This is a genomic window from Pelagicoccus sp. SDUM812002, from assembly GCF_031127835.1.
Classification (GTDB): Bacteria; Verrucomicrobiota; Verrucomicrobiia; order Opitutales; family Opitutaceae; genus Pelagicoccus.
On sequence record NZ_JARXHX010000018.1, the window covers coordinates 1 to 57,671 of the forward strand.

41 protein-coding genes (1 of these 41 running past the window's edge) are annotated in these 57,671 nt (G+C 54.1%); 25 read left to right on the top strand and 16 right to left on the bottom strand.

Annotation, left to right across the window (positions count from 1 at the left end; translation table 11 throughout):
• Window positions 1-277 precede the first annotated feature (277 nt).
• The 3 genes from QEH53_RS19310 to QEH53_RS19320 form a co-directional block, all read right to left on the bottom strand.
• Window positions 278-2,377, bottom strand: a complete 2,100-nt coding sequence (locus QEH53_RS19310) for a prolyl oligopeptidase family serine peptidase (protein ID WP_309024862.1) — start codon at window positions 2,375-2,377, stop codon at window positions 278-280.
• 24 nt (window positions 2,378-2,401) lie between these two features.
• Window positions 2,402-3,133 (bottom strand): NYN domain-containing protein, encoded by a 732-nt coding sequence (locus QEH53_RS19315; protein ID WP_309024863.1) that lies wholly within the window; start codon window positions 3,131-3,133, stop codon window positions 2,402-2,404.
• 304 nt (window positions 3,134-3,437) lie between these two features.
• Window positions 3,438-3,929, bottom strand: a complete 492-nt coding sequence (locus tag QEH53_RS19320; RefSeq protein WP_309024864.1) for a hypothetical protein — start codon at window positions 3,927-3,929, stop codon at window positions 3,438-3,440.
• A gap of 216 nt (window positions 3,930-4,145) precedes the next feature.
• Here QEH53_RS19320 and QEH53_RS19325 point away from each other — a divergent pair, with 216 nt between their 5' ends.
• Complete coding sequence (locus QEH53_RS19325; protein WP_309024865.1) at window positions 4,146-5,711, top strand: family 10 glycosylhydrolase; 1,566 nt, start codon at window positions 4,146-4,148, stop codon at window positions 5,709-5,711.
• A gap of 53 nt (window positions 5,712-5,764) precedes the next feature.
• On the opposite strand, the gene QEH53_RS19330 is transcribed toward QEH53_RS19325, so the two are convergent.
• From QEH53_RS19330 to QEH53_RS19345, 4 genes are all read right to left on the bottom strand, one after another.
• Window positions 5,765-6,862, bottom strand: a complete 1,098-nt coding sequence (locus QEH53_RS19330; protein WP_309024866.1) for an endonuclease/exonuclease/phosphatase family protein — start codon at window positions 6,860-6,862, stop codon at window positions 5,765-5,767.
• 84 nt (window positions 6,863-6,946) lie between these two features.
• Window positions 6,947-9,373 carry an MMPL family transporter gene (locus QEH53_RS19335; protein ID WP_309024867.1) on the bottom strand — a complete coding sequence of 809 codons (2,427 nt, stop codon included), beginning with the start codon at window positions 9,371-9,373 and terminating at the stop codon, window positions 6,947-6,949.
• Entirely contained in the window at window positions 9,339-10,121 is a 783-nt protein-coding gene (locus QEH53_RS19340) for a VacJ family lipoprotein (RefSeq protein WP_309024868.1), read from the bottom strand. The genes QEH53_RS19335 and QEH53_RS19340 overlap by 35 nt, the downstream gene beginning before the upstream one ends.
• Window positions 10,122-10,188: 67 nt before the next feature.
• Window positions 10,189-10,788, bottom strand: a complete 600-nt coding sequence (locus tag QEH53_RS19345) for a hypothetical protein (protein WP_309024869.1) — start codon at window positions 10,786-10,788, stop codon at window positions 10,189-10,191.
• Window positions 10,789-11,209: 421 nt separating this feature from the next.
• On the opposite strand from QEH53_RS19345, the gene QEH53_RS19350 reads away from it, so the two are divergent.
• From QEH53_RS19350 to QEH53_RS19370, 5 genes are all read left to right on the top strand, one after another.
• Entirely contained in the window at window positions 11,210-12,304 is a 1,095-nt protein-coding gene (locus QEH53_RS19350; RefSeq protein WP_309024870.1) for a DUF748 domain-containing protein, read from the top strand.
• A 270-nt stretch (window positions 12,305-12,574) separates the two neighbouring features.
• On the top strand, window positions 12,575-13,000 hold the full coding sequence (locus tag QEH53_RS19355) for a DUF2726 domain-containing protein (protein WP_309024871.1): 426 nt from the start codon (window positions 12,575-12,577) through the stop codon (window positions 12,998-13,000).
• A 372-nt stretch (window positions 13,001-13,372) separates the two neighbouring features.
• Window positions 13,373-13,867 (top strand): hypothetical protein, encoded by a 495-nt coding sequence (locus QEH53_RS19360; protein ID WP_309024872.1) that lies wholly within the window; start codon window positions 13,373-13,375, stop codon window positions 13,865-13,867.
• Complete coding sequence (locus tag QEH53_RS19365) at window positions 13,864-14,160, top strand: hypothetical protein (protein WP_309024873.1); 297 nt, start codon at window positions 13,864-13,866, stop codon at window positions 14,158-14,160. The genes QEH53_RS19360 and QEH53_RS19365 overlap by 4 nt, the downstream gene beginning before the upstream one ends.
• Before the next feature lie 67 nt (window positions 14,161-14,227).
• Window positions 14,228-16,798: a hypothetical protein gene (locus QEH53_RS19370; RefSeq protein WP_309024874.1), complete on the top strand. Its 2,571-nt coding sequence runs from the start codon at window positions 14,228-14,230 to the stop codon at window positions 16,796-16,798.
• A 78-nt stretch (window positions 16,799-16,876) separates the two neighbouring features.
• Here the strand turns inward: QEH53_RS19370 and QEH53_RS19375 are convergent, their stop codons facing one another.
• The 3 genes from QEH53_RS19375 to QEH53_RS19385 form a co-directional block, all read right to left on the bottom strand.
• Window positions 16,877-17,797, bottom strand: coding sequence for a mechanosensitive ion channel domain-containing protein (locus tag QEH53_RS19375; protein ID WP_309024875.1), 921 nt, complete (start codon window positions 17,795-17,797; stop codon window positions 16,877-16,879).
• Between the two features lie 357 nt (window positions 17,798-18,154).
• Entirely contained in the window at window positions 18,155-18,913 is a 759-nt protein-coding gene (locus QEH53_RS19380) for an SDR family oxidoreductase (RefSeq protein ID WP_309024876.1), read from the bottom strand.
• Between the two features lie 230 nt (window positions 18,914-19,143).
• The gene (locus QEH53_RS19385; RefSeq protein ID WP_345785744.1) at window positions 19,144-20,307 is read right to left on the bottom strand and encodes a phosphoribosylaminoimidazolecarboxamide formyltransferase; all 1,164 of its coding nucleotides are present in this window, start codon (window positions 20,305-20,307) and stop codon (window positions 19,144-19,146) included.
• A 164-nt stretch (window positions 20,308-20,471) separates the two neighbouring features.
• On the opposite strand from QEH53_RS19385, the gene QEH53_RS19390 reads away from it, so the two are divergent.
• The 6 genes from QEH53_RS19390 (at window position 20,472) to QEH53_RS19415 (ending at window position 33,071) form a co-directional block, all read left to right on the top strand.
• Window positions 20,472-21,314, top strand: coding sequence for a DUF1080 domain-containing protein (locus QEH53_RS19390; RefSeq protein ID WP_309024878.1), 843 nt, complete (start codon window positions 20,472-20,474; stop codon window positions 21,312-21,314).
• A 98-nt stretch (window positions 21,315-21,412) separates the two neighbouring features.
• Window positions 21,413-24,730 carry an exodeoxyribonuclease V subunit gamma gene (gene recC, locus QEH53_RS19395; RefSeq protein WP_309024879.1) on the top strand — a complete coding sequence of 1,106 codons (3,318 nt, stop codon included), beginning with the start codon at window positions 21,413-21,415 and terminating at the stop codon, window positions 24,728-24,730.
• Entirely contained in the window at window positions 24,730-28,218 is a 3,489-nt protein-coding gene (locus tag QEH53_RS19400) for a UvrD-helicase domain-containing protein (RefSeq protein WP_309024880.1), read from the top strand. Before recC ends, QEH53_RS19400 begins: the two co-directional genes overlap by 1 nt.
• A complete protein-coding gene (gene recD / locus QEH53_RS19405; RefSeq protein ID WP_309024881.1) occupies window positions 28,215-29,933 on the top strand; it encodes an exodeoxyribonuclease V subunit alpha in 1,719 nt (572 codons plus the stop codon). Before QEH53_RS19400 ends, recD begins: the two co-directional genes overlap by 4 nt.
• Window positions 29,934-30,084: 151 nt before the next feature.
• A complete protein-coding gene (locus QEH53_RS19410; protein ID WP_309024882.1) occupies window positions 30,085-31,359 on the top strand; it encodes a Gfo/Idh/MocA family oxidoreductase in 1,275 nt (424 codons plus the stop codon).
• A 35-nt stretch (window positions 31,360-31,394) separates the two neighbouring features.
• On the top strand, window positions 31,395-33,071 hold the full coding sequence (locus QEH53_RS19415; protein ID WP_309024883.1) for a HEAT repeat domain-containing protein: 1,677 nt from the start codon (window positions 31,395-31,397) through the stop codon (window positions 33,069-33,071).
• Between the two features lie 120 nt (window positions 33,072-33,191).
• On the opposite strand, the gene recJ is transcribed toward QEH53_RS19415, so the two are convergent.
• From recJ to yajC, 3 genes are all read right to left on the bottom strand, one after another.
• Entirely contained in the window at window positions 33,192-34,907 is a 1,716-nt protein-coding gene (recJ, locus tag QEH53_RS19420) for a single-stranded-DNA-specific exonuclease RecJ (RefSeq protein WP_309024884.1), read from the bottom strand.
• A gap of 3 nt (window positions 34,908-34,910) precedes the next feature.
• On the bottom strand, window positions 34,911-37,499 hold the full coding sequence (gene secD, locus QEH53_RS19425; protein ID WP_309024885.1) for a protein translocase subunit SecD: 2,589 nt from the start codon (window positions 37,497-37,499) through the stop codon (window positions 34,911-34,913).
• Between the two features lie 98 nt (window positions 37,500-37,597).
• On the bottom strand, window positions 37,598-37,906 hold the full coding sequence (gene yajC / locus QEH53_RS19430; RefSeq protein WP_309024886.1) for a preprotein translocase subunit YajC: 309 nt from the start codon (window positions 37,904-37,906) through the stop codon (window positions 37,598-37,600).
• Window positions 37,907-38,013: 107 nt separating this feature from the next.
• Here yajC and speA point away from each other — a divergent pair, with 107 nt between their 5' ends.
• On the top strand, window positions 38,014-39,984 hold the full coding sequence (gene speA / locus QEH53_RS19435; RefSeq protein ID WP_309024887.1) for a biosynthetic arginine decarboxylase: 1,971 nt from the start codon (window positions 38,014-38,016) through the stop codon (window positions 39,982-39,984).
• Here speA and QEH53_RS19440 read toward each other — a convergent pair.
• Window positions 39,981-40,403, bottom strand: coding sequence for a response regulator (locus QEH53_RS19440; RefSeq protein WP_309024888.1), 423 nt, complete (start codon window positions 40,401-40,403; stop codon window positions 39,981-39,983). The genes speA and QEH53_RS19440 overlap by 4 nt on opposite strands.
• Before the next feature lie 7 nt (window positions 40,404-40,410).
• Window positions 40,411-43,593 (bottom strand): ATP-binding protein, encoded by a 3,183-nt coding sequence (locus QEH53_RS19445; RefSeq protein WP_309024889.1) that lies wholly within the window; start codon window positions 43,591-43,593, stop codon window positions 40,411-40,413.
• A gap of 154 nt (window positions 43,594-43,747) precedes the next feature.
• Between QEH53_RS19445 and QEH53_RS19450 the strand changes: the two genes are divergently transcribed.
• Window positions 43,748-44,908: an ATP-binding protein gene (locus QEH53_RS19450; RefSeq protein WP_309024890.1), complete on the top strand. Its 1,161-nt coding sequence runs from the start codon at window positions 43,748-43,750 to the stop codon at window positions 44,906-44,908.
• Window positions 44,909-44,987: 79 nt separating this feature from the next.
• Here the strand turns inward: QEH53_RS19450 and QEH53_RS19455 are convergent, their stop codons facing one another.
• Window positions 44,988-46,049: an LOG family protein gene (locus QEH53_RS19455; RefSeq protein ID WP_309024891.1), complete on the bottom strand. Its 1,062-nt coding sequence runs from the start codon at window positions 46,047-46,049 to the stop codon at window positions 44,988-44,990.
• Window positions 46,050-46,249: 200 nt separating this feature from the next.
• On the opposite strand from QEH53_RS19455, the gene QEH53_RS19460 reads away from it, so the two are divergent.
• The 11 genes in view from QEH53_RS19460 to QEH53_RS19510 are tightly spaced (at most 14 nt apart) and all read left to right on the top strand, a layout consistent with a single transcriptional unit that may run on beyond the window.
• A complete protein-coding gene (locus QEH53_RS19460) occupies window positions 46,250-47,590 on the top strand; it encodes an amidohydrolase family protein (protein WP_309024892.1) in 1,341 nt (446 codons plus the stop codon).
• Window positions 47,587-48,585, top strand: a complete 999-nt coding sequence (locus tag QEH53_RS19465; protein ID WP_309024893.1) for an XdhC family protein — start codon at window positions 47,587-47,589, stop codon at window positions 48,583-48,585. Before QEH53_RS19460 ends, QEH53_RS19465 begins: the two co-directional genes overlap by 4 nt.
• Window positions 48,551-49,993 carry an FAD binding domain-containing protein gene (locus tag QEH53_RS19470; RefSeq protein ID WP_309024894.1) on the top strand — a complete coding sequence of 481 codons (1,443 nt, stop codon included), beginning with the start codon at window positions 48,551-48,553 and terminating at the stop codon, window positions 49,991-49,993. Before QEH53_RS19465 ends, QEH53_RS19470 begins: the two co-directional genes overlap by 35 nt.
• Window positions 49,977-52,265: a molybdopterin cofactor-binding domain-containing protein gene (locus tag QEH53_RS19475; RefSeq protein WP_309024895.1), complete on the top strand. Its 2,289-nt coding sequence runs from the start codon at window positions 49,977-49,979 to the stop codon at window positions 52,263-52,265. Before QEH53_RS19470 ends, QEH53_RS19475 begins: the two co-directional genes overlap by 17 nt.
• 3 nt (window positions 52,266-52,268) lie before the next feature.
• Window positions 52,269-53,477 (top strand): urate hydroxylase PuuD, encoded by a 1,209-nt coding sequence (locus tag QEH53_RS19480; protein ID WP_309024896.1) that lies wholly within the window; start codon window positions 52,269-52,271, stop codon window positions 53,475-53,477.
• A 13-nt stretch (window positions 53,478-53,490) separates the two neighbouring features.
• The gene (locus QEH53_RS19485) at window positions 53,491-54,774 is read left to right on the top strand and encodes an alanine--glyoxylate aminotransferase family protein (RefSeq protein ID WP_309024897.1); all 1,284 of its coding nucleotides are present in this window, start codon (window positions 53,491-53,493) and stop codon (window positions 54,772-54,774) included.
• Window positions 54,774-56,144, top strand: a complete 1,371-nt coding sequence (locus QEH53_RS19490; RefSeq protein ID WP_309024898.1) for an amidohydrolase family protein — start codon at window positions 54,774-54,776, stop codon at window positions 56,142-56,144. The genes QEH53_RS19485 and QEH53_RS19490 overlap by 1 nt, the downstream gene beginning before the upstream one ends.
• A 1-nt stretch (window position 56,145) precedes the next feature.
• Window positions 56,146-56,517, top strand: coding sequence for a cupin domain-containing protein (locus QEH53_RS19495; protein ID WP_309024899.1), 372 nt, complete (start codon window positions 56,146-56,148; stop codon window positions 56,515-56,517).
• A gap of 5 nt (window positions 56,518-56,522) precedes the next feature.
• Window positions 56,523-57,035, top strand: a complete 513-nt coding sequence (gene uraD / locus QEH53_RS19500) for a 2-oxo-4-hydroxy-4-carboxy-5-ureidoimidazoline decarboxylase (RefSeq protein WP_309024900.1) — start codon at window positions 56,523-56,525, stop codon at window positions 57,033-57,035.
• 14 nt (window positions 57,036-57,049) lie between these two features.
• Entirely contained in the window at window positions 57,050-57,406 is a 357-nt protein-coding gene (gene uraH, locus QEH53_RS19505) for a hydroxyisourate hydrolase (protein WP_309024901.1), read from the top strand.
• A 1-nt stretch (window position 57,407) separates the two neighbouring features.
• Window positions 57,408-57,671: the 5' end (the start) of a M20 family metallo-hydrolase gene (locus QEH53_RS19510; RefSeq protein WP_309024902.1), read on the top strand. The gene runs 1,005 nt beyond the window's last position; the window shows 264 of its 1,269 coding nt (coding positions 1-264); the start codon lies at window positions 57,408-57,410; its stop codon lies beyond the right edge, outside the window.

A 57,671-nucleotide genomic window follows, 5' to 3' on the forward strand; every position in this document is an offset into this window, starting at 1 on the left:
TCTCAACAATGCAGGAGATCTTTTCTTATTTGTAGAATTAGAAAATGGATACGTCGCCTCGTTGGTTATATTTGAAATTTCTATCTCTCCCCATCAGTGGTATTCACGACACTTAAATTTACGGGTTAATTTACGCGAAAATTTACGGGCGCGTTAATTTTGTGTTTGGAGGTTTATACTTAGGTATAGATTTGGAATCGCAAGACGTATCTGCGTCCCGGAGGGGACATCTCCTCTTTGATGGAGAGCTTGAGGGGCAGAGGTGGCGTGGGTTCTATTATTCGTTCGCGGAGAGCTTATCCCAGAGGTAGGTGTAGATGAGGGCGGAGCTGTAGGCTCTTTGGGCGTTGGTGGAGGAGCCGGCGTGGCCGCCTTCGGTGTTCTCGTAATAGAGGGTGGGGTGGCCTTGCTGAAGCATCTTGGCCATCATCTTACGGGCGTGGCCCGGGTGGACGCGGTCGTCGCGGGTGGAGGTAGTGAAGAGGGGTTCCGGATAGGTCTGGTCGGGGTTCAGGTTTTGGTAGGGCGAATACTTGGAGATGTATTCCCATTCGTCAGGATTATCGGGGTCGCCGTATTCGCCCACCCAGCTCGCTCCCGCGAGTAGTTTGTCGTAGCGGCGCATATCCAGCAGCGGAACCGCGCAGACGACGGCGTTGAAGAGGTCGGGGCGCTGCGTGTAGGCCACGCCTACGAGCAAGCCGCCGTTGCTTCCTCCGAAGATGCCGAGGCTTTGCGGAGTGGCGATGCCGCGGCGGATCAGGTCTTCGGCGACGGCGATGAAGTCGTCGTAAGCGCGCTGGCGGTTTTCCTTGAGGGCCGCTCGGTGCCAGGCGGGGCCGAACTCGCCACCGCCGCGTATATTAGCGGTCACGTAGACACCGCCTTTCTCTAGCCATGCGGCTCCGGTGACGGCCCGATAGCCGGGCTTGATCGAAATTTCGAAGCCGCCGTAGCCGTAGAGCAGGGTCGGGTGGCTGCCGTCCGTTTCGAGGTTTTTGCGGGCTGTAACGAAATAGGGGATACGTGTACCGTCGGCAGAGATGGCTTCGTATTGGGTCGACTCCAAGCCTTCCGCATCGAAAAAGGCGGGCAACGCGTATACGGGAGTAGCGGCTATTTCGCCTTGCGCGAAGCGGTAATGGTAAAGGGTGGAGGGGGTGAGGAAGTCTTCGTAGGTTAAAAAGAAGTCAGTGTCCGTGTGGCGGAGGTTCTGGATCGAAAAACTTCCGAGACTCGGTGTATCGACCTTTTGGGCATGCCAGGAATCGTCGTTGCGGGTGTAACGATACAGGACGTTGCTTATGTTTTCGAGGAGGTTGAGGTATAGAGCATCTTGGGAAATGCCGACTTGGTCGATGCTCGAGCGCGAGTCGACCAAGACAACGGTGTTGAGCTTAGCGATACCTTCGAGCAGAAGCGGCAGGTCAGCGGAGACGAGGCTTCCTTGCGGGTAGGTGGTTCCGTCGACGGTCCAATCCGATTTGAGGTGCAGCAGCAATTGGTCTTGGAAGAGGCCTTCGACATCGGAGTCTTCCGGTATGGGGAGCTTTTTTAGGGCGCCGTCGACCCATGCAAATACGGTGCGGGTGAAGAAGGTGATGGATCGCTGGACGAAGAAATAGGTCGGCCCGTCGGCTTGGCGGAGGGAGAAGGGCCACGCTCCGACGTCGGTTTGTTCGCCCTCGAACAATTCGGTGGCCTCGTCGAGCGGTTGGTTGCGTATCCAGCGTTTGACGACGCGTGGATAGCCAGAGTTGGTCTGGGAGCCGGGCCCGAAGTCGGTGGCGATCAAGAGGGTGTCTCGGTCCACCCATTCGACGCTGCCTTTGGCGGTCGGCAAGTGGAAGCCATCCGCGACGAAGGCCTTGGCCTGCGGATCAAACTCCCGTATTTCCACGGCATCACCTCCGCCGGGAGAAAGCTCCATGAGGCAGCGTTGGTAGTCCGGCTGCAACCAAGACGCACCTTTGTAGACCCACTTAACGCCTTCCTCTTCGCCGAGCAGATCGATATCGAGGACGGTTTCCCATAGGGGCGAGCCAGAGAGGTAGGAGGTCTTAGGCGAACGGCGAAGCAATCCGCGCGGGTTGTCTTCGTCTTGCCAGAAATTATAGACGAAGTCCTGGCGAACAGCGGGGTAGGGAATCCGTTCGTCCGAATCGAGGATTTGCAAGGACCTTGCCTCGATCTGATCGAAGAGGGCGGTCTCCGCGTAGCGCCTATGGGCGATGGCGTTTTGCTGCTCTACCCATGCGAGCGCTTCGGGGCTGTCTACGGCTTCGAGCCAGAGGTGCGGATCGTTTTCGGGTGGGTGAGCGCTGGCAGGCATGGCGAGGAGAGTGGTGACAAGGATCAGAGAGGTGAGCTGGAACATGGGAGGTATAAGCAACAAGGGATGCTATTTACCTCGCAGGCGCACGGAGAATATGGAACCGGTGCCGTTGTTTTCCTTGTGGATTTCGAAGGTGTCGATAGCGGCGAAAAGTTCGCTGAGCTTGGAGAATCCGTAGTTGCGGGGGTCGAAGGAACCTTGGTTGAGAATGTGGTTGCCGACCGGGCCGAGGCGGGCCCAGCCGTCTTCGTCCGCTCTGGCGTCCACCGCGTTGCGAAGCAGGTTCATTAACTTGGTGTCGCCCTTGAGCTTTTGGGTGGGGCCAGTCTTGTCGCTCTGCTTAACCTTGGCTTTCTTTTCGTCGTCGAGGTAGAGGAAGCGGGTGCAGCTGGCGACGAAGGGCTCGGGTGTCTTGGCGTCGCCGAAGCCGATAACGCGCTTGCCGTCGGCCCGCAGGCGGAGGACGAGCGGCGTGAAGTCGCAGTCGGAGGAGACGAGGCAGAAGGTGCCGACGTTCTTAGTATAGAGAATGTCCATGGCCTCGATGAGCAGGGCCATGTCGGAGGCGTTCTTGCCCTTGACGATGTCGAAGTGCTGCACGGGCTGGATCGCGTATTCGTGCAGCACTTTTTCCCAGCCGGAGAGGGCGGGTTTCTTCCAGTTTCCGTAGGCTCGGCGGATGCTGACGCTGCCGTAGGTGGCGAGCTCGGCGATGATGAAGTTGATCTTGGCGGCCGGGGCGTTGTCGGCGTCGATGAGTAGAGCGATGTTCTCGCCGGAGGATTCGGTATCGGGCATGGATGCTGGGATTGGGGATCAAGAGAAAGACGAAGTGACCCATACGTTTGAGGCTGCAGCGAGGCAAGGGATTAACAGTGCAAATACTTAGAAGGGGGTTCGAAACCACTGGTCCATACGGATTGCACGCGGATGAACGGGTTGTGCCGTGTTTGCCCACGACGGAGGCTTGCCGGAGTGGTGAGTCAAATACTCGAAGGGTCACGAATGGGTGAGGATGATCCTGCCGACCGGACGGGGTGGAAGCCGTCCCTCCAGTGAGGGGGAGCGATCTAGCTGGGCACGGCGAGAAGCAGGCGTGGGGCTATACCTTGGCTGCTATTTCAAGAGGGACTAGGTCGCGAATGGCTCCCCAGCGGCCGTGCTCGACCTCGGCTTTAAGTGTCGTACCGCCTACTTTGAATATGATAAACTGGCTATTGTTCACCGTTTTGAAATCAATCGAACGCAGCTCGCTCATAGGCCAGCATTTTTCCTTGCCGAAGAATTTAGCGCGAATTTCCGTATCAGTAATTGTGATACGGCTAGGGCAAACGAATGACGCGTAGGCGAAGGTAAAGGGAAAGAAGGGGAGCGATATGACAAACACTCCAAAGACCGGGCCAAGAGCCTGCAACCAGAGAATGGTGAAGTCGAATGCGAAGTCTTCGTCCTTGGTCAGGTAGGTTGCCCCTTCGTATTCTTGATGGCTACCGCCAAAAGAGTAAACGATTCCGTAAAGGAGAATACCAGCTATCGCCGCGTAGGAACCTGAAAGAATGAGACGCGAGGAAATGGGCGAGGAAAGGCGGACCATAAATACCTGGTGTTGAGGCGGCTACGACAGAGGTGGAGCGAGGGATACGTTAGCCGTAACGAGGAGGCAAGGCATTTTGCGGGAGGTTCGTAGAATCATGATTTTGATTAAATCCTGCAGCGCGGACGGGGTGGAACCCGTCCCTCCAGTTGATTTGATTTCGACGGGTTGGGGGATCGATTTTGACTTTGGTTCAAACCGTTTTGTTTATGGCGCATGGTTGAATCTGGGCATAACTTTCGGAAAGCGTTAGCGACAGCGTTCGTCGCGGCTCTTTTCGCGGTCTGCTTTCTGCCGGGATGCTCCTCGGATATCGAGGAACCTGTCGAGGTCGCTGCTACTGTACCTAGCCTAACCCCGCCGGAGATCGCTCGCGAATTCCGCGGCGTATGGATTCCCACGGTGGCGAACTTGAGCTGGCCCTCGAAGCCCGGCCTTAGCATTGCCGACCAACAAGCGGAGTTATTGGCTCTGCTGGATGAGGCTTTGGAGCTGAATCAGAATGCGGTCATCCTGCAAGTGAGACCCGCTTGCGATGCGTTTTACCTGTCGGACATTGAACCGTGGTCTGAGTACCTTACAGGAAAGCAGGGCCAAGGTCCCTTGCCCTTTTACGATCCTTTGGAGTTTGCGGTGACAGAAGCCCACCAACGGGGACTCGAGCTGCATGCTTGGTTCAACCCCTATCGAGTTCGGAGCTTGAAGATAACAGCTCCCGCTGCGGATAGCCACGTGAGCAAGCGGCATCCGGAATGGGTTCGCACGTACGGCAGTCTGCTCTGGCTGGATCCTGGGCTGCCGGAGGTACAGGACTACACGCTGCAAGTCGTGCTGGACGTGGTGCAGCGCTACGACATCGATGCCGTTCATTTCGACGACTATTTTTATCCCTATCCAGAGAAGGACAAAAAGGGGAAGTATTTGGATTTTCCTGACAATCTGAGCTGGGAGAAATTCGGAAAGGAAACCGGCCTCATCCGAAGCGATTGGCGTCGCCGTAACGTAGATGAGTTTGTCCATAAAGTGTATCGGGAAATTCACGACGTGAAGCCTCAGATAAAGTTTGGCATTAGTCCCTTCGGCATCTGGCGGCCCGGCCACCCCGATACGATCGCCGGACTCGATGCCTACGAGGCGCTCTATGCAGACGCTCGAAAATGGCTACGGGAGGGCTGGTGCGACTATCTAGCGCCTCAGCTTTACTGGCCCATCAACGACCCGCCAACGAGCTACCCAATCCTCCTGGACTGGTGGACGGGGCAAAGCCTGCTGGATCGTCATGTCTTTCCCGGGCTCAATGCCCTGAAGGTTTTGGACGGGTGGCCAGTTGCAGAAATCTCAAGGCAAATCGAGTTCACTCGCACCCAGCCGAGAGCAGGAGGGCAAATCCTCTGGAGCGTCAATGCCTACAGGGACAAAAAGGCGTTCAAGGATGAGCTTGCGGGCGAGGTTTACACGGAACCAGCTTTGAGCCCTCGATTTGAGTGGCTTGATTCTACCCCGCCCGCGACGCCGACCTTGTCGATGAATGTCGCGGATAATGGATACGAGGCGACATGGAGCGCACTGGGCGACGAAGAGGCTTGGCTGTGGGTGGTGCAGACGCTCGAGCGCGGCGAATGGAAAACGAGTATCCTTCCCCGAGGCGAAACATCTTTTCGATTCGTTTCGACTATCGAGGGCGTCGCCGTGACAAGCGTGGACCGCAGCGGAAACACGAGCTTGCCAGCGGTTCTGGAAGTTGAGTCAGGCGAGAGCCGCGACCAAGGCGCCGATCGCTAGGGCAGTTGCCACCATCGCGTGCAGCTGACCCGCTTCGGATCGGATCGAAAAGCTTAGCGGTCTGGCTGATGGACGTCGTTAGGGCTGACGTTTTCGTCGTCCAGCTTTTCATCCATCATCTCCTTGTCATCCTCATCCGGCTTCAGCGGCTCTGAATCGTTGGAATCCTTGGGGGTCAACACGAGTTTGACGTACATCGAAAAGTGGTCGGAGCCGTACTTCGGAAGACGACGAATGGTCGCGAGCTCGAAGTGTTTGCTACAAAAAAGATGGTCGAGCGGCCAACGAAAGCACCAGAGCTTAGCATGAAATGTATTGAACATTCCCCTACCGATACGGACGTCCCGCATGCCGCTCGCTTCGCGGAATAGTCGGGTAGTGCCGGACCAGGCTACATCGTTGAGATCGCCTGTCACGATAGCTGGAACGAGGGCCTTCGACACGCTTTTTCCAACCATGGTCAACTCCGCGTCGCGCTCAGAGCTTTCGGTGTTTTCCGATGGGCTAGGCGGAGCAGGATGGATGAAATGCAAACGTATCGCTCGCCCGTTTTCCAATCTGGCAAGCGTATGGACCGAGGGTACGTTTTCCTCTACGAGCTGTTGGATCTTCGTATTCTCCAGTTCGAAACGGGAGTAGACCAGCATGCCATAGAGGTTGTCGATCGGGCACTTAGCGGTGTGGTGGTAGCCGTGTTCCCGCTCGAGTACGTCGAGCTTGTCTTGCCACCACTGATCGGTCTCGAGTGTGACAAGAATATCTGGCTGAGCATCGAGCACTATTTTAAGGAATCCATCGGCGTTGCGATTTGTTTGCAAAACGTTAGCGGTCATCATCGCGATGCTTTCGCCGCTCTCCGGATTGCGGCAATTGACGACCTCCTCCTTCCAGAAGCACGTGTAAGGAAGGATCCACCACGCTTCAATGCCTAACGCAAGCAGGCAACCGCCAACAGCTGCCCAGCTCCAGAGGCTTTCGAAATCGAGTATCCACAAATCGACTGCAAGCAAGATGCCGGCGAGAGACGCGAATTGCAGCCGAGGGAAATCGAAGCCTCGCACCCACCAACCCTCGAAGCGCAGGAATGGTATGACTGCGCAAAGCAGGACGAGGAAAGAGAGACAGATGCACGCTATTTCGGAAATCGACATAGTATACTGGAGTAGCATTCGAAAAGAGGGCGCGGGGTCAACCCCGCGGATGCGAACGGACGCAGTATCATAAGTCCGCTTTGACTAGGGCGTCGTAGACGTCGCGGCACCTTCGCTACTCCCTTTGTCTTCCGAGAAAAGCAACAGCAATGCCGGAAGCGTGAGCAAATCAGCCAGCAGAGCAATGCTGATAGAAAGGGCGGTCAGGAGCCCAAACCAGACGCTCGGGATGAAGTCGGAGAAGACCAGCAGTGAGAACCCAGTCACTATGACGATGGTGGTATACAGCATGGCGTAGCCGACTGAGCGATGGGTCCGCTTAACAGCGTCGGCGGGAGAGTGGCCGTGGGAAATTTCCTTTTGGTAGCGGTGGGCGTAGTGGATGGTATCGTCCACTGAAATGCCCATGGCGACCGAGGCGATGGTCATGGTCATGAAGTCCAGGGCGATGCCAGCCCAGCCCATGATCCCGAGCACGACGCCAATCGAGATGACGTTTGGCACCATGCAGACGAGCGCGATGCGGAGCGACCTGAAGATGGCCAGAAAACAAATGAATACGCCGGCGGCTACGATCCCCAGGGTGAGGACTTGGGACCGGTAAAGGCTTTGCAGCAAGTCCTGGTAGACGACGAACAGGTTACTGAGCTGGTACGTGTCCGAGCCGATCCCGAGATCGGCGGCTCGTTGGTGGATGGAGTCGATAAGCACCGCCCGGTCGAGATCCTCCGTCGAGTCCTCAATTCGCAAGCTGATGCGAGCTTGGTGATGAGGCTCGGAGTAAAACGAGCCGAACAGGGAATCACGCAAAGTCTGGTCTACGGTGTAATAGGCTGCGGACAATTCGTATTCGGTGAGAGGCCGGCCTTGATTGAGCTGCTTCGCCAATTCGGTAAAGTTGACCAACGATAGGGCTTTGCCCACGCCTTCGATCTGGGAAACTTCATGCTGGAAGGCCTGCATGGTTTGGATCTCTTTGGCGGTTGCGAGGAGCGCGGTGTCGTCCTTTTCCTGCAAGGTGTAGATGATGTCGAGCGGGACGGAGCCGCCAAACTGCTGGTCGATAAAGCGGAGCTCTTTGTGAACGAGCGTCGAGCTTCGAAAGTAGTTGATGAAACTGTTTTCGACGGAGAGGAAGGCCACCCCAGCGGCGCCGGACAAAAAGAGGAGAATCGAGCCGATTATTACTCCGCGAGGGGCAGCAACCACCCAACGCGCCCCGACGGACAATGAGTGCTGGGCGAATGAGCGCTCGCTTTGCGGCTTTTCGGACGAGAGCAGGGCGGCGATTTGCGGAAACAGAGCCAAGCTGCCGAGAGTGGAAGCGATCATAGCGAGGATCATCATCAAGCCGAACGTATCTACTGGCTGGATACCAGAAAACATCAAGGCGGCGAAACCGATAGAAGTCGTTAAAGCTGAATACAGACAAGGGGCAGTTTTCTCGCGCAGGACGGCGCTGGCGACGTCTGCCGCGCTGGCCTTCGGGGCTGCCCGACGCTCCTCGCGGTACTGCACGATCAAGTGGATGACGATGGCCAGCGTGAGCACGATCTGCAGCGAGATGAAATTCGCGGAGATGACGGTACCCTTCAGTCCTAAGATTGCGAATACACCGAGCGTGCAGACGGCGCTGAACGCGCTGGCGACGAAGGGCACGAGAACCCAGCGGATTGATCGAAACAGAAGAAAGAGGACGATACAGGCGGCAATCGCTAAAGCGCCTCCGAATACCACCAAGTCGTTGCGGACGATTTCCACCAGTTGGTAGGCGAGAGCTTGTTCGCCCCCGAGATAGACGCGAGCCCGCTCTTGATACGGTGCGAGGATTTCTCGGATTTGTTCGACTTCCCGGTGGCGGCGCTCGGCGAGCTGCTGCTTGATGGGCTCGGCTTGGTCGTCAATCGTTTGGATGGCGTCCTGGTCGGGCTCGTCCTGGCGTAGCAGCTCGAGCTTCCGCTGGTGAAGTTGATCGAGCTCGGGATCGCGTCGGAACGTGACTTGAAGGCTGGTAGCGGTCTGGTCCTTGTTTACCAGAAGGTCCTCGTAAAGCGGGTGTCCGGCGAAGAGCCCAGGCAGCGTATCGAGCGGCGGACCGCTTTTTTCAAGCGTCCAATCGTCGGGATCCATGTTCGGATCAAGGCCTCCTGTCGCCAGGCTGAGAAGCGGCACGTTGAGGATGGAGCGAACGGTGTCGACTCGATCAAGACGGGAAATCTCTTGGCTGATGGCGCCGAGGTCCGAGACGGTTTTCTCTGAAAAGAGTTCGTGGTCTAGTGGTTCGTACGCGATGAGCAGAAACTCCTGCGGCTGGAAGCGCTGGTCGATCTGCTGGGTGAGACGAAAATAGGGGTTGTCTCTGTCGACCAAGGTCTCCGCGGAGGCATCGATCTCGAAGCGGGTGGAGTGCCATGCTAGAAACGCGAAGAGAAGGCCGAGGACAACGAGGAAGGTCCGTGGGTGGGCGAGCCAGGGACTAGTTTTGCTCTGGCTCGGTCGGGTAGTCTTCATCGCGTCGTTGGCCTTGCTCGTAGAAGTTGCGGAAGAAGCGGTAGGGATCCTCGGTTTCCCGGTAGAGCTCCATGTAGTTTTCCGCGAACGGGGCGTTCTCCTGGAAGGCGTCGGTGACTTTCAGCTGAGTCGAAAGAGGGCGATCGAAAATGGAAAACGGATGCAGTAGCGAGTCGCCGATAAGGCCAAGGGTATCGCGACAATCCGAGGCCCCGATGAACGGGATGACAAGGTAGGGACCACGCCCCATTCCGTACTGCCTCAGGGTAGCGTCGAAATCCGTATCCGTTTTCTGGATTCCGAACCGTTGAGTTGCGGGGTCGAACACGCCGGCGACGCCTAAGGTGAGATTAATGCCAAAGCGTTTCAGGCTGCTCAGCGACTTTCGTCCGTTCCCTTGCAGCCCATGATGGAGGGCTGAGAGGGGGGCTTGAGCGGTATCGAAGACATTTCCTATGCTCTTGCGCGCAGGCTCAGGCACGATGCGTCGGTAGCCCTTGCTCAAAGGCGTAATGGCGAAGCGCCGCGTGACGTGGTTAAACGCGAAAATCGCTTTATTGAAAGGCCGTAGAGTGTCCTCTTCTTCTGGATACTCGACAACAGTCGGTTCTAGGTCAGTTTGACGTAGAGCGTCGCTGGAGAGATCCGGTGAGGACTGTTGGTCGGGTGCAGGCTGGCCCGGAACCTCAACAGCAACGAGGCAAGAGAGGAAGAGGAGCAAGCTGAGTGAAGGCGTTTTTGGTGACACGGAGATAGGCAGTCAAAATCGGTCGGGCAGCCTGTTCCTGCAGCGCCGCCCGAACCAACTGATCGCTTTAGGCTTCTTCGTCGAGACGCTCGACAAGTTTGTCGATAGCGTCGTCGAGCTGTTCCGCATCGAGGCTGGTATCGTCCTCGGTGATGTAGCCTCTCCAGAGAAGGGTTTCTGTATTCACATCGTAGATATCGAGCAGGAAGATGCGGGTGTTAGCGGGGAGATAAATCGGTTCGCTTGCGTCGGTGGCTGGGACCGTCTGCGTCTTGGAGACGGTCGTTACCGATCCGTCTCGGTTACGCGTTTCTTCCGTGGTGGTTACGGTGATTTTTTCGGTGAGCGAAGCGTCGAGGTAGCTCGCCTGCACTGCGGGATAGGTACGCAGAATAGCGCGAATCTGTGGATTTCGTTCGCCGACGTAATCGAAGCCGTACTCTTCGAGCTCTTCGATCAGTTCGGAGCTAGCCACTTCCTGCATCTGGGAACTGAATGCGGTGTCCATATCCGCTGTGTCAGGAATGGTGACAGCGAATCGATCCGTCTTCTGCAGATCGAGAGCTCTAGTGACGGAGCTTGAAGTCACGGATTCGGGTGTGGCACAGCCAGCAATTAGGAGGATAGCCAACAGTGCAAACGGGATGGGTAAAGTGCTTTTTTTCATAACGATAGTGGGTTTTACATTAATGATTGCAGTAAGGCATTGCTCGTAGGGTGCCAAACCGAGGGCACCTTTGCTACTAAACGGCTTTGCTCTTTGTAAGTTGCTGTATACGATCTAGTTACTCGATCAACCTGCATGAATTCCCTTTTCTGAGGATTGGACAAGCTAGTCGCAACGGTGCAGTTCGCACCCTCGAGTGGTGGAGATTCGGGCGAAAGCTTCGCGTGGGTACATTCCCAACTTTGTTACGGGTCGAGCGGTCGTCCAGGTGGATTCTGAAGTTTGGCACTTCCCGTGCATATCGGACAGCAACCTATGAAAACGGTGTACCCACTGCCCGAGCGCGGCGATGAGCGTGCTGCGATGCATTGATTGGCACTGCTTTATGCAACGCTGAACGAACACGAAGGGAGTAACGAAGATGACGATACACAAAAATTGGGGCTCTCTTTCGCGCAAAGCCCGCTTCGGGTGGATCTGCTTGGCGGTGTTCGCGATCTTGCTGACGCTTCGTGCCGCGGCTCCCACTCTGGTCGAGCGTCATGTCAATGGCGTGCTGGACAACCTGGATGGCTACAGCGGTTCGATTGACGATGTCGACCTATCGCTCTTCAGGGGAGCCTACCGCATCGAGGGACTGGTGCTTGATAAGGACGAGGGCGGAGCAAAGATTCCCTTCCTGGAGGTGCCTGGACTGGATCTTTCGATCGAGTGGAAGGCGCTACTGGACGGCGGATTGGTAGGTGAATTAATCTTAGAGGAACCTGTCCTCTCGCTCTTGGCGGCAGAAGATGAGGAAGACGAGCAACTCGGGGAAGAAGGAAACTGGCTAGAATCGGTGCAGTCGCTCGTCCCCTTCGTACTGAATCGGTTCGAGGTGGAGAACGGCACGATCACATTTGATTTTGCAGACGATGCGGCACCGCTGATGGTGAAGGCAAACTCGCTGCAGATGCTGGCGACCGACATTACGAATGTGGCGGATGTGGCCGAAGAGCTTCCCTCGCGGCTCAGGGCGACGGCGACGCTAGAAGAGGGGGCTCCATTGCGATTGGAGGGCCGCTTCGATCTGACTGGAGACACGTGGGAGATGGATATGGAACTAGAGTGCGAGCCAATCGAGTTGGACTACCTAAATCCGTTTCTGGAGAAGTACGCCAATCTAGATGTGCGCGGCGGGAACCTCGGCCTGTTCGCGGAGTGCGCGGTAGCGGCTGGAGAGGTCGACGGTTACCTCAAGTTTCTCGCTCAGGATATCGACGTTTACGAGTCGGGCGAAGAGGGCGGCCCACTCTCGGCTTTGTGGGAAGCGGTGGCCGCGGGGCTGATAACCATAACGAAAAACCGAAACAAAGACCAATTCGCGGCAAAGGTACCCTTTTCCGGGAAAACGGAGGATTTCAGTGCCGGGACGTTCGCCTCGGTCGGATCGCTTTTGAGAAACGCTTTCGTGAAAGCCCTATCCGGCAATGTGGACGACAGCATCAGTCTAGCGGACTTGGACCAGGAAAACTGATCGCTAGCGGCGCTTGAACGAGGATGGGAGCCCCGTCGAACGAGCAATACTCTAGTAACCAACCGGCCACGAAACGTAAACGGGACTGCCAGCAACACCTTCTCGTCAGTCTCTCAGGAAATTCTTTTTCCGGACGATTTGTGAGGGATGCTGTTACTACTAATTTTTATTATAGCAGGGTCGCTGTTTGCGATGTCGCTTTGCCTAAAACTTCTAAAGCGCAGCCGCTATCAAGGACCGCCAGCAGTCCCAGAGAAGCGGACGAGCAGGGTGCCCCAGCCCGGACACGAGCTTGCAGGGCATTATCAGCGAAAAGACGCCCTCTTGAGTCCTTCGGAGCGTCAGTTCTATGTGGAGCTGAAATCAGCCTTGTCGATCGAGCACGAGGTTTCCTGCAAGGTTCGTTTGGAGGACATTTTTCTCGTGAAGCCGATGCATAGCCGAAATGAACGCCACAGCCTCCGGAATCGGATCAAGTCCCGGCATGTGGACTTCGTTGTAACGAACGCAGCAGATTCACGCATCGTGGCCTTGGTCGAGCTAGACGATTCGTCGCATCGGTCGAAGTCTGCCCAGGATAGCGATCTCTTCAAGGACGAGCTCGCTCGAGCAACGGGCGTGAACCTGTTGAGATTTCCAGCTCGCAGCCAGTATGACGTCAGCGAGATCCAGCTCAGCCTGTATGGACCCAACTGATACGGACTCCGAATCTTGAGCTTGGCTTCCTTCTATGAACCTAACGCCATCGACCATGCATATCGGAGTTAATCCGTGGATACGCACGCCGCCTATAATACGCTAGAACGCGTAATCACATGAATCAGAGCCTTTTTTACATTCTAGTGTGCTTTACAGGTCCATTGCAGAAAATACTCATTGCCTAACGCATACCTTTTTATTTCGCACAATAGATATTATGTCTAATCTTAGTTCAAAGGAAGCAATGCTCTGTTTTTCGGTTTGAATTCATGTTTGCTCCTCTTCTGCCACAGTGCCCACTTCAGTCTTTTGCTGTTTTGGAAGATGGATACGTGAGTTCACGGGTTAACGCACTTTTTGCGTGTGATCGTGAATAAAGTGCCCGACCGAGTGTCTGGAGGCTTTCAAAACTTCCTCTTCTTTGGTTTCAAGGAATTGGGAGTTCAGGTCATGACGCAACGCAGGCACGGCAACAAGGGTTACAACGGCCATCGCCCATTGGGACGATCCCAGCTGAAACAGCGTTTTCTGCGGGCTCGTGAGAATCCTCTACCTCCTACCGCTGATCTAGAAAACGTTGCAGATGCCGGTTGTTTAGCGGAACTGGGCCCATGGCCGTATGAAATTTCTAATTACTGCTGCGAAAGTTGCTATCGCGAAGCTATGGGCTATGCGGACGAGGAAGATCTAGATCTCCACTCTGTACGGCTTCTGTTGGATACGCTCTTGCACCCAGATCCTTGGGTCTTGGATTTGGAACAGGCACGCGATCGTATGCTGCCAGATACGCCAATGAGCCACTCTGTTTGGTCGATTCAGCAGAGCCCATTGAGGAACGTTTGGCGAACCACGTGCAGCGTATGATCGGCGCGGCTTCAGAAAACGCTCCTTTGCGGCAATCTGTTCTAGCTGGCGTCAGCGATTCCTCGCGGTTGCAGCGGATTCGCGAGGTCAGCCAAAGAATGGCTACGCCGCATTTCGGACGGTTGATTTTGCTGTTTTCGCCCTTCTGGATTCGCGAAAACACCGTGGAGGTGGACCTCGGCCAGCTCCGCGTGGTGCAGGCTCGCGGTAAATTTAATCGCCCTGCCAATGCCGCCGAACAAGCTACCATTTCCCGCTGGTTCGCTGCCGTCGTTGAAGAGAACCACACCTGAGTATTTCTAGGTCTCGGACGACATTCCTCCCCACTTTTCCAATCCTGAATCCAATACCAACCGACTCATGACTCCATTCCCACAATCCAAGCTCCCAAGCGCCGTACGAATGGTGGCTGGCTTCGTTCTGGCCGCCCTGCTTTCAGTGCAGACTTTAACTGCTCAAGTGCCCACTGGCCCTTGGACGGGCCTCGACAAGTCGATCCATCGCGGTCAACTGCACGAACTCAAGCTCGAGCTGAAGGAAGCCAGCGATGAGGAGGCAGGTCTCTTCCCAAGGCGCTCTCCCCTCGCCTTACCTGCGCTTGAAAAACGGATACTTGCCGGATCGATGGAATTCTGGGTCGACACGAATCGAGGCAAAACGCTGCTTCGCGAAACGCGTGACATCATGGTCGCCTACTTCCCGGAGATCCGTATAATGTCATTGCATTTCAAATACGGTACTCGGATTGATCCCATTAACACGCATGTCGGCATCTATGATCCGCAAGATCAAGTGATCGCCTTCTTCCATACAGGAGGAGCAGCGAGAGACAGCCTTCCCTACATCTTGCAGGCAGGCCGTACGCCACCCCAGGACTTACAGCAGCTCACCGAGCAAAAGGGTTCCTCGGTCTTTCCGGTCGCAGCGAATCCAACAAACGTTTTTCAGGCGGCCCAACAACGCAAACAGGCCCAGCAGGCCGCTAAGCGGCAGCAGGAGCTGATTCTCAAATATCAGCCGCGCATCCAGGCCCTGCAGCAAGAGATGATCGCCGCCTTTCAAGTGGGCAACAATGCTCTAGCTCAGGAGAAGCAACGGGAAATGCAGGAGCTCGCCGTGAAGCTGAAGGCTGTCCAACGTGGCGAAATCCCAGCGGAGGAGCTCGAGGCCGGCAATTCCTCCGGCGGGTCGAGCACGGCCTCGAAGCCGGGATCAGGTTGTCCGGAGGAAGCGCAGGCTTGGATCGGCGAACTAGAGGCCAACGGCGAGTCGCATCGTGAGTTTAGCGGTATGGTTCGGCTGGGGAACTTTTTCCGCGACGAGTATTTCGTCCCTCATTTCGAGGAAACTTTTAGCGACTTCAGCAAGCAGCAAAGCATGAAGGTTTCCCGAGACATCCAACAGCGTTGCCTCCCGGCAGGGTCCCATCTGCGCAACTCCGCTTACGTCCCCACTTTGGGCGGCATCTTCATGGACAGCCAACAGTTTAACCGCTTCGACGCGCTGTCCACGGCTAAAGCCCTCGATATGCTGGCGAAGTGGCAGGAGCAAACGATTCGCCGGGTTGAGGAGTCTGGAAGCCTTGAGCTTACGGAAGCGTTCGAGCTGATTCGCAACGGGATTACCGGAGCTCTTTGGCCGAGCGGACAAGAGGTGGCTCGTGAACAGATGGCGGAAGTGGTTTCCAGCAAAGTGAGCAAGCTGGTTTATTCGGAACTCGAAGCTATTTTAGATCGTCTTGTAAATGCGGATACGGCGGCTCCTTTGCGGGAGTTGATGAACTTGCGAAGAGGAAGCCTCGCGAGCAAGATTCCAGGCGGTAAGGCGGATGCGTTCGAGGAAGCGCTTTGGATAAAAGTGGACCCCGTGCTAGGACGCTACTTGGATAAGCGATTGCGCGACTTTGGCGAATCGAGGGATGGCCGCGAAACCTTAGCTGCAGGTAAGCGTTGGCATCGCGAAGCCGGCGAGGCCTTGCAGTTTATCGGCGAGCGGCCGGCCTATCGCGACTTTGAAACCGCTTTCTCGAAGCAACGCCAGCAGTCCTACGACGCGGCGGAAAAGAGCTTGGAGGCAGACTTGATGGAGATCACCGAAAAGCGTGCCGCGATGGAGTTCGATTGGCCTTTCGCGCTGAAGACGGACTTGGCTGTCAGCGCGGCATGGCGGGGTCTCAAGGCGCTGCAGCAAAAGCGTATCGAGCAAATCGATTGCCAGAACTATTTGGCCCGCGTGGGCGACGGGCCGTTTGCCCCAGATTATCCAGGATCAGTTTATCTAAACGCGGTCTACCGCGGAGATGTGCAAACCATGCGGGCGGAAGATCAAGCCTACCAACAGCAGATACGGGAATACCTAGCCCCTCTGCTCAACAGCAGCGCCATGGATTCGATGGACGTAATTGTGGGCAGCATCCTTGGCCCTGAGTTCAAGGTGAGTAATGCCTACCTGAACGGTATCGCCGACACGAATGGATACGACTCCCTGCTCGCTTGTTTCGTGGTCAAGTACCACGGGGTCTATGGCAACTGCGGTGGTAGGCCGACAACCGTCATTCCGGTGACTACCATCACTACGACCGTGCAGCAGTTTACGGATGGGACTAGCAGAAGCTTCGAAAGCGACCGCGAAACAAACAACCACACAGTACTGCGGGACCATTCGACGGCCTGGCGCGAATACGAAGGCAGATATTCCGACCCACAGCTGATGCGCTATGCAGCGATGCTATCGAAATCGATGTCTCCTGAGGGCAAGGATCTGAATCTTGGATACAAATTGGCCGATGCAATCGAAGGCTTGATCAAGGCAATGCGGACTTATCCTTGCGATCACGACGTGACGCAGCGAATGGAAGCTAACCTGTTGGACCTTTTCAACGGTCGCTCGCCCCGCCGTACCGGCCCCGTGGGTACAAACTGGAAACACTAACGCAAAAGCCCCTGCCGCGAAAGCAGGGGCTTTTTTGTAATGGCAGACCGGGTGGAACCGGTACCGCCCGTTCGCTGCTTAGCCGGCGGCCTCTGAACCTTCCTTGAAGAAGTGCACGTCTCTCTGCGGGAATGGTATGGAGCAACCTCCCGCTTCGAGCGCTTCCTTGCCGGCTTTGGTCAGGTCCAGCTTCGCAGGCCACCAGTCGGAAGCCATACAGTAGACGCGGAACATGATGTTGACTGAGGAATCGCCGAGGCTGTCTACCTTGATAAATGGAGCGGGGTCCTTGAGCACGCGTTCGTCTGATGCCGCGAGCTCTTCTAGGATCTGTATGGCTCTGTTGATATCATCACCGTAGGCGATGCCGAATGTGATATCGAAGCGGCGTTGAGAGTCTACCGTATCGGAAAAATTGACGATGATACTGCCCCAAATCTTGGAATTAGGAATCATCACCCTCGGACAATCTGGTTGGTGGGCCTTCGTGACGAAAAGCCCTATTTCGTCAACGAGGTATACGTCCCCTCCTCCGATTTTAACTGCGTTTCCGGCACGGAATGGCTTCAAAAAGAGGATCATCACCCCGGCAGCGATGTTACTCAGGGTGCCTTGCAAGGCTAAGCCGATGGCAAGGCCAGCCGTACCGAGCACGGCGATCAAGCTGGCAGTTTCGACACCAAATTTTCCGAGTACGATTATGACCACTACGACCATCAAGGCTGCGTACAACACCTGCTTGGCGATCGATGCGAGCGAGGGTTCCTCGGGGTGCTTCTTCAGGATCAAACCGGAAATTCTCTTAGAGATGAATTTCGCTAGAATGTTGCCGACAATCAGTATGACGATCGCGCCGAGGACACTCATGCCATATCGGGTCGCGAATGAGACGAGGCTTTCGATAAACTGCTCGGTAGCTTGATTCGCTTCGTTGACCGTGTTTGTCGCAGATTCGTCTGCAGTTGCTTGGGCGATTGGTAAGATGAGATGACTTATCATATTATCAGTTGTTCAGTGCTAGTAGGATTGGCGTGACCAGAAGCTCGCGCTGGCACATGAACGGCCCCACCTGCTGATTCCATGCCCGATCTGATTTCAAACCCGAGCTTCCCCCTAACCAACCGAACTTAGTGTCGTTCTCCTTGAGAACTGGTAGCAAAAGTTTGCAAATTTCACCAACGAGCGACTCTAGGCATTGCTATTTGCAATACCGCATTTCAATTAGCTCCCTCGCTCAGGCGAATAACAGGAGCCTACCAGAAGATTCTGTCTGGATCCGCAAGTCCAACCCTACAAAAGGCGTTCCCACGAAATACGAACGCCTTTTGCACTTTAGGAGAATGAAATCTGAATAACCTAGCGGCCCATCCAGCCTCCGTCGACGAGCACTGTGGAACCATGCATGTAGTTGGCTGCGTCTGAACAAAGGAAAACGATCGGTCCCTTGAAGTCATCAGGGCTCCCCCAGCGGCCAGCTGGAATACGGGCGAGGATCTGCTCACTGCGAACGGGGTCGTTGCGCAGGGCTTCGGTGTTATCGGTACTGATGTAGCCAGGAGCGATGGCGTTGACGTTGACCCCCTTGCTGGCCCATTCGTTGGCGAATGCCATGGTGAGCTGCCCAACCCCGCCTTTACTCGCCGCGTAACCAGGAACGGTGACTCCCCCTTGATACGTCAGTAGTGATGCCGTGAATACGATTTTTCCAGCGCCACGTTCGACCATGCGTTTACCGACCTCGCGGGTGAGCACGAACTGGGCGTTGAGGTTGATTTCGATAACTTTGTCCCAGTACTCGTCGCTGTGCTCGACGGCGGGCGCTCGCAAGATGGTGCCGGCGTTGTTTACGAGAATGTCGATTTGCGGAAAGTCGGCGTTCACTTGAGCGATGAATGCATGCAAGGCTTCTCGATCGCCAAAGTCGCAGCTGTAAGCCTTAAATGCGCGGCCAAGGGCCTGGACTTCTTTTTCGACGTCGCTGCCTGCGGTGAGCGAGGCGCTAACACCGATGATGTCGGCACCCGCTTCCGCGAGTCCGATTGCCATGGCCTTGCCGATGCCGCGTTTGCAGCCAGTTACGAGAGCGACTTTTCCAGTGAGATCAAATTGTTTCATGGGAATGGATTTGGAGGTGTGAATAGAAAACCCTACACGTATGTGATTTCGAGTGCATGACTCTGTCGGAAAAACGTTCGTCATTGCAAGGGGGAATCGAGCCCAGCCGTAGGGCGGAGCTTCGGCTGTGAACGAAGTCTCTAAAACTGAACAGGCCGCCTCGCGATGACGAGCCGGCCTGAATGCTTAAATAGACTTACGATGGAGTCGCTGCTTTCCGCTGCCCGTTTCTAGTGCAAGAAGCTGCGTATGCCGGTGGCGGTGAGCGTCATATCGTACTCGTTGGCAGCCTCGATGATGAGGTCGCTGCGTAGCGAGCCACCCGTTTCTACGATGTGCTGCACGTTTGAGCGACTTGCACGGTCGATGTTGTCACGGAACGGGATAAATGCGTCGGAGCCGAGGCAGATGTCGTCGTACTGCTTGATCCACTCGGCGCGTTCTTTGCGGGAGATGGGCTCGGGGCGCGTATTGAAATTTTGGAGCATGTTGGCCTCTTCGTTTTCGCTGAGGCTGTCCCAAAGCAGGAACTGGTCGATGAGGTTCGTTTTCTCGACCTTCTTCAGTCCGTCTTTGAAGTCGAGGCCACGCACCTTGGGGTGGCGTTGCAGGAACCATTTGTCGGCCTTGTCGCAAGCGAGACGGGTACAGTGGATACGTGACTGTTGCCCTGCTCCCATGCCGACGATCTGGCCGTCGTAGGCGATGCTGATGGAATTGGACTGGGTGTACTTGAGTGAAATCGCGGCGACGAGCAACGTGTCGAGAGCTTCCTTGGAAATGTTCTTGTTTGCCGAGAGCACGTTCTTGAAATCGTCCTTGGTGAAGAGCCGGCTGTTGCTGTCTTGGGCTACGGTCACTCCGAAGATCTCACGCTTTTCGATACCGGTGGGCATGAAGTCGTAGTCGATCTCCAGCATACAGAAGCCGCCCTTTTTCTTTTGCTTGAGGATTTCCAGCGCTTCCGGCTCGTAGCCCGGCGCGATGATGAGGTCGCTGACCTCGGTCTTGAGGAATTGGGCAAGGCTTACGTCGACCACGTCGCTGACTGCGAGCACGTCGCCGAATGAGCACAATCGGTCGCCGCCGCGAGCTCGAACGTAGGCGCTAGCCACGGGCGAGAAATCGGTGGTCTTGAGAAATTGGGATTCTTTGAAGGCATCGTCGATCGGCTTGGCGATCGCCGCTCCCGCTGGACTGACGTGCTTGTAAGATGCCGCAGAGGCTTTGCCTGTCGCTTCCTTGAGCTCGCGTACCAACTGCCAAGAGGTCAAGGCGTCGAGCATGTTGATGTAGCCAGGGGCGCCATTTACGATCTTGATCGGGGAAGGCTCTGGAAACTCCAGAAATGCTTCTTGCTGGTGAGGGTTTGTTCCGTAGCGGAGAGAGATCATTCCCCTGTCTATGCGTGCCGTTTCTCCAAATGCAACATCAGGAAAACGCCCTTCCTGATTTATCGTTACATCGTTAGAGCGCATTGAGCGTTGCAATCTTTTCACCGCGCGGGTTTTTCTTTCCGCCGATATCCCCCCATCGCCCCATCGCCCCCGCTCTTAAAATGAATATCTCCCCACTCAGACAACTCGTATCAATCCTACTCGGACTTTCCGCCTCATCGCTTATCGCTGGAGGTTTGCCTCCTCTGGATTGGGATGAGTTGAGCCAGACCAACCCGTGGCAATACACGGAAATCTACCGCGAAGTACCGGTGGTCACGCCAGGTGAGCAAGGCAGTGCCCCCTCGGACGCGGTTGTGCTCTTCGACGGTACGGATCTTTCGGCCTGGCAGAAGACGCCCTTCGGAGAGGGAGTGGCGGTTGACCGGACTGAATACTACTTGAAGCAGTACGAAGAAGGCAGCGGCTGGGCACCTGCGGCTTGGAAGGTCGAGGGCGGCGCCATCGTAGCTGGACAAAAGCAAGGTGCTATCGCCAGTAGGCGAGCCTTCGGCGACATGCAATTGCACTTGGAATGGAAGGTGCCTGTGCTCGATGGAAAAGACGGGCAGGAGTACGGAAACAGCGGCGTTTTCCTCATGGGCATGTACGAAGTCCAGGTGCTCAATTCCTACCAGAACGAAACCTATTCAAACGGCCAAGCCGCCTCGATCTACAAGCAACACGAACCGCTGGTCAACGCTTCGAGAGCTCCCGGCGAGTGGCAGAGCTACGACATGATTTTCACCGCCCCTCGCTTTTCCGAAAAAGGCACACTGGTTAGCCCGGCGCTCTTGACCTTGCTGCACAATGGCGTGCTGGTTCAGCATAACGCCGTCTTGCAAGGTCCGACCGCTTTTATTGGCGAGCCCTACTACTTTCCCCATCCGCCCAAGCTTCCCATCGTCCTTCAAGATCACGACAATCCCGTGCGCTACCGCAATATCTGGGTGCGGGAATTGTAGGTCGACGATCTGCGCCTTTCTAGGTTTACCGTCCTTCTCATTTTGCCGCCTTTCACGGTTGCATGGACCGCTCTCCAAGTATCTGATCCGCAACTTAAATGGCGGAAAAGCAGCTCTATCTCCATACTTCGAACCGAGTTGAAAAACTGGCGGGTCGATTGGTGGACGTCTCTCAAGAGCTGCCCCTGGCGAACACGCTCTCGCAGGAAACCGTGATGACGCTCAACCCGGGGATTGCCCGATGGCTGCAGTTCGAAATCGCCAAGCAGACTGGCGTCGCTTTCGGCTGGGAATTCCCGCTACCGGGCAAGCTTTTTTCCCGCGTCTTAAAAGGTTTCGAGCCCAGCTTCGAAGCGACGGGGGCCTTCCCCGAAGACACGGCCCGTTGGCGCTTGCTCGATCTGCTAGGCGATTTGGAGGACCATCCACGTTTCGCTCAAGTGCGTAGCTACTGCCAGCAAGCGGAAGGGACGCGACGTTTAGGATTCGCCAGTCGGCTCGCTAAACTCTACGACGAGTATCTCGTTTACCGGCCCGACACCATAACGAAATGGGAGGACGATCCCAGCGAAACCTTTTTCGACTGGCAAGCAGAGCTTTGGCGAAGGCTCGTCCGGAAACTGTATCCAAAAACCAAAACGCCACGGCATATCGCTCGTCTATGGCAAGACCTCGCTCGTGGACAAATATTGGAGTTGGGGTTGCAGCCGCAGTATTGGCCGGAGCGATTGTTCGTATTCGGCGTATCGTCACTCGCCCCGCTATACCTTGACCTGCTCGACCAGCTCGCTCGGTACCGACCGGTTCACGTCTTTCTCCTGCAGCCATCCGACCAATATTGGTCCGACCTCAAGAGCAGCAAGCAGATCCAAAAGATCACGCAAAAGGCCGCCCGCAAAGCAGGAGTTCGCATCACAAAGCCAGAAGATTGGCTCTACGAAACAGGCAATCCCTTGCTGCCCTCATTAGGTAAGCAGAGCCAAATGTTTCTCGACCTCCTGATTGACAAGGATCCGCAACAAGACGACAGCCAATTTGTAGAGCCCGACGCAGAACGAAGCCAACTGAGCTGCTTACAGTCCGATCTCTTTTCCATCGAAGATCGAGATATCGCGAAAGGAGCGCCGGCCTTTCCTCCCTACGACGCCTCCATCCAGCTGCACTCCTGCTCCAGTCGGCGGCGGGAGGTGGAGACCGTTTGGGATCTCATTGTAGAAAGACTCGATAGCGAGCCTACGCTCAAAGCCAGCGATATCCTTGTCATGGCTCCGGACGTACAAGCCTACCGCTCTCACATCGAATCGGTTTTCAAAGCGAAAAGGGGAACGCGCTTGGAAATTCCGTTTTCCATTGCCGACAGTTCCGCTGGCTCCCGCCCGGGAGTGCTCAGTGGTGTTTTCGCCATTCTGAATTCGGTTTCAACACGAGCCAGCTCGTCCGAAATAATGGCCCTATTGGAAACGCCATTGCTGCGAGAAGTTTTCAAATTTTCAGATCGCGATCTGGAGAGTATCGATTTCTGGATACGGAATCTAGGAATAACTTGGGGCTGGGACTCCGAGCATCGTAAGCAACACGAAAGCTTCGCCACGGACCGGAATACCTGGCGCGAACTGCGTATCCGCTTGCTTTCGGGAGCCCTCTTTTCAGGCGAAGCCCTCACGCCCCAAGGCATGTTGTCCTACGGCGAAGTGGAGAGCGATCTTTCCGAGACGGCGGGTCGGCTCTTGGAGTGTCTAGAGCTCATTCGTGGACTGCGTCAAAGCTTCCACGAGACGCACTCCGTGGCCACCTGGCAAGAACGCCTCCTTAATCTGCTGGGTGCACTACGGTGCGACCGCGACGAATGGGAACGCGATTTCCAGAAGGCTAACGATCTCATCCGCGAAACTTTGCCTTTGCTCAACGACTCCTTCGCTACTGGGGCAGAGACCTACAAAGCGCTGGCAGGAAAGTTCGAGTCGAGCGCTTCTGGTGGCGGCTATCTGAGTGGCGGCGTAACCTTCTGCTCCCTCAAACCGATGCGTGCCATTCCTACAGATACGGTTTGCCTGATGGGCATGAATCGCAGCGATTTCCCGCGCAGCAGCAAACGCTCTAGCTTTGATTTAATGGCTAACGAATCACGTATCGGGGATCGCAATACACGGGACGAAGATCGCCAATTTTTCTTGGAAACCTTGCTTTCGGTTCGAAGCCGCCTAGCCATCACCTACCAGGGCATTGCTACGAACAGCGATACGCATAGCGAACCTTCATCGGTCGTAGAAGAGCTACTGAGCTATTTGGAGAATGCGATGGAACCAACGGAGTTTAACTACATTTCCCGCAAGCAGAAACGTCAATCCTTTGACCTTAGCTACTTCGAAGGCGAACATAAAACCTACGATCCAGTCCGCGCGGAGCTCAGGAACCGCTTTTTCTCGAATGCTGACAAGCAGCAGAATATCGAGGCCGATGAGGTGCGGGTGGATGTCGCGAACAATGAGGAGAATCAGATAGACCTCGATGAGCTTGTTCGCTTCTTCGCTGATCCTTCGAAAGCGTTCGCCACAACCGTAGCTAAGCTAAAAATCGCGACTAGCGAAGAAGCGCTCCCAGAAAGCGACCCGCTCTTTTCGAACGGCTTGGATCGCTACCAACTGCAAGACGCATTTGCCGACATCATTTCAAGTGGTGGATCCTTGGATACGATCAGTTTTCGCAGCGTCGCCCAATCCAAGTTTTTGCCTGCGGGTTACCTCGAGCAACCAGCATTTCAAGCGGAGCGGGAAAAAGCTCAGCGACTTGTGGATGTGATTGGCCGGTTGCAGACTGAAACAGTCTATCTCGAGGGCGAATTCGGCACTTTAACGCTTTGCGGAGAATCGTCCACGCGTACGAGTCTTTGCGATCAGCTGATCATCGAAGCAGGAGAACTGAAAGCGAAACGTGTCCTTTCAGCCTGGATACGACATCTATTCGCTTCCGCATTCAACCCTTCGTTCAGCGGTCAAACGCAGGTTTTAACTCTCCATTCATCGGGTAAACACTTGCAATTCGGACCTGTCGAAGCGGCGAAGGAAAAGTTAGCGAACTTCATCAAACTCTATCAGAGCGGGTTGAACGAACCGTTGCCCTTCTTTCCCGTTCTCTCGGAGGTGGCTCACAAGGCATGGCAAAAAGAGGCCGTCGACGACGACGAAATCCGTATCGAAGCCGTATTGGAAAAAACAAGACGCGAACTGCGGAAGAGCCGCGCAGATAGCTTCCAACGCAATAGAGACCTAGAGTGGTCCGACTACGACCGAATTTGTTTTGGCGACGACTATCTGCCCGATCGCAACTTCCTCGATTATTCGTTGCAGATTTGGGGCCCGTGTCTTGAGGCTAAAAAGAGCTTGAAGCTGGAAGGCTTGAAAGGAGCGGAAGCCTGATGGAGCTGCACAAGGGAACCACTCTGATCGAAGCCAGCGCGGGAACGGGCAAAACCTACACGCTCTGCAGGATCGCTCTGCGACTAACACTGGAACACGGCATTACACTCGACCGCATCTTAGCGGTTACCTTCACTGAAGCAGCCACGGAGGAGCTAGCCTCCCGTATCCAAAAACTGTATCAGTCCGCACTTCGCGATCTAGAACTAGGAGTAACGGAGGAACCTCTCATACAGGGGTATTTGGAGGAAGAAAATTTTGACCGCGACGCGGCGCTCAATGCGCTACGCTATAGTCTGGAGGTTTTTGACGAAGCGCCTATCTCCACCATCCACAGCTTCTGCAAGCGTTCACTCGATTTGGTAGCCTTGGAGACTCAAACTCCTTTCGACGCAGAATTAAGCCAAGTCGAAGACGTACTCATCGGACAACTACAGTCAGAATATATTCGTCAAAATATTCTCGAGTCATCCAAAGCCCTTAGCTTAGCGATCGGTTTCCAGAAAAACTTTGAAAAACGACTCAGCGACATTGGCAAACAAAGCGCTACGCACCCCGAAGCAAAGCTTCGCCCTACTCCACTCCCACTCGATCTAGACACTCTGGAACGACGCTTCGCAGAGATGCCGGACGCCATTCAGGATCTCCTTTCGCGTAAAGCGGACTTCCTGCCTCACTTAAGAAAATCGAGTCGCAACGCGAAACAGTTGGGCGGGATTTCTCCCGACTTGATCGCTTGCGCCCAACGGGGCTTTTTACTGGCGCAGGATTTGACTTGGTTGGGAGACTTTAAATCAGAAGATTGGAGCAAAGCCATGAACAAGAGCGGTCGAGACCTGCCACACCCGCCCCTGATTTCGCTCGTGGATGTCGTTCTAGGGCAGATCGAATCTGCTTTTATGTCGCTGATCTATAACTACAAGTCATGGCTTTCCGAACGGCTCGAAAAGGCTAAGCAGCAAGCCAATATAATCAGCTTCAACGATCTGCTCTATCATTTGAACCGTTCGCTAAGTAGCGAGAACGGCGAACGCGTGAAGGACTTTCTCGCGTCCAAATACGACGCCGCTTTGATCGACGAGTTTCAGGACACGGATCGCGTGCAGCTAGATATTGCTCGAACCTTGTTTGGAGGTGGCGAGCATTACTTGTTTTATATTGGCGATCCGAAGCAGGCCATCTATCGATTTCGCGGAGCGGATATTTACGCATATTTCCAAGCCGTTGAGGCGGGAAAAATTCGGCGTGAGGTATTGGATAAAAACTATCGATCTGCACCCCGTCTGGTCGCCGCGGTCAATGCCTTGTTCAAGAGCTCAGCAGCCGGTTTCGTCGATGATCGAATCAAATTCGAAGAGGTGCTTTCTGGAACTGATCCTGGCGACTTCCCTGTATGCCCAAGCCCCTTGACTTTGCGCCAGCTCACGATTTCAGAATTTGAAAAGCCCTCAGGAAGCGGCTGGTACCGTGATGTTCTCGCAGAGCGGGCTGCCAACGATTTCGTTGCTCGAATCAATTCAGACGCGAACTTCGACCCGGCGGGGGTCGCCTTTTTGGTCAACAGCAAGACGGAAGCGAATACTTTGAGCCGAGCATTGACCAAGCGTGGGATATCTGCGGCGATTCGAGCGGACCGAAGCATCTTTCAAACGCAGGAAGCCTCCGATATCAAACAGCTGCTGACTTCCCTCGCCTCGCCTACGCGTTCCAGCCTTAAGCGGGGCGCTTACGCAGCTCTGGATCATTCGCTCACCGCGAAGGCGATGCAGGGAAAAGCCTTCGATGATAAAGCGGCTCCAATCTTTGAATACCTAAGCGAGTGGTCGAAAGAGTGGTTCGCCCGAAACTTCGACGTGGCGCTGCAAGGCTTGCTGCAACTGCTAGATTCGGGTAACAGCAACGCCCTAGATTCGGAGCGTCGCCATGCGAATATCAGCCAATTGTCAGAACTCTTGTCGGAGGCCCGGGATGCGGAAGACCTTAGTCCGCGCGGCTTGCTGAATTGGCTCCTCCGAAAGGTAGACGCGAATGTTTCTCAAAACGACGAGTGGCAAACGCGAATCAGCTCCGACGAGGGCAAGCCACAAATTATCACTGTACACAAGAGCAAGGGTCTACAGTTCCCTATCGTGTTTTTGCCCTTCCTTGGATTGCGACGGGTGCGCAAAGATGAACTTTCGGCAACCTATCACGGGTCCGATGACGAGATGATCATCGATTACAGTCCTGAAGATGGCTCGCCTGCAAAGGAGCACTCACTACGGGAGGCTTTGGCCGAGGATGTCAGATTGCTTTATGTGGCGCTGACCCGAGCTGAGCGGGAAAATATAGTCTACCTTTGCCCCGAAGAGATGCAGCGAGCCGCCTGTTCGAGCTTTGCTCAGTTCCTGCTGGACGATGGTTTAGCAACATCATCCGCCGCGGTCAGCGACGCCCTCGAGCGTTTACAGTCGGACTCGGACAGTTGCATCTCTTTTGAACGACTCGCCCTGGATGCGGGCGATTTCGTAAAGCTCGAACGTGACCTCGGCAATAAGGTATTCCCATCCGTATCCGCACTTCCCTTACAGAATCGCAATAGAATGCCGTTACCCGATCGCGTTCTGAGTTTCTCGTCCTTGAACAGGAGTTTGCATAACGAAGATTCGGAGAACGAGATCGACAAAATCGAAGCGGAGTCTGACTTGAGCGACGAGACATTGCAAGGTATTGAGCCTGAAATTGAGCAAGAGCCAGAGGGGATAAGCATCTTTACGCTACCAAAGGGGACCCATGCGGGAGATCTTTTACACCTCATCCTCGAACGCTTTGATTTCAGCCGTCCCGAAACGCTTGCCGCTACCACCCAGTTTGCGTTCGACTCGCTGCAGTTCGAACCCCGCGATTTCGAGCCCATCGTGGCAGCCCAAATTGGGGCGATAGCCAAGACGCCCCTGCGGAGCCGCTTCGGCGAATTCACACTTGAAGAGGTTCCAGCCTCCTTGCGTATTCCAGAGCTCGAATTCGCGTATCCAGTAACTGGAGATGTAAAGGAAGGGATTCTCAACGCATTGTCTTCATGCGATCTCGGCGCCATTCCAAACACTTGGCTAGCGGGTCTTGTAAAAGGAGAAATGGGTTTACCTGCCTCCATGCTTCGCGGATTCATCGACTTGGTTTTGGAGATGGACGGTCGCCTTTATATCTTTGACTGGAAGAGCAACTATCTGGGTCCGAGACCTGTTGATTACGATCAAGCAGCGATTCAAGAATCAATGGCAGACCACAATTACTACCTGCAGTATCTGCTTTATTGCGTGGCTCTCAAGCGATTCGCAGAATGGCGCTTTCCCGGGCAATCCTTCTCCGAACGGTTTGGCGGCGTGTTCTATATTTACGCTCGCGGAATCAGCCCCGGAAAAGAGACCGGAATCTTTTATGATCTTCCTTCTATGGAGTTGCTCGAATCTTTGGATATAGCCTTATCGCCAGAAGGGAGCCTCGTATGATCAAAGAACGCGGCGAGTTCTCCATGCTCAACGAAGTGCCGTTCACCTCGAGCGATCGTATGCTAGTGCGTCACTTGCGGGAGGACTGGGCAGAGAACAACTATTGGGTACTATTGGCAGCGGCATTCTGCAACCTATCCGTTCGCGAGGGCCACACTTATTTCGACCTGCAGGCTCCGCAGCTTAGTTCGGTTTCGGTTCCTCGCTCCTGGCCGGACTTAGCACGCTGGCAGGAGTTGCTAGCGGCAAGTCGCATCGTTGGCGACGAGAGCACGAGCGATGACCGTCCGCTCATACTCAGCGGGTCGTCCTGCCTGTATTTAGAAAAGTACTACCGCTACGAGCGTCGATTGGCGGAGCAAATCCGAAACCGGGCAAGGGGAAGAGCTTCCACCCCCGTAATTAAAGATCCGGTGGAACGGGCGGCTCAGCGGTCTTTCTTCGTCATTACAGGCGGACCCGGTACTGGTAAGACCACCTTGGCTCTACGCTATTTAGATCGTCTGCTAAACGTGTGGACCGAACAACGTCCCGCCCGCTTCGCGGCGATCGCTCCGACGGGCAAGGCCGCGGCGCGTCTCGCTGAGTCGATTAGTAATGGAGTGCAACGCTTGGAGGTGAACGAAAAGCGAAAGGAAGAGCTCAAGAGCATTCCCTGTCTCACGATCCACCGCTTGATGGGAACCCTGCCCCATCGAGCTTCGTTCCGAAGAAGCCCGCGTCACCCTCTCGCCTATGACGCCCTGGTGGTCGACGAGAGCTCGATGATCGACCTTCCGCTCATGATGCGATTGTTCGAGGCCCTCCCCCCCCGCTGCCAGGTGCTTCTGCTGGGCGATAAGGACCAACTGGCTAGCGTGGACGTGGGGTCTGTGCTGAGCGATATCTTGCTAGCCGCGGAGTCTGGCGAATCGATTCTGAGCGATTCAGTCGAGCGCTTGATCAAGACCTATCGTTTTTCTGAAGACAGCGGTATCTATCAGCTCTGCACCCTAGCCAAGGAAGGTGATCTCGATGCCTTCAACCGCTTTCTGGAAGCACCTCCAGACGATGTCCGCTTCCATCGGCTCGAGTCAGGAGCAAAGCGAATACCCAATGAGCTTGTGCAGCTAGGCCTTGCTCAACACCGGCGTTTGTCCAAGTCCAAGAACGCTCGATTGGCCTTGGGAGAACTCGGGAAGTCAATGATGCTCACGCCGACTCGAAACGGCCCATTTGGCACGATCGAGTACAACCGGCGGGTCCGTCAGCAGGTACTATCGCAACTCGATCTCGTCGGAGGCGATGATCTTCCCTTCCATGGAGAGCCCATCATCGTATTAGAGAACGACTACGAACTGGAGCTCTTCAACGGGGATATCGGCCTAATATGGGAGGATGGGGACGGCCTGTTCGCTTGTTTTGAAAGCGCCACAAGTGGCGTGCGGAAATTTAGAGCTACGGAACTTCCGCGGTATGAGTCGGCATTCGCGTTGACCATCCATAAGAGCCAGGGCTCAGAGTTCGATTGCGTGAACTGCCTGTTCGGTCCCGATGCCGGGCTGAATCTAACGCGCGAGTTGATCTACACCGCTTTTAGCCGAGCCAAGAAGGAGCTTGTGGTCTTTGGCGTTGCCGAGTCGATGCGCTTGGGAATTACGCAACAGGCCGTCCGGGCGACCCGCCTCGCGGAGTTGCTCAGCGAGAAAGAAGACTTTAGGAACCAACAATCTTAGTTATGCCGCTAATTGCTGCTTCAACTCCTTCTAATTGTAGTGCATCAACATCACCTTAACGATGGAATTATGTAAGGTTCTATGTTTGATAAACCGACCTAGCCTTGGTCGAGCGAAGACTAGGATTTAACGTTTAACTTTTCCCCTCGAAATGACGAAAACCCCAAATCGAAGAACTTTCCTGAAGAGTGGCGCGATAGCGATGGCATCGACCTTCGCTGCTCCGATGATCCTGAAAGCGGCCACTCTCGGTCGTGGCCAGCCTGGGCCCAACAGCCGTATCAACATAGGCCTTATCGGCAATGGATTGATCATGGGTGGGCACCGCGACTATTTTCGCGCTCGCGAGCACACGGTCGTGGCCGCGGTCTGCGACTTGTACACGGATCGCATGGAGTCGGCGCTGGCGGACTGCCGCAAAGAGAACAACGCCTGCGAAGGCTACAAGGATTTCGAGGAGATATTGGCTCGGACCGATATTGACGCAGTCGTGATCGGTACCCCTGACCACTGGCACGCTGCGATTGCGATCGCTGCCATGAAAGGTGGCAAGGACGTGTACGTCGAAAAGCCGATGACCCTGACTATCGAAGAAGGCAAAGCGATGGTCGCCGCCGAAAAGCGTTATGGCCGTATTCTGCAAGTCGGGTCCCAACAACGTTCCGAAAACGCTTTCCGCAAAGCGGCGGAAATCGTACGCAACGGTTGGATCGGAAAGGTCAAGCAAGTGCATTGCAACCTAGGCTCATTCGCTCAACCCTCTGAATACCCAGCAGAGCCGGTTCCAGAAGGATTCGACTATGAAAAGTGGCTCGGCCCAACGCCTTGGGAGCCTTACAACATGAATCGAGTCGAGAGCAACTATGGCGGGGGATGGAGAAACTTTTGGGAATACGGCTCTCGTAAAAACGGCGACTGGGGAGCTCACCACTACGATATCACGCAGTGGGCATTGAACCGTGACGACTCAGGTCCCGTTTTGTTTGTTCCTAAGAGCGAAGATCAGCCGTATCAATACTATGAGTACGACGACGGAGTTCGCGTGATACGCGATTGGGGTGACCTGAAAGGCCATATGATTCGATTTGTAGGCGAAGAAGGCGAAGTCATGGTCAGCCGCGACAATCGTCTCGACACCCTTCCCGTTTCACTCGCGGGCAAGCCTCTTGGCCCCAAGGACACTAGGCTCTACAAGAGCACAGATCACCGAGCCAATTGGATCGAGGGCATCTACACCCGCAAGCCAACCATCTGCCCTGCCTCCGTGGGACACAGAACAGCGACCATCTGCCAATTGGCAGGAATCGCGGAGCGATTGGGTCGGACCATAGAATGGGATCCAGTCACCGAACAGATACAGAACGATCCAAGGGCTGCTCTATGGCAGGACCGTCCGAGACGCGCAGGCTATGAGCTGCCCGTTTGACTGTAACGATATCTGGATACGGAGAACTGAATAAAATGACTTTCCTCAAAAAAATTACAGCACGCACTCTCATCGCCGCCCTCTCGCTGGCGATCTTGCCAGTCCTCACAGGACAAATTTCGGATGCGGATTTCGAATCCATCTTCAGCCGACTCAATGGCGACGACTACGATGCCCGTTACGCAGCACGCATGGATTTACAAGATCATGTGTCCGCGGCTTCAGCTCCTGGGAACGAGGAGCAGCAACCAATCGTTGAGCAGCAGCTGTTAGATAGACTCTCCTCGGAGCCCTTACTCACCACGAAGCTTTGGCTCCTACGGCAATTGGGTTCGATAGGATCGGAAGTTTCCTTGCCGGCTCTCAAGGTCCTGCTGGATTCAAAGGACGTGGAGTTGGCCGAAGGAGCTCAGCAGGCGATCGATCGCATCGTTCCAACCGTTTCACCGAAACCGGGTTTCTTCGCAGACTTAGGCGTCGATGAACTTGAAGACATAGCTCGCAACTCAGCCAATCGGTCTGAACGCTTCATGGCGTTTTCGCTTCTTGCGAACAAGAAAGCTAAAATAGCCGCCGCCGTGATGGCCGAAGCCGGCCCGTCTGCACCGGATTTTATTCGCGCTGCTATGCTTGGATCGAATTCGAACCTCCGTAAGCAAGCGCTATCGCAGCTAGCTAACTCGGACGTCTCGCACCAGATAGCGGTGATCGCCGCGCTTGATCCCAAGGCCCCCTCGTCCGTCGAAAAGACACTGCTCGAATTGCTTGCCACCGACAACGAAACCTTAGAGCTGCAAACGATAGAGGCCTTGGGCCGGATCGGATCTGTGCGAAGTTTAGATGCCTTGCTCGAGCGTATCGAGTCGCGATCCCGCGACGTCAGAGACGCAGCTGTTGATGCTTTAGCAAGTATAGCGGATCAGAAGATCGATTCGAACCTACGCAAACAGCTAGCTGACGGAGAGAAGGAGGAACGCGTAATGGCCTTGAAGGCACTCAGCCTGCGGGCCAGCCCCGGAGTCAACGAACTCGTTAACACCTACGCCGCGGATGAAAGCGTCGACCACGAACTGCGCGAGGAAGCGATCGCGAATATGGAACTAGTAGGCGACGTCGACAGTTTTCCGATTTTGATCGATATCGTCGTCAATGGTGAGGCGTCCGGTCTCCGGAGGGACGCCCAGAAGTCGCTAAAGCGCATGTCTCTCCGCTTGGCCGATCCTGATGCAGCATGGAATGCTTTCGCAGCTGGGTTTGAAGCCAGTAAAGGAGATTTGGATACCCAACTCGCTTTGATGCTGGTAAGCGATTCAGCTCCCAGCAAAGACGCTATCGATTATCTGGAATCAGCTTGGGCGACGAACGAACCCCGTATCCAAAAAATGGTTCTCCGTGTTTTACCGACCTGGCGCAACTGGGATGCCGGCTTTGCGTTGCTTGAGTTAGCCAAGGCGGCTGACGGAGATTCCGAACTCGAGTCTCAATGCTACAAGGGAGTTGGAAAACTCATCCTGGGAAGCGATGCCACCTTCCCCTTGGAATCCAAATTCAAGCTCGCCGGAGCAGCTTTGGAGCAAGCGCAAACACCCGCTGACCGGCAGTCCGTGATCGAAGGATTTCGGTATTCGACATGGAGAGAGCGAGTGCACGTGACCTACAATGAAGTCGATCCAGAATTGAAAGAAGCAGTGCTGGCTTACGCCAAAAACTAGCGAACGGATCAATTTTACCAGGCGTCCTCGATTGACGGGGGACGCCTTTTATTTTGCAAGGGCGCAGTCCGTATCCTAAATTCTGCCGCACTGTCCAAGCGCAAGTCGGTCCTCTCGGTACTAGCTTTCTCGCCAATCGACCAGCTCGAGCTGCAGCGCTTTCTTGTTACCAAAGGTATTCCAGACGAGGCGGAAGGCTATGTCGATGGGTGTTCTAGCGGGAGGGATACGATCGGCCATCTTCCACGCAACTCCAGAGATGACTTGCTGATGTTTCGTGGTGAGCGTAAAGCGGAAGTGAAAATCCTTGAAGACAGTTAGCTTCGACCCAAACAGGATGCGCCGCGCCGCGAAAATTGGCTCAGGATTCGCCTGGCCGAACGGCTCCAACAAGGACAAGTCCTTCATCAACTTTGTATTGATATCTTCGAGACGCAGCCAAGATGCGATCTGCAGCTTCTTTTCGACCTGATGAGTCGCAAGGTATTCAGCAAGTGCCTTGTCGAAAAAAGCTGCGAACTCGGGAACGCGTTCCTTCTTCAGCGAAATGCCCACTGCCATGGGATGCCCTCCCCAGCTTTCCAATCTGTCGGAAAAAGGTGCAAGGACCTCGACCAGATTTACGCCCTCGATACTGCGGCCAGACCCTTTAGCTAAATCCCCTTCTCGGCCGAGAACGATTGCTGGACGGTTAAAAGCTTTGGATACGCGACTGGCAACGATACCGACGACACCAGGGTGCCAGTCATCTCCGTAGACGACGAAGCCGCTCCCCTCTGCCCGATCGGACTTGATTTGCTGCAATGCGCTCTCCGTCATGGACCGCTCGATTTCCTGTCGCTCGCGATTGAATGAATCGAGCTGGAGGGAGGTCTCCATGCAGAAGGCAGGATCGTCGCTCAGGATAAGCTCTACCGCTACCGATGCGTCGGCCAAGCGCCCGCTCGCGTTGATCCTTGGTCCGAGGCGGAAAGATACGTCAATCGGGTTGACGCCATGACGCGCTGCGACGCCGGATACCTTCATGAGGTTCTTGAGGCCAATGCGTTCGGTCTTGGCAAGGACCTGCAAGCCGATACGCGCGAAAGTGCGGTTCTCTTTGTTGAGAGGTACCATGTCAGCAACCGTCCCCATTGATACGAGATCGAGATAGCTGCGGAGTTTTACCTCGAATGCTCGCTTATCGTCGAGTCCACGGCGGTGCTTCAAGATTCCATGAGCGAGCTTAAAAACGAGACCGACGGTACATAGCTGGCAATGGTTCTCGCTATCGCGGTCGTTGACATGCGGATTAACAAGGGTGACTTCGCCCGGAAGATCCTCTTTCGCCTGATGGTGGTCTACGATGATCACCTCGCACCCCGCGTCGAGAATGCTCTGAACGGCCTCTACGGAGTTCGTTCCGCAGTCTAAGGCAATGAATAAGTCAGGCTGGTTCGCCTTGTTCAATGCCCGCTCCACTGCTTTTTCAGAGAGGCCGTAGCCCTCCTCTAAACGGAGCGGCACGATGTAGGCGGGATAGTTCTCGAACTCCTGCAGGATCGCAACCATGAGGGCGGTGCTGGTGACTCCATCCACGTCGTAGTCGCCGCAGATGACTATACGTTGTCGATTGTCGATCGCCTGGGAAATACGCTTTGCCGCCTTCTCAAGGTTCGGGATCTCAAACGGACAATCGATGGCCCCCAGACGCGGGTCGAGAAAGTGACGGGCTTCCTCGACATCGGAAAAATCGAGCCGAGCAAGCAGTTCGGCTACGGTCGGACCGACCTTAAGTGACGAAGTATACTCCTTAGATAGATCGCTCGCGGGTGGACTGTATTCCCAGATAGCCAAGGACTAGTCGTCTTTTGACGTGCCGCTAGAGGCAACCTTAGTGCTAACCTGCCAATCGTATTCCGGCACGATGTCGTGGCTCGATTCGACGCTGCGACGGTCACCCTTGTGGTAGAAGTAGAACACGGGGCTCGCGATGAAGATCGAAGAAAAGGTACCGGTGATGATACCGATGGTGAAGGTGAAGGCTATATCGTTGATGACGCCCTTACCGAAAACCATGAGCGATACCGAAGCGAGCAAGGTCGTGATACTAGTGAGCACGGAACGTGTGATGACAGCGTTCATTGCGATGTTGATCACTTCGCGCAGCTTACTGGTCGGTCGCAATGTAAGTTCCTCACGGATACGGTCGAAAACAACGATGGTATCGTTCAGAGAGTAACCGACGATAAGAAGGATCGCAGCGACCATCGGAGCCGTGAACTGGTGCCCCGGGACGAGGACGAAAACGCCAATCGTCAATAGGATGTCGTGGATAGTCGCTACCACAGCGCCAATACCGTAGCCAATCTCGAATCGGAAGGCGATGTACAGCAGGATGAGGCCGAGAGCGAGAGCGATAGAAAGCAAAGCGTTCTTTTGGATTTCGGCGCCCACGGAAGGACCAATCTCGTTCTTTCCTAGCATTTCGTAGCCCGCTTCTGGAAACGCCTTGATCAGTGCCTCGACGGCTGGCACGCCTTTTTCGAATCCAGTCTGGATACGGAGCAGCTCGTCTCCCCCACCCAGTTGAGCTTGGTAGAGTGGATTGACTTCGCCAATGTCTGCAGCAGCAAGCGCGTCGCGGATCTGCGCCTCGTCGAGACGTTCAGTAAAACTCATGATCACTTCGTCTCCTCCCGTAAAGTCGATACCCCATATGTTGTCCCACTTCGTCGCGAGGACGATAACTCCGACAGCAACCAAACACCAAGAAGCGAGGAAAGCTGGTTTGCGGAACTTCATGAAGTCGATGTTAGAAGCATTGAAAAGCGAAAGTGTCTTGAACTTCTTGAGGGCACCGGAAGTGAAGAGCAGCTCGAGCATCAGTCGTGTCACGACCAAGGCGCAGAACATCGTAGTGATCACACCGATGGCAAGGGTCAGACCGAAGCCCTTAACCGGACCGGTCCCCAGTCCGAGCATTACGAAGGATACCAGCAAGGTGGTGACATTCGCGTCGAAGATGGTGGAGAACACCTTGTCGAAACCGCCCTCGACCGCAGATTTGAGAGACTTGCCCGCTCGAAGCTCCTCGCGGATACGCTCGAAAATAAGGATGTTGGCATCCACAGCCATACCGACGGTGAGAACTATACCAGCGATACCCGGAAGCGTGAGGGTGGCATTGTAGCTGGCGAGCACGCCGAGCACGATTACGACATTGAAGATAACCGAGATTAGGGCAACGACGCCTCCAATCATGAAATACGCGATCATGAAGGCAGACACGGCAGTGACACCGATTATGGAAGCCTTGACGCCGGAGTCGATGGAGTCCTTCGCCATGGAAGGACCGACCTCGTACATTTCCACAACTTCGAGCGGCAACTCGAGCGGATTGTTGAGCGTGTTTGCGAGGTTGATAGCCTCGCGTTGGGTGTAGTTGCCCGTGATCTGGGCGCTGCCACCTGCGATGCGTTCACCTACGCGAGGTGCAGATTGAAGTTGACCGTCAAGCACGATAGCGAGCAGGCCAACTTCGCCCGATCGGGTTTGGATGCCGCGCTCGGTAATAGCTCCGAGGCGTTCGGTAACGTCAGCAAAAAGCTCAGCTCCTTCGTCGTTGAACTGCAGGATAACTTCGAGGCCGCCCACTTGATTAGTTCGCGGAAAAGCGTCGGAAACGTATTTGCCGGTTAGAGCTGGAAGGCGCTTCACGTAGTAGCGACGGACGATTTCTTGGTCGCCGTTGTCGTCGACTTCTTCCATTTCGATGTAGCCGGTCGGGCGAGGGTCGGTGCGAGGATCGGCATTGGGATGCACTTCGCGGAACTCTAGGCGAGCGGGAGCTTTGATGGTCTCGATGATGTCCGGATTGTCCTTCGTATTGACACCTGCGATCTGCACTTCGATGCGGTTCTCACCCACAGGGCGAACGATAGGCTCGCTGACGCCGTAAGTGTTGACACGGCGCTCGATGATGTTGATGGCATCGGCCAGTTTTTCGTTACGCTGGGCAGCGGGAACTTCGGCCAAAGCTACTGGATCGACCTCGAACGTGACAGAGATGCCACCTTGGATATCGAGGCCCTTCTTGAGGTTTGCCTTCGAGTCTTCGAGAAGTTCCGGCAACAAGATATTATTGCGTTTCTCGACGTTGCGTAGGCTCGATTCGAGCTCTAGGCCTTCGAAATATTGGCTGATGTCTATGCGTTCCTCGTTCGCGATGGACTTGAGGGCCATATACACGCTGAGCGCACGATCGGAGCCTTGGCTCTCCTCGGAAACAGTTTTAGCACGCTCCACGAGAGCTGCGAACTCAGGATCGCCGGAACGCTCGGTGACGTGCTCGGCAAAGTCCTGGTCGGACATGGGGACTAGGTAAGAAAGGCAAAACGCGACGATTACCGCAGTGAGTGCCAGCTTCCAAAAATACTTTCCGGACATCGGGATACTTGAGGGTTAGAACTATCTAATAATAATACAGATGCCACGCCGGTCGGGGCGTGGCTCGTGTTTTGAAACTACTGGGAAGGCTTTTCGCTCTATTCGGCTGCGGTGACAACCGACGCGACGGCAGCCTTGGAGACTTCGATCTTCGTATTCTCAGCAACCTTGAGGATGAAGCGGTCGTCCTTGACGTTGGTAATCGTTCCATAGATGCCACCGCTGGTCACGACCTCTGCTCCGCTCTTGAGCTCAGTAATCATCTTCTGGTGCTGCTTCTGCTTTTTGCGTTGCGGAGCGATGATCAGAAAGTACATCGCAGCAAAGATGACAATGAATGGGAGGAAGCTCATGATGCCTCCTTGTGGAGCGGCTTCTTGGGCCAAAACGATTGTAGAAAGATCCATTACAGATGTGGGAATTTAAACGCTAAAAGGGTTCTTGAAATTGAAAGGCGCGTACTCAAGCTAGCGGCTTTTCAAAAAGCAAGCCCAACCTGAACGCTATACCACCCTTGAGCAACAGCCCGAAATCGCGATGGACGACCTCTGAAGCAGAGCGTCTTTATGGCTTTAACCGATGGGGTACGCCCTACTTTTCCGTGGATAAGGAAGGCTTTGTCTGCGCCCACCCGGGGGCAGACGAACGATCGGTAAGGATCGACGACGTCATCAAGGAAGCCGCCACTAAGGGAATAAAAGCCCCCATGGTTATCCGTTTCCAGGACTTGCTACGCAACCGCGTGCAACGCCTCAATAAAGCGTTCGCCGACTCGATCGCAGAGGAAAATTATGCAGGTCGCTACCGCGGCGTCTTCCCGATCAAGGTCAACCAGTTGCGCGAGGTGATCGAAGAGATTCGAGATGCCGGAGAGCCGCACGGCTACGGATTGGAGGCCGGCAGTAAGCCTGAGCTCATGATTGCGATGGCGATGCACTTGGAATCGACCGGGCTTCTGATTTGCAATGGCTACAAGGACGAGGACTACATCCGGCTCGCCTTGAACTACCGAAAAATCGGCAAGGAGATCATCATCGTCGCGGAGCAACTCAGCGAGGTAGAGCTCATCATCAAGGTTTCCAAAGAACTGAGCGTGGAGCCCCTCGTCGGCCTGCGAGCGAAGCTGGGGACCCGCGGCGAAGGTAAGTGGGCGACATCGACCGGAGACAACGCTAAGTTTGGCCTTACCTCGATGGAAATGCTAGAAGCCGCACGAATGCTGGAGAAGGCCGAGCTGAAAGAAAGCCTGCGGCTGCTGCATTTCCACATCGGCTCTCAGGTGCCAAACATCATCACTCTCAAAAACGCAGTGGTCGAAGCGACTCGCTACTATTGCCAGCTCAAGAAAATGGGCTTCCCCATGGGCAGCTTGGACGTGGGAGGCGGACTCGGTATCGACTACGACGGCTCCCGCTCGAACTACGAAAGCTCCACCAATTACACGCTCGAAGAATACGCCCGCGACGTGGTGTACAACGTGAAACAGATTTGCGTGAAAATGAAGGTGCCCTGCCCTGATCTTACGACCGAAAGCGGAAGAGCAATCGTGGCGCCGCATAGTATCCTGATCACGGAAGTCTTTGGCCGTATTTCCAAGCGCGAGTCCCTCCTCAAGGTACTAAAGGACGATATCAAGGACCAAGTCGTGGCCGACCTCCACGAGATGCTCAACGGCCGCACGAAGTACGGCGCTCTCGAAATTTATCACGACGCGCTCCAGAAAAAGGAAGAAGCGGACTCGCTCTTTTCGCACGGTTACCTCGACCTCGTGGGCCGGGCGCAGGCGGAATCGCTCTTCTGGCAAATTTGCGATCGCCTAGAGAGAAAAGTGTATTCTACTCGCGGATACCAGCCAGAGGAATTGATCGGGCTCTCAGAGCTTCTGTCTGACCAGTACGTCTGTAATTTCTCGGTATTCCAATCCCTCCTCGACCACTGGGCTCTGGACCAACTCTTCCCGATCACACCCATCGCGCGCTTGAACGAGCGCCCGAGCGTAAACGCAATCCTCGTCGACATCACTTGTGACAGCGATGGCAAGGTTTCCAAGTTTATCGATTTAGAAGACGAAAAGCAGTACTTGCCCCTACACCCGCTCAAGAAGGGGGACCCCTACTATTTAGGCATCTTTCTGGTCGGCGCCTACCAAGACATAATGGGCGACAACCACAATCTCTTCGGTCGTGTCAACGAAGTGCACGTCTTCTTGGACGAGGACGAGGATGATGGATTCTACATCGAAGATACGATCAAGGGTTTCCGCATGAAGGATGTTTTGGAAGGCGTTCAGTATTCGGCCGAAGGGCTCTGCCAGAATCTCAAACGGCAGATCGACAAGGCGACAAAGGAAGACATCGTCCGCCCTCGCGACGGCGTTCGCTTCATGGAGCTTTACGAGCAACAGCTTCAGACTAAGACCTATCTGAACATCGGTCAGAAGAAAAAGAAGCGGCGAGCGCCTGCCCGAAAAAAGGCTGAGGGTTAGCTCTCCTTTTGGGGAGCTGATCTAGACTCCAGAGCGGCAACGAGATCATTGAACACCCCGACTGTTAGGGGCTTCCTCAGATACTGCCGGACGAGTGGAATAGCATTCGCCCGCTTCCGATCCTCGCTATGCATCGAAGTCGTAAGCATCACGATGCGGTCATTCCGGTTTTGGCTAGCGCAGGTTTGTTCGTAACGTTCCAGAAAAGCGAACCCGTCTAAATACGGCATATTAATATCCAATAATATGATACGAAACCCGCGCGACGGGTTCTTCGCCAGGAAGCTCAGAGCGGATACGGGATTACTGAACGGCAGCGGTTCAAGCTTAAGCTCGGACTTTTTCACAACCAATTTGTTAGTAAAGAGGTCGTCAGGATTATCATCGACCAGAATGACGGATTTGACGATCTGGTTCATTACATAACTAGCCTTTTCTAATGGTGAAGTGTATCATTGCTCCCTTCTGGTAATCGGGATCAATCCATATCTGGCCTCCATGCAGTTCAACAATCATTTTGCAAGTGGCTAGGCCAATTCCTGCCTTGCTCACCTCCTGTAATCCAAGCCGACCAAAAGGCGCAAACGCTGAAAGAGCGTCTGACGAAGCGAGTCCAGGCCCGTTGTCTTGAATGCTGAAGGTCCAGTGGGTTGCGGTCTCATTTGCCGCAAGCTCTACCTCGGGAGTATCACTCTCGGAGGCGAAACGTATCGCGTTGTCCAAAAGGTTTTCGAAGAGCGTCTTGATGAGCCCTTTATCAATAGCGTCTATTTCAGGCAGCTGCGATCGTATTAAGGATACGTTACCGATAACCCCAGTTTTCCGCCATTCCTTCAACGTTTGCTCCACCAGCGTACCGAGGTCTAGCTTCTCCTTCTCGCGTTGCCTGTCGTCAAGGATTGCCTCGCCGTAATTTACGAGTGCCTCGAGATACTCAGTCATTCGGTTTGCCGCCTTGGAGCTCTGTTCGACTAGTTTCCTGAAGTCTTCACTGAGGCCATCCGCACCATGTTGAAGCAAGAAACTAAGATGTCCTTTAATCGTTATCAAAGGAGCGTTGAAGTCGTGTGCGGTTGCGTAAACGAACTTTTTAAAGTGATCACTCAAGTTCACTTCAGACACATTGGCTTGAGATGGCGACACCTCGTCGGAGAATACCAGGCGAGGCCCTTCTTCAACTACCCGCTCATTACTGAAACCTTCGCTAACTTCTCGTAAAGGAAATCTCAATACAAAACGGGCTCCAGGACCATCGTGTTCCTCTACGAAAGCTCGCCCTTTCAATGTGCCCATGATCTTTGCTACGATAGCGAGTCCGAGCCCGCTTCCTTCCACTGATAGATTCAGTCTTCGAAAGAGTTTGAACACATCTGCTCTGTTAGCTTCTGGAATCCCGTTTCCATTGTCCTGAACGATTAAGTCAATCTGCTTTTCGTTTCTCCGAGAAAAAACTTCGATGATCGGATGTTCCGATGTACAGCCGTATTTCAAGGCGTTCGCGAGCAGGTTTTGCACCGCTTGACGAAGCAGAATGGGGCGTGTCCAAATAGGGGGAATGCCAATGTCGATGCGAAGGTCGCATCGGCTGCTTTTGATGTCTGCTTCGAATAGCTCTCGAACCTCTCCTAATACCTCTAGGGTTTGGACTTCCTCGTGCTCTCCGTCCAGGCTACCGACCTTGCTCATTTCAAGCATGTCATTGATTAGCGTCTGCATGTGGCCGGCAGCTTTTTCTATTCGGTTGAGTAAACCGTTGGCGTCCTCATCCATTTTGAACTCACCGATACGCAAAAGGTTAGATAGACCTAGAATTGATACTAAGGGGGCTTTCAGGTCGTGAGAAACTGCGTATGTCATTTGCTCCATCTCCTGATTTTTAACGGCCAGGCTTTCATTTATCCGCTCGACCTCCTGCTCGTGGTCCTTGCGCTTTTGAATGTCCATGATAGAGCCTACCATCTTGGTCTTTCCGGTACTTTCGTCCTCGACAAGCTGACCGGCCGAATAGAACCAACGGTAGCCTCTTTTCTTCGTAAGCAAGCGTTGATCTTGGGTAAAATGGGATTTATCTCCGAAGCAGTTCTTCAAGGCCTCAAGCGTTGGCTTGAGGTCGTCTGGGTGAAGCAGGCTTTTGAAATTTTCGTATGACGCGTCGAGCTCCTCTGGAGCGAACCCCAAGAGTTCATACATTTTTGGACTCCAGTACAGCTTGTCTTCAGTGATATCGAACCAGTGCCAGATTCCGACATTACCGCCCGAAGTCGCCTGCTGCAAAAGAAGTTCGCTCTCCCGTAAGGCTGCTCGAGCTTCTAGTCTGTCAGTGATGTCGACGACGGAGGCACAGACGAATTTACCTTCTGGAGTCTCGAAAGGGTTCAGGCCGATTTCGACGGGAAATGTGGTGCCGTCCTTTCTGAGCCCAGATAGACTCTTGATAGCACCTCCCATAGCTCGTCGACTTGGCCTATTATTGAACGAGTCCATATGCGCCTCGTGCCTGTCTCTCGCTCCCATCGGTACAAGCGTTTCAACAGGTTTTCCGATGAGTTCTTCCTTTGTGTATCCAAAAAATTGCAACAATTGCTCGTTGCACTGGACGATGCCACCTGAACTATCTACCACCAATATTCCGTGAGCTGCAGCGGACATTGCCGCCTCCGCTCGCGCGGCGCTGATATCGCGCTGCGTAAGCGCCGCGGAAACACTTTCCTCTAAGGTTTGCTGGAATCGCTTTTCCGTTAGGCGATCCTTGGATACATCCATCAGGAAGAGGGCTAATTGCGAGCCAGTTGGGATTATCTTGACGCTTATCCACCTTCGGTCAATAGCGCCCTTTTCCCGCAGCTCGTATTCGGAGTGGTGCGGCCTCTTGCTCTCCAAGCACCCCTTCAAAAGCTTTACCAATCCAAACTGCCCTGCAGAAGGGAACGCCTGTTCGATGTTCAGACCAGCAAGAATCTTGTTCTTGCCAGACATTTCCTTGGCCGCCAATTCGTTGAATTCCTCGACTACGAAAGATATATCGGACGCCCCGACTTTTTGTATCGGTTTTAAAACTACAAATGCCTCTAACCCATCGCTTAATATCGCTTGAAACAGCGTATTTCGCTCCCTGAGCTTGAACTCCACTTCTTGGAAATCCTCTTTCAACGGGAGCGTTATCAACGTCGGCAGCGACCGAACCAGATAGATAGCAGTCGCGACTGAGACGATCGCAGTAGCCAGTTTCATGGTGCCGGTGAGCCGATAGGCCCCATACCACACACTGTAAATTTCTAGGACGTGGGTGAGCCCGCAGAATAGGATGAACAAGCTGAAGAGCCAGAATACCCCCCTGAACCGCAACCCTCTGCGCCTGCGAACAAGTAAGACAATGCAGAGCGGAATCGTGAAATAGCTCAGGGCAACCAAAGCGTCTGAGCCCACGTGGAGCCAGAGAATGCTTGGCTCCCAAAGGTAGCAATGCCCGTGCGGCATGTAATCTGCGGCAAAAAGGCGTTCGACGAAGCCGGCCGGAAGTAGCGAAGTGATCAGGAAGACGCATGCCACAACGATAAACGTCACCACGATTTCAAGACGGCGACTACGCAATTGTTCTGATAAGGACACGCCAGCAATACATACCGCTCAATATGCGACCGCAAGCCGAGGCGGACTTTTGCTGAAATCGTTGCCAAGAATTCATCAACAAAGGCGCCGCCCGTACTTGCCAAATACTCATTTCCGCAAATTCTATGCCGTTGGGCCGAGCTAGCACTAGACCGTGGATCCAATCATAGGCCAAAATTCGGCGCCTTCCTATACGTTCCAAAGCATGGTAGAAATTAGCCATTTCCAAAAAGACAAGCTCCCCCCCTCCAAGGTTAAGATCCTGCTGGTCGAGGACGACGACGACCATGCGGAGCTCTTCATGCTTTCCGCTCGGAACTATAGCGCGGCAAGTATCTCCCGTGCCGAGACTCTGACCGATGCGATCGCCATCGCCAAGTCACAGAAGCTCAGTCTCGTAATTTTGGACCTAGGGCTACCTGAAACGGTAGGTCTCGACACGCTTAGTCTTTTTCTTCAGTCCTGCTCATCTACCCCTGTCATGGTGTTGACCGCAATCGTTGACCTAAACCTTGGTGAGGAGGCGCTGAAGTTAGGGGCGATGGACTTCCTGAGTAAGGAGGAAATCACCCCTCGCACGCTTTTGCGTAGTATACGCTACGCCTTGGAGAGATGGTCCCAGAAACGCAAGCTAGAGGACAGTTTGGCAGATTTGCAGTATTTCGGCAGTATGGCGGCTCACGACTTGGTCTCGCCGCTCGACGCCATCCACGGCTTTTCCCAGTTGATAGAGTTGGAACTATCGAAGGGCAAGATCACCGAAGAAGCCCTTGAGTGCTTGGATCTTCTAAAGAAGAGCGCTCAACGTTCGATCGTGTTAGTTCGCGACTTGCAGAAACTCTCGAGTCTCGGGAGAAAATCTATCGAACGTAAAGAACTCGATATCAATACCATCGTCAAAGATGTCTGCTCCAACCTCAGCAAACTGATTTCGGAGACAAAGGGTACCGTTGAGGCGAGTGAGGTGCTCCCTATTCGAGGTGATGCCGGACTCGTCTACCATGTGATGCAAAATCTAATTGCTAACGGCTTGAAGTACGGCAGGGACGACGTTCCTCCGCATGTGCGGGTCAGCAGCTGCATCGAGGAGGACTATACCGTCATCTGCGTAGAAGACAATGGTATCGGCATCGACGAAAGCGATTCGACTCGAATCTTCCTTCCTTTCGAACGTCTCACAGGGGCGAGCGACAAGAAAGGTTCCGGTTTAGGGCTGTCGATTTGCAAGAAAATCGTAGAGGCTCACAATGGGGAAATATGGATTGAGTCGACCGAAGGGGCTGGCACCCGCTTCTACTTCCACCTTGGGAGCTAGCTTAGCTACGTACCTGCATAATGGATACATTCAATTTCCCAGTCAGTCTATAAGCGACTCGCAAAAATCGGCCATCGGCCTACTGCGCTTCAAGTGTCGGTTGCGCAACTGCATCCATTACCTCCTTTAAGCTGTTGGCAACGGAAAAGTAGCCTAATCCCTCCCACGGCTTGAGCACCTTAATTAGGTGGTCCCAAAATCCTCCCCCCTCCGGCAAAGGCTTGTTGTAGATTAGCACCTCCTTACCACGCATGAGCGAGTGCCCCATCTGCTTGAAGATGAGGAGGGCCAGCATCTCCTGTACAGTTCCTGCTCCACCGGGAAATATGACAAACGCATCGGAATTTTCGATCATAGCCTCCATGCGCGTGTAGATGTCAGGCCTAAGCCAAAAGCTAGTCATCCCATCGGGCAATCCTTCCAACTCGATGATATGCGGCACGTTCGAGCCGCCGGTCCAGCCTCCGGCGTCCACGGACCCTCTTACCACGGCGCCCATCACGCCTGTAGTGCCCGCTCCGGACACACAGCCATAACCACTGTCCGCCAGAAGTTTACCGAGCTGGTATCCTTCATCCAAATACGAAGGATCCTCGATGCTTGCAGAGCAAAAGACACAAACCCGACCCTTGAGATCGCCCGCAAACGGAAACTCGAATGAGTCCGTGTCGCACTCCATTATCTTATTGCGGCCCACGTCTGGCAGTCCCTCCTTGGTCACCCGTGCCAGCGACGCGAGAACATCGTCAGTCGTTTCAACATTCAGGAGGAAATCGCGGTAATCCTGTCGAATAGTGCCAAGTGCGTGAAGGCTGTCGAGTAGTTCGAACAGCGAGTTCCAAGTCTTGTCGGAGTTTAAAATTACGGTGGCTTTGCCGAATAGATTTTCGTCTAGCGTCTGGTATCCAACAAATATGGACACAGCCTTGAACAAGTCCTCTAGCGTTGCCCCTGGCATGAAGACGAACGCGTCTGACTCGACAATCTTACGTTCTATGTTCGAGAGCGTTATGTTTTGGTCGCCATTGGAATTGTAGATATCCCAGCCGTTGGCAAAAAGCTTGTAGAGCATCCGCGCGCGAACCTCGCGATTCGGGTCTCCTGCACCTGATATTTTTCCTGAAAGTCTTACAAATGGCATAACTGAATTTTCCCTCGCCCAACGACGTACGTTGGCATGAAGAATCGCATAGCAGACATCGCACCACATTTCGAGTCGTGGGTTTGAAATCTACACCACGCGCAATTGCGTCGCGACCCAAAAATGGAGGGACTCTGGCTCAATTAGCGATAACTTCAAAACTTGGCGCTGAATACGCTCATGGACCTAGACCTTCTGATTTGAAACTGTTCGCACCCAATTCGTCCACCAAGCTCAAAGCTGTCCGCGGTCGCCTCCTTAATCCGATGAGCGACACGGACTGCCAGCTGTACCAAGATGCCTTACTCGTGGGGCGATTTCACGGCGGCGAATGGCTCGTAGATGCGATCGGGCCCGCTAAGGACATCGCCACGAGCTACGGCTGGAATCTCAAAGAAATCCCGAGCTGCGAAGGGACGCTTTTGCCACCTTTCTACGACACGCATTTCCACTGGGTTCAGGACGACGTCCGCCAAATGCCTAAGGCATCGCTCCTCGAGTGGCTCGAGCGTTACACGTTCCCTGAAGAAGCTAGATTCGAAGACCCAGCGTATGCCGAAAACAAGGCAAAAGCATTTTGGTCACGTATTCTAGGCACTGGTACGGCCGGAGGTCTCTGCTACAGCTCCATCCACGATACGGCCCTAGACGCAGCCATGAAGTACGCCCCGCCGTGCTTCCGTATCGGTGGGGCCATGATGACCATGAACTGCCCGGACTTCCTGCGGCAGCGGAAACGAGAAGCTATCGCGGCTGCTCGGTATGGAGTTGAGACCTACGGGGACCGTTATTGCGTTTCACCGCGTTTTGCTCCGACCACTCATCCGGAGGTGATGAAGGAAACAGCTAAGCTAGCAAACAAGAACGGGCTCTTCCAACAGACCCATCTCGACGAAACCCGAGCGGAAATCGAATGGGTCCTCGGAATCTACAGCGATATTGCCGGTTTCGAAGACGTGGAAACCTACACTGAGATCTATGAGCGCTGCGGGGTACTGGGCCCTCGAACTGTCATGGGGCACGCCATCCACCTCGAGGAAACTGAGCTGGAGTTACTTGCGAGATCCGACACAGCAATAGCGTCTTGCCCTAGCTCCAACGCACCGGTTGACGACGACGGCTTAGGCTCCGGATTGTTTAATTTTGAGCAAGTCGAAGAACGCGGAATTCGCTGGGCGCTCGCCTCGGATATCGGGGGCGGCCCTTACCTTTCCATGTTTGATGTCATGTCCTCCTTCGTCTCTCAAAATCGAGATGAAGGCGTATTCGCTGCGACTTACTGCAAGGCGCTCTATCGCTCTACCCTAGCCGGGGCGCAAATCCTAGGCCATGCAGACCACAAGGGAAATTTCGCCACCGGCAAGTCCTTTGACTTCATCGAGTGCATTGCTCCGCCTTCTGACGCTAAGTGCGGCACAGCGGAAGAGCTTCTCTTGGCTACCATCGGACAAGCTCAAAACCGCAGCGAATTCGACAATTTCGTACTCCGCACCATTATCGACGGCCAATCCGTTTTCGAAAAGGAACCCCTGATCTCATGATTGGGTTTTGGACAGCGGCAGAGGTGGAACTGCAGGCACGTCGCCGCGTATTCATGGCATTCGTAGCGACTTCCTCCAAAGGGTCGCCCGGCACCCCCAAAGCCAGGATGTTGCTCCGCGAAGATGGATCCCAACTTGGCACGATCGGTGGCGGAATCATGGAGCTCAACCTTTTGCAAAACGCCACGAAAGCACTTCGCCAAAAAGACTTTCCAACTCGCTTGCAACGGATCATCCATCGATCCGCTTCCGAAAACGCATCCGGACTCATTTGCGGCGGTTCCCAAATAAACGTCCTTTGTTTGTTCGATCCAGAAAGGGATCTGGCGACGGTCTCAAGAATTGCGGACGCACTACGAAACGAGGAAGACGCAATGATCGAATTGTCTCCCTCCAGCTTCACGCTGAAGTCGTCATCCTCCACCTTAAGTGGTTCGTCAAGCCGGCTAACTGAGTTCGGAAATGACTGGATATATCAACTGAGCACGGTGAATCCGCGACGCATTGCTATTTTCGGAGCTGGCCATTGCGGTCGCGCGCTGGCCACTCAGATGGTCTTACTGGGATATCACGTCACCTTAACCGACCCACGCAATGATTTGCCCTGTAACGATCGTATTGGAAACGTCCATACCGTGATCCCGTCTTCAGCCAGCGGCTGCTGCAGAACGCTTCGGCACTGGGAGCTCACGGCGGTCGTGGTGATGACCCACTCCTACACCACCGATGTGGAAGCACTATGCGAAATATTGCCCTACCGTCCCGCTTTTCTTGGATTGATGGGCAGTCCTCAGAAACTAGCGAAAGTCAGACGCGAACTTTCTGAAACGGGTTTGAGTGAAGAGCAGATCGCAAGTCTGAGAGCTCCCGTGGGACTCGCCATCGGCAGCGATACACCAGAGGAGATAGCAGTCAGCATCGCCGCGCAGCTGCTCCAAGAAAACAATCTCAATTCCCTGCATGAGCCAGACTACGCAGATCACGTTTCTACTTAATCACGAGCTCCTTATCCTGGATGTAGCTCCTGCCATGGTCGCTCTCGATTTTCTTCGTAAGCTGCGACAACTCACAGGATCCAAGGAAGGCTGCAAGGAGGGCGACTGCGGAGCCTGCACTGTAATTGTGGGTGAACTACAAGAAGAGTCGATACAGTATCGTCCCATGACATCCTGCCTACTGCCCATGGGGGAGCTCCACGGAAAGCACTTGGTCAGTATCGAAGGCCTAAATCTGGACAAGCTTTCACCGGTCCAGTCTGCAATGGTTGATTGCGGCGGCACGCAATGCGGGTACTGCACGCCCGGCTTTGTCGTCGCTATGACGGCCGGATTGATGGATCCGACTATCTCGATGGACAGCAAGGGTCACGACTTCGCGACTTCGGGAAACCTCTGCCGCTGCACTGGTTACCGGTCCATCAAAAACGCAGGTGAGCAGGTATTCGAAAACCTGCGAAAAAAGTTGGAGGGCAAACCGAGAATCGAGGCTCTTGCCGACCTTAATGCAATACCGCATTACTTTCGCGCAGCCGCAGATCAATTGGCGTCTATCCAATCGTCCACCAAACCCCAAAACATCTCGACTGAGTATACCGGACCTATCGTTGCGGGAGGAACCGATCTGTTCGTACAAAAAGGCGAAGAACTTCCAGATACCAATCCTCGATTGCTCAACCGCCAAAAAATCGAAGCCGCCCAAGAGAAAGACGGGGTCGTCCGTTTGGACGCAGGTATGACGTTCGAGGCTTTTGCTCGGGATCCGCTTATCAAGGAGGCTATTCCAAACATCTCAGACTTCAACGATCTGATGGCGAGTTGGCCTGTCCGAACCCGGGCTACTTTGGCCGGAAACATTTGCAACGCATCGCCGATTGCAGACATGACTTGCCTGCTACTCGCTCTCGAGGCGGAACTGGCAATTTCAAGCCGTAGTGGGCTACGCATTGTTCCCCTCAAAAAGTTCTACCTTAGATACAAGCAGCTCGCTAAGGAGCCAGATGAAGTCGTCAGCGAGATCCGTTTCGCAAAGCCCACCGAGCGGGAGTGCGTACATTGGGAAAAAGTATCCAAACGAAAGATACTCGACATCGCCACTGTGAACGCCGCTTCGAAGTTCGAAGTCAAAAACAGCTTCATCGCGCGTGCTTGCCTAGCGGTAGGTGGCGTCGCCGCTACTCCGCTTTTTTTGCAAAAAGCCTCCGACTTCCTATCAGGAAAAGAACTGACAGTTGAGACCGTATCCAAATGTCTTGAAATAGCTCAAAGCGAATTTAACCCAATCAGTGACGTGAGGGGTTCGGCTAGCTACAAGCGACTACTCGCCAGACAGCTTTTGGCTTCACAATTCACCGGATTGTTTCCCGAAAAGCGAGACCAGGAGGCATTGTATGCGACACTGCGATAGCGAACTTCACGTCATGGGTCGCTCGGAGTACGTGGACGATGTTACCCCGCCTGCCGGCATGCAGCATGCGGCTGTGTTTGGTTCACCCGTTGCTCATGGTAACATCAAAACCCTCGACACCGCCGCAGCTCTCCTCATTGAAGGGGTTAGCGCCGTATTCACTTTTTCCGACATACCTGGAGAAGGCTACTTCGGAGCTATCGTGCAGGACGAGCCTCTCTTCGCTGACGAAAAGGTCTTTTTTCAAGGGCAAGCCATCGCCCTCGTTGTGGCGAATTCCTATGAAAATGCCCGCAAAGGCGTTGCAGCATGTTCCGTTGAGATCGAGGAACTTCCCGTGATAACGTGTCCACGCGAAGCCTTCGCCAAGGGTGAAACGCATCAAGAGCTCCGCGTTTTCGAGAAAGGAAACGTCGATCCGATATGGGAAACCTGCGATACACTCGTGGAGGGCAGCATCGACCTTGCGGGCCAGGAACACCTCTATCTCGAAACCAACCGTGCTCGGGCCGTCCCTTGCGAAGACGGGCAGATCAAAGTGTACTCCTCGACTCAAAGCCCATCCGCTACCCAAAAGACAATTGCTCGGATTTTGGGACTACCGATGAACAAGGTAGAAGTGGATGTGAAACGCCTAGGCGGCGGTTTCGGGGGCAAGGAAGACCAGGCGACTCATTGGGCCTGCATGGCATCGCTCGCAGCTTACCTGCTTCACAAGCCGACCCAATTGGTACTCAGCCGAGGCGATGACATGCGCATGACCGGCAAACGTCACCCATACAAGCAGGACTACAAGTTAGGTCTGGATACGGATGGTCGCATCCTCGCCTACGAAGTGAGCCACTACCAAAATTCGGGGGCTTTTATGGACCTTTCCAATCCGGTACTGGAACGCACCTGCCTCCACTCCACCAATGCGTACGACATTCCGAATGTTCGCATTCGTGCCGTGCCGTGCCGCACCAACCTCCCTTCCAATACTGCATTTCGTGGGTTCGGAGGACCGCAAGGCATGTTTCCCTTGGAGGTTGCTATCGAAAAGGCATCTCAAAAAATCGGCGTACCGCCCTACCGGATACAAGAGCTAAACTTGGCTCGCCGCGGATACGTATTCCCCTACGGCCAAGAGCTAGAAGATGATCGCTTACACCGAACTTGGGAAGAGGCAAAGGACACCTTCGACCTGGAGCAGCGGCAAGAACACATCGAGACCTTCAACTCGGAAAACAAGATCTTCAAGAAGGGGCTCGCGTTGATGCCGGTTTGTTTTGGGATCAGTTTCACCAAAACGTTCCTCAACCAAGGCAGCAGTCTCGTGCATATCTATACCGATGGCACGATAAGCGTCGCTACCGGAGGGATCGAAATGGGCCAAGGGGTGAGCTCAAACATGATCGCTATTTGTTGCAAGGTACTCGGCGTATCGCATAGACGTATTCGATGTAACAGTACGAACACCTCGCGCATCGCCAATATCTCACCCAGCGCCGCAAGCGCGACAAGCGACCTGAATGGAAATGCAACCATTATAGCGTGCCAAGAAATCCTTGCCGGCATGAAGCGAGTCGCCAGCGAAGAGATGAAATGCGAAGCTGATGAAATAACCATTGTCGATGAGAGGGTCTACCTTAGGGGTGATTCCAGCGTCCTCGATTGGGACACCTTGGTTCTCAAGTCATACTTTGCCCGGGTTCCTCTCATGGCTCACGGCTTCTACGCGCCACCTAATATCCGTTTCGATCCTGTGGCTGGCTGGGGACGCCCGTTTCATTACTACACCTACGGTACTTGTTTGATCGAGGTAACTGTAGACTGTATTCGCGGCACCTATACGATCAATAGTTCTAAAGTCGTGCACGATTTGGGCCGTGGCATCATACCGTCAGTCGACCTAGGGCAGGTCGAAGGGGGACTCGCACAAGGGATTGGTTGGGTGACCTTAGAAGAACTCGCCTTTTCCGATGACGGAAAGCTCCTATCGAACGCTCTTTCCTCCTATAAATGTCCCGATGGGGACTTTCTCCCTGACGATATCCAAGTTAAATTCCTCGAAAACGCTGACAATCCCGGCGGACCCCTCGGAAGCAAGGCAGTTGGCGAACCACCCTTCATGTACGGAATTGCCGCTTACTTTGCCATTCGGCGTGCCATCGAAGCCTTTACGCCCATCTCTGAAAGCGAAACCCGTTGTCCGATGACACCTGAGCAAACGCTTCTGAAACTCTATCCGCAAGCTGCTGATAGCTTCGCCGCATTCTCGACTGATAAGTAACAAATGAATACGGATCTCATAGACTTCTTTAACATTACGCTACGATTCACGCATATCGTAGCGGCAATTATGTGGATCGGTAATTCGCTCCTCTTTACATGGATGGAAATCAATCTTCTCAAGAGAGATGACGACAAAAACCTTATCGGGTACATGGATATGCTACACGGCGGGGGCGTTTTTCATCTACAGAAACGTGTCCTAAAACCGGATACAGTTCCCTCGCCACTCCATTGGTTTTACTGGCAGAGCTATACGACATGGCTTTCAGGCTTCTTTCTTTTGGTTACTTACTTCTTCACACGAGCAGACACCTTGATGCTGGACCCATCGAAAATGGATCTCGGCAGTGGCGGTGCAATTTCCATAAGCCTAGCGGGTATTTTCGGTGGTTGGCTTCTCTTTGATCTATACTGGAGAAGCCCCCTGAAGAACTACCTTAAGACGGGAGCCGCCGTCTGGATCAGCCTCGTCATACTCTACGCGATCGGGCTCAACACAGTATTCAATGGTCGAGCCATGTTTCTGCAAGTGGGTATGACACTCGGCTCATTCATGACCGCGAACGTTTTCTTTCATATCATCCCAAATCAACGGAAATTCATGAAGGCCCTCGCGGAGGGCAAAGAACACAATCTAAACGTTGGTAAGGCAGCCAAATTCCGGTCCCTCTCAAACCACTACATTACCTTCCCGGTTATCTTCCTAATGCTAAGCGGACACTATCCAGTTCTCTACGGAAGCGATAACAAAATAGTCATTCTTACTATCGTCATCGTCTCTCTGATTGTCATCAAGCATATGATGAACGTCAGGAACACATTCAAACCATGGCTCGCCGTGCTCCTTCTCACGTTTGGAGGAGCATGCTCAGGGATTGTAGCTGCGATTACGCTGCCCAGTTCCAGCAGCAAGGATCCTGTCGACCCCCAAGTCGCGGCAGGCGAAGAAGCGTTCAATAGCTTAGGTTGTATCGCTTGTCACCAAGCTGCTGATACGAGCATTGCTCCGGGGCTCGCTGGAATATTCGGAAAAGAGCGCGAGCTTTTAGATGGCAGCAAAGTAGTTGCGGACGAGGCCTATTTGAGGGAGTCGATTCTGCAATCGACCGCGAAAGTGAGTAAAGGTTTCGTACCCGCTATGCCTGTCTACGAAGGCGTAATATCGGACCCACAGGTCGATCAGCTCATAGCCTACCTCAAACAGTTTTAGACTCCCCGCGTTCATGAAAATAGACCCCTTGCTAAAACAGATCAATCCGCCACCGCGACTCATCATGGGGCCCGGACCCGTAAATGCAGATCCCCGCGTCCAGCGCGCCATGTCCGCGGACCTATTGGGCCAATACGATCCAGCAATGACTGAGTACATGAACGAAGTGATGACTCTCTATCGTATTGTCTTCCAGACGGAAAACCATTGGACTTTCCTGATCGATGGAACCAGCCGGGCAGCTATAGAAAGTTCGCTCGTTTCCCTGATCGAAAAAGGGGATAAAGTTCTCGTCCCCGTCTTCGGAAGATTCGGCCATTTGCTCACGGAGATCGCTTCCCGCTGTGGAGCCGAAGTCATCGCCATATCCAAAGAATGGGGACAGATATTTACGCCCGAAGAGATTGAGGCTGCCCTCGACGAGCATCATCCAAAAGTACTCGCCATCTGCCAAGGCGACACTTCGACAACCATGAACCAGCCTTTGGACACAATCGGAAAGCTTTGCGCCGAACGTGGCGTCTTGAGCTATGTCGATGCAACTGCTTCCATAGGTGGTAACGAGTTGCTCATCGGCGATTGGGGAATTGATATATGCACCGCAGGCTTACAAAAGTGTTTGGGCGGGCCGTCCGGTTCGGGACCCATCACAATTTCGGAAACGGCAGCGGCCCTCATACAAGAGCGCTGGCATGTAGAGAAAGGGATTGAACCCGCGGGATTTATCCCCGGGAAACAATCTCGAATCCAAAGCAACTACTTCGACCTCGCCATGCTGATGGCCTACTGGAGTCCGCAGCGTCTCAACCACCACACTGAAGCGACCAGCATGCTCTACTGTGCTCGGGAATGCGCCCGCTGCATCGTTGAGGAAGGTCTCGGTAAAGTCCTAGCAAGGCATGAACTGGGAAGTGCGGCGATGGTCAGGGGACTTCAAGCGCTAGGCTTGCAACTTTTCGGGGACCTTAGCCATAAAATGACCAACGTCACCGGAGTTTATATTCCTGATACCGTCGATGGAGAGGCCGTTCGGCGCGACATGTTGCACTACTTTGGGGTAGAGATAGGAACTTCTTTTGGCCCGTTGCACGGCAAGATTTGGCGGATCGGAGCAATGGGTTACAATGCCCGCCGTGATGCTATTTTACGTACCCTTAATGCGCTAAGCTCTTGTCTCAGGCTTCACGGCTACAAAGCGCCAGAACACGATGCTGCGCTCGCCGCACTCGAAGTATTCAAAAGCGAGGAACTTGGCCCAGCCGACATCGAGATTTCTCCTGTTAGCAAAATAAGGTAATGTCCGGTAGTTCAATTTTCATTACAGATATCGACTTTCTGGTAACCGCGGACGCAGATCAGAATGTTCTGGCAGGTGCCTGGATTTTGGCTATCGATGGTTTTATCGATTCCTTCGGTGTAGGTACGCCGCCAGAGGTCGAAGGGCGCGTACGCACCTTACGTGGGCGAGGTAGAATCCTGACGCCGGGATTTGTCAACACGCACCACCACCTATACCAGAATATGGCGAGAGCCTACACGCCAGGGAACAATCTTCCCCTGCTCCCTTGGCTCGCCCACATGAATAAGCTCTGGAGGTATTTTCGCGAAGAGGACCTTCACACCTGTACAAGGCTTGGACTCGCCGAATTGATGATGAGCGGAGCCACGACCGTCGCGGATCATCATTACGTTTTCCCGGAGGGTGCCACGGACATGACAGTAGCGCAATTCGATGCCGCCGAAATCATGGGAGCTCGGTTCCACGCCAGTCGCGGATCTATGAACGTGAAATCCGATCTCATCTCAGATTGGGCGCTGCAAGACGAGGAGACGATTCTAACTGAAACGGAGCAACTAATTGAGAAGTATCACGATTCCACTTCGGGGAGCTATCGGCAGATTATTGTCGCTCCCTGCGCTGCCACTTCGTGCTCAGCAAGCCTGCTGGAACGCAGTGCAGCCCTCGCTAAAAAGCATCACGTGGGACTGCATACCCATTGTGGCGAAACGGTCGCTGAGAACGATTTCTCAGTCGAAAAGCTTGGCCTTCGTCCGCTCGATTTTCTGTTAGAACGAGGCTGGGACTACAATCGAGCTTGGTTGGCACACGGCATTCATTTTAATGATGAGGAACTGTCGCAGCTTTCCCAATACGGTATTGGTGTGGCTCATTGTCCCAACGCCAATATGCGACTCGGATCCGGTATCTGCCGGGTTCCCGAACTCATTAAACAAGGGATTAAAGTGGGAGTCGGCGTGGACGGTAGCGCATCTAACGATTCCGGACATATGCTCGCCGAGTTGCGTCAAGCCATGTACTTAGCCCGTGTCCGCTACGGTGCTGAAGCGATGAGTGCCTTGGATACTATCGATCTCGGTACCTGGAGGGCTGCGGCCCTAATCGGTCGTGAGGATGTCGGCAAAATTGAAACCGGATTGTGCGCTGATTTTGCTCTATTCCCTTCGGAAGAACTCTACTCCAACGGAGCCGAGAACGTGGTCGACGCCCTTCTTATTTGCCATGCTCGTCAAGTAAGTGAACTTATAGTTGGAGGGAGTGTACGTATCGAAAACGGACAGTTCGTCGAAATCGACCTAATTGAACTGCAAACCGAACATAAGGAACGTGCCGCGAAGGTGCGCTCCAGATCTTTTAATCGAGAATAGCATGCAGATTGTAAGAGTATCCGACTGTCCTGATTATGTGGCCCCAGATTTAGCAGTGGCGAAGGAATTCATGTCTCCTCGAATGTCCGGACTTAAGAATTTAAGTATCGCACTAATCACGATCCCTTCAGGAGTAACCGTGAAAAAGCACTATCACTTAAATAGTGAAGAAGTGTACCACATCGTCTCCGGTGAGGGAATAATGTACCTGGATGGCGATGACGAACGAATGCGTACGGGCGATGCAGTATCCATAAAAGTAGGACAATGGCATAGCGTTCGTAACGATACCGCCGAGCCGCTTGTCATGATCGTGACCTGCGCTCCAGCTTGGGACCCTGAGGACCAGATATTTGAGAACGAAACTCGCTAGTGGTGATGACAATAAGTCTAGAGACACTCAACGCCTTGCCATCCGACGACTATGCAGACCGTCTGGATAGCCTATACGAGTATTCGCCCTGGATCGTGGAGCGATCTGCAGGTCTTCGCCCCTTTCCAACCATCAAGTCGATGCAAGCTAGCTTTGAGGGACTGATCTACGGAGCGGATTCAAACCTGCAAAGATCTTTGCTGCAAGCGCACCCGGACCTCGCCGCAAAGCTCGACGAGCTCGCGTGCTTAACGGATTTCTCGCAAGCGGAACAGGCTCGCGCCGGTTTCGCTACCCTCGCTCCTAATGAGTTCGAAGCGCTCCGTTCAGAATTAGCCCGCTATCGTAGGCGATTCGACCACCCATTTATACTTTGCGTCAACGATCATGGAGCGGAAGACGTACTTCCTATCTTGAGAGCGCGGATCTCAGAAAGCCAGCAAAGCGAAGGCATCGCTTGCCTCGCCCAGGTCTGCCGCATTGGGTGGCACCGACTTCAACAAATCGTATCCAAATAGCACTATACTTCCTCATGAACGGTAAACTTAGCACTCACGTACTTGACAACTATTTTGGAAAACCGGCGGAAGGCATTCCCTGGAAACTTGAGGTAGCTGGGGGAGGATCGGAATGGTCGAAGATTTCTGATGGTAAAACGAATCAGGACGGTCGCACCGATGTGCCGCTATTGGAAGGCGATAGTCTAAGGACCGCCTGCTACCGCATCACCTTCAAGATAGCTGGCTACTACGAAAGTCGGGAAGTCGAACTCGCCAGCCCGCCATTCCTAGATGAGATATTGATTACGGTTAACCTAGTGGCCGGAGAAAACTACCATGTGCCACTTCTCATGACCCCTTGGAGCTACTCCACCTACCGAGGAAGCTGATTTGAAAGAAACGCCTCAACAAGCTGTATTGCGGAAGCTCTTCGATCGTATCGAGACACTGGGCACTATCAGTTCGGACACGCCCGGGCTCACGCGTGTATTTCTATCAAAGGAAATGGATATCGCTTCCAGACTTATCCAATCGTGGATGAGCAACGCGGGATTAATAGCCTCCGTAGACCGAATGCAAAACGTAGTGGGTTCGTGGCCTGCAGAAACCGCTCACCCGCCCGCGATCCATATCGGCTCCCACTACGATACGGTA

What these genes read in the sequence shown, in the direction of transcription:
- QEH53_RS19310 (WP_309024862.1), bottom strand. Translation starts at nt 2,377, where the DNA reads ATGTTCCAGCTCACCTCTCTGATCCTTGTCACCACTCTCCTCGCCATG.
- QEH53_RS19315 (WP_309024863.1), bottom strand. Translation starts at nt 3,133, where the DNA reads ATGCCCGATACCGAATCCTCCGGCGAGAACATCGCTCTACTCATCGAC.
- QEH53_RS19320 (WP_309024864.1), bottom strand. Translation starts at nt 3,929, where the DNA reads ATGGTCCGCCTTTCCTCGCCCATTTCCTCGCGTCTCATTCTTTCAGGT.
- QEH53_RS19325 (WP_309024865.1), top strand. Translation starts at nt 4,146, where the DNA reads ATGGTTGAATCTGGGCATAACTTTCGGAAAGCGTTAGCGACAGCGTTC.
- QEH53_RS19330 (WP_309024866.1), bottom strand. Translation starts at nt 6,862, where the DNA reads ATGTCGATTTCCGAAATAGCGTGCATCTGTCTCTCTTTCCTCGTCCTG.
- QEH53_RS19335 (WP_309024867.1), bottom strand. Translation starts at nt 9,373, where the DNA reads ATGAAGACTACCCGACCGAGCCAGAGCAAAACTAGTCCCTGGCTCGCC.
- QEH53_RS19345 (WP_309024869.1), bottom strand. Translation starts at nt 10,788, where the DNA reads ATGAAAAAAAGCACTTTACCCATCCCGTTTGCACTGTTGGCTATCCTC.
- QEH53_RS19350 (WP_309024870.1), top strand. Translation starts at nt 11,210, where the DNA reads ATGACGATACACAAAAATTGGGGCTCTCTTTCGCGCAAAGCCCGCTTC.
- QEH53_RS19365 (WP_309024873.1), top strand. Translation starts at nt 13,864, where the DNA reads ATGATCGGCGCGGCTTCAGAAAACGCTCCTTTGCGGCAATCTGTTCTA.
- QEH53_RS19370 (WP_309024874.1), top strand. Translation starts at nt 14,228, where the DNA reads ATGACTCCATTCCCACAATCCAAGCTCCCAAGCGCCGTACGAATGGTG.
- QEH53_RS19375 (WP_309024875.1), bottom strand. Translation starts at nt 17,797, where the DNA reads ATGATAAGTCATCTCATCTTACCAATCGCCCAAGCAACTGCAGACGAA.
- QEH53_RS19380 (WP_309024876.1), bottom strand. Translation starts at nt 18,913, where the DNA reads ATGAAACAATTTGATCTCACTGGAAAAGTCGCTCTCGTAACTGGCTGC.
- QEH53_RS19385 (WP_345785744.1), bottom strand. Translation starts at nt 20,307, where the DNA reads ATGATCTCTCTCCGCTACGGAACAAACCCTCACCAGCAAGAAGCATTT.
- QEH53_RS19390 (WP_309024878.1), top strand. Translation starts at nt 20,472, where the DNA reads ATGAATATCTCCCCACTCAGACAACTCGTATCAATCCTACTCGGACTT.
- recC (WP_309024879.1), top strand. Translation starts at nt 21,413, where the DNA reads ATGGCGGAAAAGCAGCTCTATCTCCATACTTCGAACCGAGTTGAAAAA.
- QEH53_RS19400 (WP_309024880.1), top strand. Translation starts at nt 24,730, where the DNA reads ATGGAGCTGCACAAGGGAACCACTCTGATCGAAGCCAGCGCGGGAACG.
- recD (WP_309024881.1), top strand. Translation starts at nt 28,215, where the DNA reads ATGATCAAAGAACGCGGCGAGTTCTCCATGCTCAACGAAGTGCCGTTC.
- QEH53_RS19410 (WP_309024882.1), top strand. Translation starts at nt 30,085, where the DNA reads ATGACGAAAACCCCAAATCGAAGAACTTTCCTGAAGAGTGGCGCGATA.
- QEH53_RS19415 (WP_309024883.1), top strand. Translation starts at nt 31,395, where the DNA reads ATGACTTTCCTCAAAAAAATTACAGCACGCACTCTCATCGCCGCCCTC.
- secD (WP_309024885.1), bottom strand. Translation starts at nt 37,499, where the DNA reads ATGTCCGGAAAGTATTTTTGGAAGCTGGCACTCACTGCGGTAATCGTC.
- yajC (WP_309024886.1), bottom strand. Translation starts at nt 37,906, where the DNA reads ATGGATCTTTCTACAATCGTTTTGGCCCAAGAAGCCGCTCCACAAGGA.
- QEH53_RS19440 (WP_309024888.1), bottom strand. Translation starts at nt 40,403, where the DNA reads ATGAACCAGATCGTCAAATCCGTCATTCTGGTCGATGATAATCCTGAC.
- QEH53_RS19455 (WP_309024891.1), bottom strand. Translation starts at nt 46,049, where the DNA reads ATGCCATTTGTAAGACTTTCAGGAAAAATATCAGGTGCAGGAGACCCG.
- QEH53_RS19465 (WP_309024893.1), top strand. Translation starts at nt 47,587, where the DNA reads ATGATTGGGTTTTGGACAGCGGCAGAGGTGGAACTGCAGGCACGTCGC.
- QEH53_RS19470 (WP_309024894.1), top strand. Translation starts at nt 48,551, where the DNA reads ATGAGCCAGACTACGCAGATCACGTTTCTACTTAATCACGAGCTCCTT.
- QEH53_RS19475 (WP_309024895.1), top strand. Translation starts at nt 49,977, where the DNA reads ATGCGACACTGCGATAGCGAACTTCACGTCATGGGTCGCTCGGAGTAC.
- QEH53_RS19480 (WP_309024896.1), top strand. Translation starts at nt 52,269, where the DNA reads ATGAATACGGATCTCATAGACTTCTTTAACATTACGCTACGATTCACG.
- QEH53_RS19485 (WP_309024897.1), top strand. Translation starts at nt 53,491, where the DNA reads ATGAAAATAGACCCCTTGCTAAAACAGATCAATCCGCCACCGCGACTC.
- QEH53_RS19490 (WP_309024898.1), top strand. Translation starts at nt 54,774, where the DNA reads ATGTCCGGTAGTTCAATTTTCATTACAGATATCGACTTTCTGGTAACC.
- QEH53_RS19495 (WP_309024899.1), top strand. Translation starts at nt 56,146, where the DNA reads ATGCAGATTGTAAGAGTATCCGACTGTCCTGATTATGTGGCCCCAGAT.
- uraD (WP_309024900.1), top strand. Translation starts at nt 56,523, where the DNA reads ATGACAATAAGTCTAGAGACACTCAACGCCTTGCCATCCGACGACTAT.
- uraH (WP_309024901.1), top strand. Translation starts at nt 57,050, where the DNA reads ATGAACGGTAAACTTAGCACTCACGTACTTGACAACTATTTTGGAAAA.